54 protein-coding genes and 1 pseudogene (1 of these 55 only partly in view) are annotated in these 55,980 nt (G+C 62.5%); 32 read left to right on the top strand and 23 right to left on the bottom strand.

Translation table 11 applies throughout. The annotated features are described in order from the left end of the window. On the bottom strand, window positions 1-164 hold the 5' portion of the coding sequence (locus L6637_RS31295) for a response regulator (RefSeq protein WP_237872925.1). 181 nt of this gene lie to the left of the window's left edge; 164 of the gene's 345 nt are visible here — the first part of the coding sequence; its start codon is at window positions 162-164; the stop codon falls past the left edge of the window. Window positions 165-301: 137 nt separating this feature from the next. On the opposite strand from L6637_RS31295, the gene L6637_RS31290 reads away from it, so the two are divergent. The 7 genes from L6637_RS31290 (at window position 302) to L6637_RS31265 (ending at window position 5,228) form a co-directional block, all read left to right on the top strand. After that, window positions 302-439 carry a clathrin light chain gene (locus tag L6637_RS31290; RefSeq protein ID WP_237866857.1) on the top strand — a complete coding sequence of 46 codons (138 nt, stop codon included), beginning with the start codon at window positions 302-304 and terminating at the stop codon, window positions 437-439. A gap of 74 nt (window positions 440-513) precedes the next feature. After that, the gene (locus L6637_RS31285; protein WP_237866855.1) at window positions 514-672 is read left to right on the top strand and encodes a hypothetical protein; all 159 of its coding nucleotides are present in this window, start codon (window positions 514-516) and stop codon (window positions 670-672) included. Between the two features lie 535 nt (window positions 673-1,207). Then, window positions 1,208-1,474 (top strand): hypothetical protein, encoded by a 267-nt coding sequence (locus tag L6637_RS31280; protein WP_237872924.1) that lies wholly within the window; start codon window positions 1,208-1,210, stop codon window positions 1,472-1,474. Window positions 1,475-1,720: 246 nt separating this feature from the next. After that, window positions 1,721-1,948 (top strand): hypothetical protein, encoded by a 228-nt coding sequence (locus L6637_RS42635; RefSeq protein ID WP_338076877.1) that lies wholly within the window; start codon window positions 1,721-1,723, stop codon window positions 1,946-1,948. A 144-nt stretch (window positions 1,949-2,092) separates the two neighbouring features. After that, complete coding sequence (locus L6637_RS31275; protein WP_237866851.1) at window positions 2,093-3,361, top strand: CaiB/BaiF CoA transferase family protein; 1,269 nt, start codon at window positions 2,093-2,095, stop codon at window positions 3,359-3,361. Window positions 3,362-3,425: 64 nt separating this feature from the next. Then, a complete protein-coding gene (locus L6637_RS31270) occupies window positions 3,426-4,655 on the top strand; it encodes an acyl-CoA dehydrogenase family protein (protein ID WP_237872922.1) in 1,230 nt (409 codons plus the stop codon). Between the two features lie 9 nt (window positions 4,656-4,664). Beyond that, window positions 4,665-5,228 carry a flavin reductase family protein gene (locus L6637_RS31265; RefSeq protein WP_237872921.1) on the top strand — a complete coding sequence of 188 codons (564 nt, stop codon included), beginning with the start codon at window positions 4,665-4,667 and terminating at the stop codon, window positions 5,226-5,228. A gap of 24 nt (window positions 5,229-5,252) precedes the next feature. Here L6637_RS31265 and L6637_RS31260 read toward each other — a convergent pair whose 3' ends face one another. Further along, window positions 5,253-6,161: an NAD(P)-dependent oxidoreductase gene (locus tag L6637_RS31260; RefSeq protein ID WP_237872920.1), complete on the bottom strand. Its 909-nt coding sequence runs from the start codon at window positions 6,159-6,161 to the stop codon at window positions 5,253-5,255. Window positions 6,162-6,378: 217 nt separating this feature from the next. Here L6637_RS31260 and L6637_RS31255 point away from each other — a divergent pair, with 217 nt between their 5' ends. The 6 genes from L6637_RS31255 (at window position 6,379) to L6637_RS31230 (ending at window position 12,686) form a co-directional block, all read left to right on the top strand. Next, entirely contained in the window at window positions 6,379-7,323 is a 945-nt protein-coding gene (locus tag L6637_RS31255; RefSeq protein ID WP_237872919.1) for an ABC transporter substrate-binding protein, read from the top strand. A gap of 77 nt (window positions 7,324-7,400) precedes the next feature. Beyond that, window positions 7,401-9,095: a dihydroxy-acid dehydratase gene (gene ilvD / locus L6637_RS31250; protein ID WP_237872918.1), complete on the top strand. Its 1,695-nt coding sequence runs from the start codon at window positions 7,401-7,403 to the stop codon at window positions 9,093-9,095. 123 nt (window positions 9,096-9,218) lie between these two features. Continuing rightward, window positions 9,219-10,064 carry an ABC transporter ATP-binding protein gene (locus L6637_RS31245; protein ID WP_237872917.1) on the top strand — a complete coding sequence of 282 codons (846 nt, stop codon included), beginning with the start codon at window positions 9,219-9,221 and terminating at the stop codon, window positions 10,062-10,064. Next, window positions 10,061-10,846, top strand: coding sequence for an ABC transporter permease (locus L6637_RS31240; RefSeq protein ID WP_237872916.1), 786 nt, complete (start codon window positions 10,061-10,063; stop codon window positions 10,844-10,846). The genes L6637_RS31245 and L6637_RS31240 overlap by 4 nt, the downstream gene beginning before the upstream one ends. Beyond that, window positions 10,843-11,604 carry an ABC transporter permease gene (locus tag L6637_RS31235; protein ID WP_237872915.1) on the top strand — a complete coding sequence of 254 codons (762 nt, stop codon included), beginning with the start codon at window positions 10,843-10,845 and terminating at the stop codon, window positions 11,602-11,604. The genes L6637_RS31240 and L6637_RS31235 overlap by 4 nt, the downstream gene beginning before the upstream one ends. A gap of 35 nt (window positions 11,605-11,639) precedes the next feature. Then, window positions 11,640-12,686 (top strand): 2,5-dihydroxypyridine 5,6-dioxygenase NicX family protein, encoded by a 1,047-nt coding sequence (locus tag L6637_RS31230; RefSeq protein WP_237872913.1) that lies wholly within the window; start codon window positions 11,640-11,642, stop codon window positions 12,684-12,686. Here L6637_RS31230 and L6637_RS31225 read toward each other — a convergent pair. Genes L6637_RS31225 through L6637_RS31205 form a run of 5 tightly spaced genes read right to left on the bottom strand, consistent with a single transcriptional unit; the run spans window position 12,683 to window position 18,388 of the window. After that, complete coding sequence (locus L6637_RS31225) at window positions 12,683-13,675, bottom strand: 3-hydroxybutyryl-CoA dehydrogenase (RefSeq protein WP_237872911.1); 993 nt, start codon at window positions 13,673-13,675, stop codon at window positions 12,683-12,685. The genes L6637_RS31230 and L6637_RS31225 overlap by 4 nt on opposite strands. Before the next feature lie 3 nt (window positions 13,676-13,678). After that, the gene (locus L6637_RS31220; protein WP_237872910.1) at window positions 13,679-14,767 is read right to left on the bottom strand and encodes an NAD/NADP-dependent octopine/nopaline dehydrogenase family protein; all 1,089 of its coding nucleotides are present in this window, start codon (window positions 14,765-14,767) and stop codon (window positions 13,679-13,681) included. Next, a complete protein-coding gene (locus tag L6637_RS31215; protein ID WP_237872908.1) occupies window positions 14,764-16,290 on the bottom strand; it encodes a class I adenylate-forming enzyme family protein in 1,527 nt (508 codons plus the stop codon). The genes L6637_RS31220 and L6637_RS31215 overlap by 4 nt, the downstream gene beginning before the upstream one ends. Window positions 16,291-16,292: 2 nt before the next feature. Next, window positions 16,293-17,582, bottom strand: a complete 1,290-nt coding sequence (locus L6637_RS31210) for an acyl-CoA dehydrogenase family protein (RefSeq protein WP_237872907.1) — start codon at window positions 17,580-17,582, stop codon at window positions 16,293-16,295. Then, a complete protein-coding gene (locus L6637_RS31205) occupies window positions 17,579-18,388 on the bottom strand; it encodes an alpha/beta fold hydrolase (RefSeq protein ID WP_237872906.1) in 810 nt (269 codons plus the stop codon). Before L6637_RS31205 ends, L6637_RS31210 begins: the two co-directional genes overlap by 4 nt. 213 nt (window positions 18,389-18,601) lie before the next feature. Here L6637_RS31205 and L6637_RS31200 point away from each other — a divergent pair, with 213 nt between their 5' ends. From L6637_RS31200 to L6637_RS31190, 3 genes are all read left to right on the top strand, one after another. Continuing rightward, window positions 18,602-19,363: an SDR family NAD(P)-dependent oxidoreductase gene (locus L6637_RS31200; protein ID WP_237873013.1), complete on the top strand. Its 762-nt coding sequence runs from the start codon at window positions 18,602-18,604 to the stop codon at window positions 19,361-19,363. 40 nt (window positions 19,364-19,403) lie between these two features. Next, window positions 19,404-20,240, top strand: a complete 837-nt coding sequence (locus L6637_RS31195; RefSeq protein WP_237866836.1) for an enoyl-CoA hydratase family protein — start codon at window positions 19,404-19,406, stop codon at window positions 20,238-20,240. Window positions 20,241-20,380: 140 nt separating this feature from the next. Next, window positions 20,381-21,631: a flavin-dependent oxidoreductase gene (locus tag L6637_RS31190; protein ID WP_237866835.1), complete on the top strand. Its 1,251-nt coding sequence runs from the start codon at window positions 20,381-20,383 to the stop codon at window positions 21,629-21,631. Between the two features lie 63 nt (window positions 21,632-21,694). Here the strand turns inward: L6637_RS31190 and L6637_RS31185 are convergent, their stop codons facing one another. Next, window positions 21,695-22,153 (bottom strand): cupin domain-containing protein, encoded by a 459-nt coding sequence (locus L6637_RS31185; RefSeq protein WP_237872905.1) that lies wholly within the window; start codon window positions 22,151-22,153, stop codon window positions 21,695-21,697. Window positions 22,154-22,183: 30 nt separating this feature from the next. Then, the gene (locus L6637_RS31180; protein ID WP_237872904.1) at window positions 22,184-23,359 is read right to left on the bottom strand and encodes an ABC transporter substrate-binding protein; all 1,176 of its coding nucleotides are present in this window, start codon (window positions 23,357-23,359) and stop codon (window positions 22,184-22,186) included. Window positions 23,360-23,636: 277 nt separating this feature from the next. Between L6637_RS31180 and L6637_RS31175 the strand changes: the two genes are divergently transcribed. The 3 genes from L6637_RS31175 to L6637_RS31165 all read left to right on the top strand — a co-directional run bounded on the left by L6637_RS31175 (window position 23,637) and on the right by L6637_RS31165 (window position 26,449). Beyond that, complete coding sequence (locus tag L6637_RS31175) at window positions 23,637-24,128, top strand: MarR family winged helix-turn-helix transcriptional regulator (RefSeq protein WP_128954804.1); 492 nt, start codon at window positions 23,637-23,639, stop codon at window positions 24,126-24,128. Window positions 24,129-24,277: 149 nt separating this feature from the next. Beyond that, entirely contained in the window at window positions 24,278-25,969 is a 1,692-nt protein-coding gene (locus tag L6637_RS31170; RefSeq protein WP_237872903.1) for a benzoate-CoA ligase family protein, read from the top strand. A gap of 21 nt (window positions 25,970-25,990) precedes the next feature. Continuing rightward, entirely contained in the window at window positions 25,991-26,449 is a 459-nt protein-coding gene (locus L6637_RS31165; protein WP_237872902.1) for a RidA family protein, read from the top strand. A gap of 27 nt (window positions 26,450-26,476) precedes the next feature. Here the strand turns inward: L6637_RS31165 and L6637_RS31160 are convergent, their stop codons facing one another. After that, window positions 26,477-27,205, bottom strand: a complete 729-nt coding sequence (locus L6637_RS31160; protein WP_237872900.1) for a CBS domain-containing protein — start codon at window positions 27,203-27,205, stop codon at window positions 26,477-26,479. A gap of 207 nt (window positions 27,206-27,412) precedes the next feature. Here L6637_RS31160 and L6637_RS31155 point away from each other — a divergent pair, with 207 nt between their 5' ends. Beyond that, complete coding sequence (locus tag L6637_RS31155; RefSeq protein WP_237873011.1) at window positions 27,413-29,257, top strand: PHA/PHB synthase family protein; 1,845 nt, start codon at window positions 27,413-27,415, stop codon at window positions 29,255-29,257. Here the strand turns inward: L6637_RS31155 and L6637_RS31150 are convergent. Then, window positions 29,254-30,228, bottom strand: a complete 975-nt coding sequence (locus tag L6637_RS31150) for a CHAD domain-containing protein (RefSeq protein ID WP_237866826.1) — start codon at window positions 30,226-30,228, stop codon at window positions 29,254-29,256. The two genes, L6637_RS31155 and L6637_RS31150, sit on opposite strands and share 4 nt — an antisense overlap. 25 nt (window positions 30,229-30,253) lie before the next feature. After that, window positions 30,254-31,777: a bifunctional aminoglycoside phosphotransferase/ATP-binding protein gene (locus tag L6637_RS31145; protein ID WP_237872898.1), complete on the bottom strand. Its 1,524-nt coding sequence runs from the start codon at window positions 31,775-31,777 to the stop codon at window positions 30,254-30,256. 202 nt (window positions 31,778-31,979) lie between these two features. Here L6637_RS31145 and L6637_RS31140 point away from each other — a divergent pair, with 202 nt between their 5' ends. Then, a complete protein-coding gene (locus L6637_RS31140) occupies window positions 31,980-32,819 on the top strand; it encodes a universal stress protein (RefSeq protein WP_237872897.1) in 840 nt (279 codons plus the stop codon). Between the two features lie 71 nt (window positions 32,820-32,890). Continuing rightward, window positions 32,891-35,581, top strand: coding sequence for a bifunctional acetate--CoA ligase family protein/GNAT family N-acetyltransferase (locus L6637_RS31135; RefSeq protein WP_237872896.1), 2,691 nt, complete (start codon window positions 32,891-32,893; stop codon window positions 35,579-35,581). A 9-nt stretch (window positions 35,582-35,590) separates the two neighbouring features. Here L6637_RS31135 and L6637_RS31130 read toward each other — a convergent pair whose 3' ends face one another. Both L6637_RS31130 and L6637_RS31125 read right to left on the bottom strand, forming a co-directional pair. Next, complete coding sequence (locus tag L6637_RS31130) at window positions 35,591-36,079, bottom strand: phage holin family protein (RefSeq protein WP_237872895.1); 489 nt, start codon at window positions 36,077-36,079, stop codon at window positions 35,591-35,593. Continuing rightward, the gene (locus L6637_RS31125; RefSeq protein WP_237866818.1) at window positions 36,080-36,355 is read right to left on the bottom strand and encodes a hypothetical protein; all 276 of its coding nucleotides are present in this window, start codon (window positions 36,353-36,355) and stop codon (window positions 36,080-36,082) included. Between the two features lie 174 nt (window positions 36,356-36,529). Here L6637_RS31125 and L6637_RS31120 point away from each other — a divergent pair, with 174 nt between their 5' ends. From L6637_RS31120 to L6637_RS31110, 3 genes are read left to right on the top strand one after another with little or no spacing between them, the layout of a single operon-like run. Next, window positions 36,530-37,666 carry an ABC transporter permease gene (locus L6637_RS31120; protein WP_237872894.1) on the top strand — a complete coding sequence of 379 codons (1,137 nt, stop codon included), beginning with the start codon at window positions 36,530-36,532 and terminating at the stop codon, window positions 37,664-37,666. Between the two features lie 2 nt (window positions 37,667-37,668). Continuing rightward, window positions 37,669-38,439, top strand: coding sequence for an ABC transporter ATP-binding protein (locus L6637_RS31115; RefSeq protein WP_237866814.1), 771 nt, complete (start codon window positions 37,669-37,671; stop codon window positions 38,437-38,439). Window positions 38,440-38,442: 3 nt separating this feature from the next. Continuing rightward, a complete protein-coding gene (locus L6637_RS31110; protein WP_237872893.1) occupies window positions 38,443-39,546 on the top strand; it encodes an ABC-type transport auxiliary lipoprotein family protein in 1,104 nt (367 codons plus the stop codon). A gap of 2 nt (window positions 39,547-39,548) precedes the next feature. Here the strand turns inward: L6637_RS31110 and L6637_RS31105 are convergent, their stop codons facing one another. After that, complete coding sequence (locus L6637_RS31105) at window positions 39,549-39,866, bottom strand: c-type cytochrome (RefSeq protein WP_237866810.1); 318 nt, start codon at window positions 39,864-39,866, stop codon at window positions 39,549-39,551. Between the two features lie 156 nt (window positions 39,867-40,022). On the opposite strand from L6637_RS31105, the gene L6637_RS31100 reads away from it, so the two are divergent. Further along, window positions 40,023-40,736 (top strand): helix-turn-helix domain-containing protein, encoded by a 714-nt coding sequence (locus L6637_RS31100; protein ID WP_237866809.1) that lies wholly within the window; start codon window positions 40,023-40,025, stop codon window positions 40,734-40,736. A gap of 483 nt (window positions 40,737-41,219) precedes the next feature. Continuing rightward, window positions 41,220-41,948 (top strand): Crp/Fnr family transcriptional regulator, encoded by a 729-nt coding sequence (locus L6637_RS31095; RefSeq protein WP_237866807.1) that lies wholly within the window; start codon window positions 41,220-41,222, stop codon window positions 41,946-41,948. Between the two features lie 50 nt (window positions 41,949-41,998). Here the strand turns inward: L6637_RS31095 and L6637_RS31090 are convergent, their stop codons facing one another. From L6637_RS31090 to L6637_RS31075, 4 genes are all read right to left on the bottom strand, one after another. Beyond that, a complete protein-coding gene (locus L6637_RS31090; RefSeq protein WP_237872892.1) occupies window positions 41,999-43,288 on the bottom strand; it encodes a TRAP transporter large permease in 1,290 nt (429 codons plus the stop codon). A gap of 16 nt (window positions 43,289-43,304) precedes the next feature. Further along, window positions 43,305-43,820 carry a TRAP transporter small permease gene (locus L6637_RS31085; protein WP_237872890.1) on the bottom strand — a complete coding sequence of 172 codons (516 nt, stop codon included), beginning with the start codon at window positions 43,818-43,820 and terminating at the stop codon, window positions 43,305-43,307. Window positions 43,821-43,908: 88 nt separating this feature from the next. Beyond that, a complete protein-coding gene (locus L6637_RS31080; protein WP_237872889.1) occupies window positions 43,909-44,901 on the bottom strand; it encodes a TRAP transporter substrate-binding protein in 993 nt (330 codons plus the stop codon). Between the two features lie 55 nt (window positions 44,902-44,956). Further along, window positions 44,957-45,652, bottom strand: coding sequence for a GntR family transcriptional regulator (locus L6637_RS31075; RefSeq protein WP_237866873.1), 696 nt, complete (start codon window positions 45,650-45,652; stop codon window positions 44,957-44,959). A gap of 414 nt (window positions 45,653-46,066) precedes the next feature. Between L6637_RS31075 and L6637_RS31070 the strand changes: the two genes are divergently transcribed. Beyond that, on the top strand, window positions 46,067-46,873 hold the full coding sequence (locus tag L6637_RS31070; protein ID WP_237872888.1) for an SDR family NAD(P)-dependent oxidoreductase: 807 nt from the start codon (window positions 46,067-46,069) through the stop codon (window positions 46,871-46,873). A gap of 9 nt (window positions 46,874-46,882) precedes the next feature. Here the strand turns inward: L6637_RS31070 and L6637_RS31065 are convergent, their stop codons facing one another. From L6637_RS31065 to L6637_RS31050, 4 genes are read right to left on the bottom strand one after another with little or no spacing between them, the layout of a single operon-like run. Beyond that, the gene (locus tag L6637_RS31065) at window positions 46,883-47,581 is read right to left on the bottom strand and encodes a molybdate ABC transporter substrate-binding protein (protein ID WP_237872887.1); all 699 of its coding nucleotides are present in this window, start codon (window positions 47,579-47,581) and stop codon (window positions 46,883-46,885) included. Beyond that, window positions 47,578-49,707 (bottom strand): xanthine dehydrogenase family protein molybdopterin-binding subunit, encoded by a 2,130-nt coding sequence (locus L6637_RS31060; RefSeq protein ID WP_237872886.1) that lies wholly within the window; start codon window positions 49,705-49,707, stop codon window positions 47,578-47,580. Before L6637_RS31060 ends, L6637_RS31065 begins: the two co-directional genes overlap by 4 nt. Then, window positions 49,704-50,174: a (2Fe-2S)-binding protein gene (locus L6637_RS31055; protein ID WP_237872885.1), complete on the bottom strand. Its 471-nt coding sequence runs from the start codon at window positions 50,172-50,174 to the stop codon at window positions 49,704-49,706. The genes L6637_RS31060 and L6637_RS31055 overlap by 4 nt, the downstream gene beginning before the upstream one ends. Window positions 50,175-50,187: 13 nt before the next feature. Continuing rightward, a complete protein-coding gene (locus L6637_RS31050) occupies window positions 50,188-51,168 on the bottom strand; it encodes a tripartite tricarboxylate transporter substrate binding protein (protein ID WP_237872884.1) in 981 nt (326 codons plus the stop codon). Between the two features lie 225 nt (window positions 51,169-51,393). On the opposite strand from L6637_RS31050, the gene L6637_RS31045 reads away from it, so the two are divergent. The 4 genes and pseudogenes from L6637_RS31045 to L6637_RS31030 all read left to right on the top strand — a co-directional run. Continuing rightward, window positions 51,394-53,484 (top strand): molybdopterin oxidoreductase family protein, encoded by a 2,091-nt coding sequence (locus tag L6637_RS31045; RefSeq protein WP_237872883.1) that lies wholly within the window; start codon window positions 51,394-51,396, stop codon window positions 53,482-53,484. Between the two features lie 132 nt (window positions 53,485-53,616). Continuing rightward, on the top strand, window positions 53,617-54,399 hold the full coding sequence (locus tag L6637_RS31040) for an enoyl-CoA hydratase/isomerase family protein (protein WP_237872881.1): 783 nt from the start codon (window positions 53,617-53,619) through the stop codon (window positions 54,397-54,399). A gap of 71 nt (window positions 54,400-54,470) precedes the next feature. Further along, window positions 54,471-55,231 (top strand): annotated as a pseudogene (locus L6637_RS31035) (IS5 family transposase). Between the two features lie 74 nt (window positions 55,232-55,305). Beyond that, a partial coding sequence (locus L6637_RS31030) for an IS701 family transposase (protein ID WP_237872879.1) occupies window positions 55,306-55,980 on the top strand: 675 nt, incomplete at its 3' end.

Below are 55,980 nucleotides of genomic sequence, written 5' to 3'. Positions count from 1 at the left end.
ATATCGGTAATGAGGATCGAGATGCGCTCGTTCTGGACGAGTTGCTCGAGAGCTTGCGCTCCGCTCTGCGCACCGACCACTTCGCAGCCGAGCTCCTGCAGCATGCTTGCCACGACATCCAGAACGCCGGCGTCGTCGTCGACGACGAGTACAACATGACTCATGGGTGATTAATCCTCCGGTGATGAAACGCGCGCCGCTCCCTCCGGGTTCCGAACGCGCGCCCGCAAGGCGTGTACAACGAATGGTTCGGGTGTGACTTCGTTGTGTCCTCCTGTGCGCGTGCAGGCATGAAATGTGGATGCCCTTCACGCGCGATGCGACCGAATGGCGGCGGCTCCATCGGTTGATTGACACGTCGGGCAAAACACCGGCACAACAGCACCATCGAAAAATTCTGATCAGCCCGCGCGAAGCAATTCGCCGCGGGTTTTTTTGATGTCGAAACGGCGCCGGCTGCATCCCCGGCAGGAACGGACTGCAGCCCCGGAATTTGTAGGATCCGGAGGAGCCATGCTGTCGGATTCTGATATCGCCATGCTCTGCAACATCGGCCAGTCCATCGCCTTCAGCGATGACCGGCACGGCGAGCTGTTCCGGCTGATTGCCGACGGCTACGGCAGAAGGATGGCGACACCTACGAGCTCACCGCCAAGGGCGAAGCGGCCGTGATCAATCGCGGCGCGGGGCTGAACGAGGCGTGATGATCGCCTTGGTCGCGGAGCGACCTGGATCGCGTTTGCCGTCGGCTGACCCCGCTGGTCCGCGCCGGTCGTGGAGGGCGGCAGTTGGTAACGCGGCCCGCGCAAGTCCGGATCGCGAGGGAATAGGAACCTTCAGTTCCAGGCCGGATTTGGTGTCGTGCCGGCCTACCGCCGATTGGCCGGCTGGAATGGCGGCTCCGGCGCACCAAGCCCCCCGTCATGCGCTGGAGCCGTTTTTCGGTTTATCAAAAAATGACTTGACCCGTCGGGCAAAACACTGAGAAAATGGTTTCATCAAACGAGTAGCCGGCACGATCTTTAGTCGCGGCTGGGCAAGCTTCCCGTTTAGGACAAGGTTATCGTTGTCGGATCAACGGGTCCTCTGACCAGGTTCGCGGCGATCACTGTAATCTCGTCGTCCTTCTATCTAGCCAAATGTGGTTTTGAGAATGTTTCAAGGATCATCGTGCTGGAAGATACCAGATGCCGAGATCAGGACGATCATGGCCGAGACGCCGGCCGAGCAGCAAAGGCAGCGGTTGGACGGTGTCGATGCGATCGTGTTGAAGGCGGAGGCGTCGGTGCTGGCCTCCTTTGGGCTCGAAGATGACGACCGGAGGGAGATAAGGGCGGATTTCCAGTACCTCCGACGGTGGCGAAAAAGCGTGGAGCGGGCCCAGATCTATGCGTTTAAGGCCGTGATTATTGTGATAGCGACCGGCCTGATGGAGGTCGTCTGGCTCGGCGTGAAGGTCGTGCTGAGCAAGTGAGCTTCTCATGACGGCGGCACCGCTGCACTGCGATCCGTTCGATGAGTCGTGCTATGCACATAATTGGTAATCGACGCTCTGATGATGACGTTGCCGACGCACTGGTTTCGACACTGCGGCGACACCGGAGTTCGGCCTCGAAGCGTGATAACTTGTCGATCAAGGCGACGATGCGGTCGCCTTCGCAGGCGTCACGCGTGATCCACTCGCGAACGGAATTTCGGCTACTTCTCCAGGGTCGGAGTCTTGCCGCGGCATTGGGGCGGGGGGCTTCAACTCAGATTGATGCGGGCTGCCGAAGCGCACGGGCGGCGTGTCGGATGGCACGGCATCGTCTCCGATACGACGGACAACCTGGTCTCGGCAAACAACTTCATCAAGGTGGGCCATCGGCACTGCGAGCCGAGGTCACCTGCGCCTGGTCGCATGCGCTCAATGGTCGAACGTCGCTTCGCTAAGCGGGGTGTCACGTGACGCGGAACGTCCATTCACTAGCTTCACTGTTGCTGGGCCTCTTTTAAGGCCTTCTTGTTGAAGCACTTGCGAAGTCGTCCGGCCGGGCTTTAAGTTCGCTTGCAGCGAATTCGGCGAACATAAGCCGATGTAAGGGAGCTCGAGATGCCCATTAAGCCTCAATTGCCAGAACGTTCGTCGCGGTCGGAGGGAAGACCAACCGCGCTTGACGGCTTGCTGGTCGTCGATTTTACGCGTGTGGTTGCGGGCCCCGCTTGCACACAGACGCTGGCCGATTTCGGTGCGTACGTCATCAAGATCGAGAATCCCGATGGCGGCGACGACACGCGCGCCTATGAGCATGCCGAGATCGGTGGCGAAAGCGCAGCCTATCTCAGCTTGAACCGCAACAAGCGCGGTATAGCGCTCGATCTTGCAGTTCAAGAGGGGCGGGAGATTGCGTTGGATCTGATCCGCAAGGCCGATGTGGTCGTGGAGAATTTTTCGAGCGGCGTCATGAAGAAGTTCGGCCTGGATTACGAGGCCGTCGCGCCGCTCAACCCGCGGCTGGTCTATTGCTCGATCTCCGCTTATGGGCGCACCGGGCCATTTGCCTCACGCCCGGGATTCGATCCCATCACGCAAGCCGAAAGCGGCTTCATGTCGCTCAACGGGTTCGCGGATGGCCCGGCAGTTCGTACCGGCCCGCCGATTGTCGACATGGCGACCGGGATGTCGGCTTGCAACGCGATCCTGCTGGCACTGTTAGCGCGGGATCGTCTCGGCCGCGGGCAGCATGTGGAGGTCGCGTTGTTCGATGTCGCCATGGGGATGACGGGCTTCTACGGCATGGCCTATCTGATCAACGGCGAGAATCCCGGCCGGTTCGGCAATTCGCCGGCCGGGTCTCCCACTGTTGGTGTCTACGAGGCATCCGATGGTCCGCTCTACATGGCGTGCGCCAATGATCGGCTGTATCGACGGCTGGTGGTCGAGGTGCTCAACCGGCCGGATCTCCTCAACGCGCCACAGTTCGCCACGCGTAAAGCAAGGTCTCAGAACAAGGAGCTCCTACGTGCGGCCATCGCTGAAGTGTTTGCAAGCGACACGCTCGAGAACTGGATGGCGAAGATGAAGCTGGCCAATATTCCGGTCGGCTATCTCCGAACCGTGGAGGAAGGGTTCAATGCACCGGAAGCGCGCGAACGCGCGCGCTTGAGCCGGATCCCGCATCGTACCGCGCAGTGGGTGCCGAATATCGAGCCGCCGATCAGCATGAGTTTAACGTCTGCAATTGATCCTGTGGCGGCACCGCTGCTGGGTGAGCATACTCAGGGCGTGATGCGCGAAACGCTTGGTTACGACGAGAAGCGGATTGCGGCATTGGCCGAAAAAGGCGCATTCGGGCTGCGCAAGGCCGCGACATCGGGCTGAGTGCAGCAACAGCTTGATTTGGCAAGGTTCCAGCCTCATAAATGCATGAGAGCGAGGGACGCGAATGGTGTCTGGTCAGGAGCCGAGCATGGGTCAGTCGGTGGCGACAGACTCCGGCGAACGAGCCTATGCAGCGATGATTGCCAAGGCCCGAGCGCTGGTGCCGCAATTGCGGGAACGCGCGGCTCGAACTGAGGAGCTGCGGCACCTGCCGCCGGAGACCGAGGGCGACTTGCATGAAGCCGGTCTGTTCCGGATGCTGCAGCCGAAGCGTGTCGGCGGCGCCGAGCTCGATTATGTTGCCCTTATCGATTGTGCCGAGTTGCTTGGGCGGGCCGACGCATCTGTGGCTTGGAATCTGGCTAATCTGGCAAGTCACCACTGGATGCTCGGTATGTTCGAGCAGCGTGCGCAGGATTTGGTCTGGGGCCGAGAGCCGGACGTGCTGATCGCATCGTCGTTCATCTTCCCTGCCGGCCGTGCCAGAAAGGTCGAAGGCGGATACCAGCTGCGCGGAAGCTGGCCGTTCTCGTCGGGCGTCGGCTCGTGCGCATGGAACATGCTTGCAAGCGTCGTCGCATCCGACGACGAGGCTGACGGAATCGAATACCGCATCTTTCTATTGCCCAAGGCTGACTACAAGATCCTCGATACCTGGAATGTTGCCGGACTGCGCGGCACCGGGTCGTCGGATGTCGAAGTCAGGGATGCCTTCGTGCCCGATCATATGACCGTCGCGGTGGGTGATCTCGCAGGCGGCGCGACCCCCGGCAGTAAGGTGAACCCCAATCCGCTGTACGCCCTTCCCGTCTTCTCGCTGTTTCCCTATGTTCTCTCCGGCGTCGCGCTCGGCAATGCGCAGGCGTGCCTGGACGACTATACGGAGGTCGCGCGTCACCGCATTTCGACGTACAACCGCGCCAAGTTGAGCGACTTCCAGAGCACGCAAATCAAGATCGCGGAAGCTTCCGCCAAGATTGATGCCGCGCGCCTCATCATGCGCTCGGCCTGCAATGAGGCGATGGAGGACGCACGGCGCAACCACACGCCCGATATGGTCACCAAGACCAGATACCGGCGCGATGGAGCGTTCTCGGTCAATCTGTGCACTGACGCCGTCTCTATGCTGTTCGCGGCGAGCGGGGCGCGCGGCCTGTTCACGACCGGTGTGCTACAGCGGCAGTTTCGCGATGCGCACGCGATTAATTCGCACCTCGCATTCAATTTCGATGCGGCCGGAACCAATTATGGACGCGTGGCCCTCGGCCTGCCGTCCGAGAATCTCACCTTGTGAGGCCGGCCGATGAATGACCAGCCAAAGCATCCGGCCGCCTCCGATCCCGCCAACGAGTTCGCGAGCGACAACTCGCCGATCGACCCGCGTGATTTCCGCAACGCGCTCGGCACCTACGGAACGGGTGTAACCATCATCACGGCTACAGCCGCTGATGGAAAGCCGTATGGCATCACCTGCAACTCGTTCGCCTCGGTCTCCTTGAATCCTCCTTTGGTTCTCTGGAGCCTTGGCGTCTATTCATCGAGCCTGACCGTGTTTCAAAACGCCACCCATTTCACGGTGCATGTGTTGGGCACCTCGCAGCAGGCGCTTGCGGACAAGTTTGCCAAGTCGTCGGAAGACAAGTTCGCCGGTGTGGACTGGACGCCGGGCCTCGGCAATGCGCCCGTGCTGGCCGAGAGTGTGGCAAGTTTTCAGTGTCGATCCGTCAATCGCTATTATGGTGGCGATCACGTGATCTTTCTCGGCGCGGTCGAGGCCTATGCCTACAACGCACGAGAGCCTCTGCTGTTCGCGCGAGGGACTTATGGCCGATTCTTGTCCGACGACGCGCGCAAGAAGACGCCATAGTGCGATTCAGGGACGCTGGTCAGTTCAACGGTCCGCCGCCGAAAGCTTGTAGATTTCCAGAGCGTCGGCTTCTGCGCCGCGTGCAGCCTTTGCCAGCCTGAAGATCTGACCCGCGAGGGTCGCCATTGGCACCGGCGTCGATGTTGCTTGCGCGACATCGGCGACCGTGTCGAGATCCTTCAGCATCGTTGCAATGTGCCCGAGCGGGGGTGAGTGAATGCCCTGGACCATGCGCGGTACGAAGAGCTGAAGCGGGATCGAATCGGCAAAGCCGCCAGCGAGCGCCTCCGGCAGCCGGCTCGCGTCAATTCCCGCGTTCGAGGCAAGGCGCGTTGCCTCCGCAAGCACGGTCATCGCGCATCCGACGATCACCTGGTTGCAGAGTTTCGTGGTTTGGCCGGCGCCGGTCGGACCCATGTGGGTGAACCTGCGCGCCATGGCCAGCACATAAGGCCGTGCCCGCTCGATATCAGAGGTCTCTCCTCCAGCCATGATGGCAAGCGTGCCTTCTTCGGCACCCTTGGTGCCACCGGACACCGGCGCATCGATCCAGTTTGCGCCGTTCGCAGCTTTCAGTCGCGCCGCAAGCTCGCGCGCGGCGTCGGGATGGATCGACGAAAAATCGACCACGAGCTTGCCTGCCCCGGGAGCCGCAGCGAGCCCCTCCGGTCCGAAGATCACCTCTTCGACGGCGGCGGCGTCGGTCACGCACATAAAAACGATGTCGGAGTTCGTCAGGAGGTCACGCGGCGTGCTCGCGCGGTTGGCGCCGGCCTCGACAAGCGGCGCGACCTTGCCCTCAGAACGGTTCCAGACGCTGACGTGATAGCCGGCCTCGAGCAGGCGCCGGGTCATCGGCGTTCCCATCAGTCCCAGGCCGAGATAGCCAAGCCTCTCGACGCCTTGCGGGTTTGCCTTGCTCGCAGCAGCCATAGGTTGCCTCCTCCTGCCGCAGCGCAATGGCGCGCGACCGCTGCCGCACCATACACAACGGATATCGCGGCGAAACCGTGCCGTCTTGCATGGCTTGCCTGATTGTTTGAACCATGAAACATTTGGGCCGGTCGGGTTGGGTGGCGTCGGTCGGCGCCGGAGCAACGGAGTGGGCACGATGCGGGCAGTTTCGAGGTGGACGCTGGCGATAGGGGCTATGGCAGCCATGATTGCGGGCGCAAGCCCCGCACGAGCGCAGCAGACGATCCGCGTGGGCTGGACGATCCCGGCCGAGGAATCCAAATACTGGATGATGCGTAGGCCGGCCGAGTTTCCCGACATCGGCAAGACCTACAATATCGAGTGGACCCAATTTCAGGGCACCGCGCCGATGACGCAGGCACTGGCGGCCGGCGCACTGGATTGCGCGACGCAGGCGCCGCTGTCGCTGGCTAACGGCGTGGTCGGCGGCAACCTCAAGGCCTATATCGTGGCGCAGCACGTCTTCGAGAAGCCCGGTGGCTTCTCGGTCTACTGGGCGGTGATGAATGACTCGCCGATCAAGACGATTGCGGACCTTAAGGGCAAGACGGTTGGCATTTCCGTGATCGGTGGCGGCACGCAAGGCCCGTTCAACCTGCTTCTGAAGCAGAACGGTGTCGATCCCGGCAAGGATATCAAGCTGGTCGAGGTCGGTTTTGCCGTCTCGGAGGATGCGCTGCGCCAGGGCCGGGTCGATGCGGTCAACATGAATCAGCCGTTTGCAGCACGGGCTGAGGCGAAGGGCGGTACGCGTAAGCTGTTCTCGCTGTCGCAGGCGATGCCGAACATCGTGCACATCCTGGAGGCCTGCCGTGCCGATTTCGTCGACAAGAACCCAGAACTGGTGAAGACCTATGTCCGCGACATCACGTCGGGTATGAAGAAGGCGCTCGCGAACCGCGAAGAGACCCTGAAGGTGGTGTCCGAGGTGCTGAAGGCGCCCGTTCCAGTGCTCGATACTTACCTGCTCAAGGACAACGATTTCGGTCGCGATCCCGGTGCGGCACCGAACTTCCCTGCGATCCAGAAGATGCTGGACATTTATGCGGACACGGGAATGCTGCCAAAACTGGATGTCGCGCAGTTCAAGCACCCGACCATCGTCGCGCCGCTGCAATAAGCGATAGAGCGGTTCGCAAGATGAACGAAGTCGCAGTGCCCCGCCACATGCGGGACATTGCATCGAGATGAGCAAGCATGAAGAAGCTGCGATCACGGATTACCACTGACGGGCTCGACCGGGCGCCGCACCGCGCCTTCATGCGCGCCATGGGGCTGGACGACGCGGCCATTGCAAAGCCGATGGTGGGCATTGTCAGCATGAAGGGCGAGCAGACGCCCTGCAATATGACCCATGATTTCCAGGTGGCTTCGGCCAAGACCGGAATCGAGGAAGCCGGCGGGACGCCGCGCGAATTCTCGACCGTCTCGGTGTCAGACGGCATCAGCATGAATCACGAGGGGATGAAATTCTCCCTGTTTTCACGTGAGCTGATCGCCGACTCCATCGAGGCTGTCGTTCATGGTCTCGCCTATGATGCGCTGATCGGATACGGCGGATGCGACAAGACGCTTCCGGGCGTGATGATGGGAATGGTTCGCTGCAACGTGCCTTCCATCTTCATCTATGGCGGCAGTTCGCTGCCGGGTCGCCTGAATGGACGGACGCTGACCGTCCTCGATTCCTACGAGGCTGTCGGCAGCTTCATGACGGGCGAGATCGACGGCGCGACGCTCGAACGGATCGAGCGCGCCTGCCTGCCGACGATCGGCGCCTGCGCCGGTCAGTTCACTGCGAACACCATGGGGATGGTGTCGGAGGCTATGGGCCTGACCATTCCCAACGTGTCGATGGTGCCTGGCGTCTATGCTGAGCGCGCGCAGTTCTCTCGTCGCGCGGGGCGATTGATCATGGAGATGCTCGAACGTGGCGGGCCGCTGCCACGCGACGTCGTGACACGGAAATCCCTGGAGAACGGCGCGGCGATCGTTGCTGCGACAGGTGGCTCGACCAATGCCGCGCTGCATTTGCCGGCGATCGCAAACGAGGCCGGCATCGCCTTCACGATCGATGATGTCGGCGAGGTCTTTGCTCGGACGCCGCTGATTGGAAACCTGCGGCCCGGCGGCAAATACACTGCAAAGGACGTCTACGACATTGGTGGCGCGGCCGTCGTGATCCGCGAATTGATCCAGAGTGGGCATATCGATGGAGGTTGCCTGACCATCACGGGCCATACGCTTGCGGAAGAATATAGAACGGCCAATGCCCCCGACGGGGAGGTCGTTTATGCGGCCCGCGCGCCGATCATGCCCGACGGCGGTGTTGCGGTGCTGAAGGGTAATCTCTGCCCCGATGGCGCCGTCATCAAGGTTGCAGGTTTGAAGAGTCAACTCTTCGAAGGCGTGGCGCGCGTCTTCGAGGATGAAGAGGCTTGCGTCGCCGCGGTTCGCGACCGCAGCTACAAGGCTGGCGAGGTCCTTGTGATCCGCAACGAAGGGCCGGTCGGCGGTCCCGGCATGCGCGAGATGCTCGGCGTGACAGCGCTGATCTATGGCCAGGGCATGGGCGAGAAGGTTGCCTTGATCACGGATGGGCGGTTTTCCGGTGCCACGCGTGGCATGTGCATCGGTTATGTGTCGCCGGAAGCGTTTGTTGGTGGCCCGCTGGCGCTGGTCCGCGACGGCGACAAGATCCGGATTGATGCCGCTGGCCGTCGCATGGACCTGCTGGTCGATGAACAGGAACTCGCGGCGCGACGACGCGATTGGAAGCAGCGCCCGCCTCGTCATCGTGCTGGTGCGCTCGCAAAATATGCGCGACTGGTCGGTCAGGCGCCGGGCGGCGCAGTCACGCACGAAGGACCCGCGGAGTGGCCATGGTTCGATTGAGGCGTCGCGCGCGCGCGAAATGACGACTGGTTTGGCAGGTTTCTTGCTAAGCTCATGCGGCTGACGGAGACATTCAGTAGATCGGTGGCGTGACGTTCGCGCGTGAGTGAAGCGAGAGGCGGGATGAAGGTAGTGCCTTCGAGATCGAGCGACTGGGTGAGACCGGTGACGTCACAAAAGCCGGCATCTGCGATCATCGAGATTGACCGCGTCTCGCAGGTCTTTCAGACCTCGGCGCGCAACGATCATTTGGCACTATCGGACATCTCCTTGACGATCGAGGAGGGGGCGTTCGTCTCTATCCTTGGTCCCTCAGGCTGTGGCAAGTCGACGCTGCTTTATATCGTCGGTGGTTTCGTCAGCCCAACCAGCGGCGCGGCGAAGATGAAGGGACAGGCCATCACGGGGCCGGGGCCGGATCGCGGGCCAGTGTTCCAGGAGTTCGCGCTGTTTCCCTGGAAGACGGTACTGGGCAATGTGATGTACGGTCCCCGTCAGCAGGGGGTAAGTGCCACCGAGGCAGATGCACAGAGCCGCGCGCTGATCGAGATGGTCGGGCTCAAGGGCTATGAAAACTTCTACCCGAAGGAGTTGTCGGGCGGCATGAAGCAGCGCGTCGCGCTGGCACGGACACTGGCCTACCACCCGGAGGTACTATTGATGGACGAGCCGTTCGGCGCGCTCGACGCTCATACCCGGACGCGCCTTCAGAACGATCTCCTGAACATCTGGGAGCGCGACCGCAAGACGGTGCTGTTCGTCACCCACTCGGTCGACGAAGCGGTCTTCCTTTCAGACAAGGTCGTGATGATGTCGAAGTCTCCCGGTCGCATCAGGGAGGTTATCGATATCGATCTGCCGCGGCCGCGGCGCCGCAACGAGCTGTTGCTCGATCCACGGTATCAAAAATACGTCGTCGACATCGAGCGCATGTTCGATGAAAGCGACCATGCCGGTTCGCTTTTATGATATCGCCGGCTGCCGTGGCGAGACGTGCTGCGCCGGTGCTGGCTTGCATTGGATTATTGGCGGCTTGGCAGGTCGCTTCGCTCGGCTTGAAGAACGACAGCTTCCCGACGGCGCTCGAGGCGATCCGCGCGGTCCCGGATATCCTCGGTGACAAGGAATCTCTGATCAATATCCTGGCCTCGCTCCGCCGCATGGCGATCGGGTTCGGCATCGCCGTGCTGGTTTCGATTCCACTAGGCCTGTTGATGGGCCGTAGTCGGGCCGTCGCATCCTTCTTCAATCCACTCTTGATGGTGATCTATCCTGTTCCGAAGGCAGCTCTGATGCCGATCATCATGCTGTGGCTTGGCGTTGGCGAAGCTACGAAGATTCTCGTGATCTTTCTCGGTGTCAGCCTGCCGGTGATCTATCACAGTTTTGAAGGCGCCAAGGCCGTCGAGGAGAAGATGCTGTGGTCGGGCGCGGCGATGGGGCTGTCGGCCTTGCAACGTCTGGTCCGGATCGTGCTCCCGGCCGCGCTCCCGGAAATTCTAACCGGGTGCCGGACCGGCCTGGTGCTGGCGTTGATCACCATGATCACAAGCGAGATGATTGCGCGCCAGTCGGGGGCAGGGAACATCCTGTTCAACGCGCTCGACATGGGACAGTACGATACGGTTTACGCGATGATCATCGTCGTCGGAGCGATGGGCATTTGTCTCGATGCTGTTTTCGAGCGGGTTCGTGCGGGGCTTGTGCGCTGGTCCGAGCCTCAATTCGACATGCCGCTGAGCTTCTCATGATGTCACGTTCTGCGAACGCTATCTTAGGGCTCGCGCCGATTGTGCTGGTGGTCGCGCTATGGCAGGCCCTGGTGACGTTCGGCTTCGCTCCGGCGGTTTTGTTGCCGGCGCCGGGCTTCGTCTTCACGCGGCTGCTCGAGCAGCTCGTGACATGGGCGTTTCAGCAGGAAGTCGCAGCGACGTTGATCCGGCTGTTTGCTGGATTCGCGATTGCGGTCGTCCTCGGCGTCAGCATCGGCATCGCGGCTGCCGCAAGTCCCGCGATCAATGCCGTGGTTCGGCCGATCGTGCGCGTGTTGGCACCGTTGCCGAAGGTCGCGCTCTACCCGGCGCTGCTGTTGCTGCTGGGTTTCGGCCACGGATCGAAGATCACCTTGGTCGCGGCGGACGCACTCTTCCCGATTTTGCTCTCGACGTATTACGGTGCGTCAACCGTAGAGCAGAAGTTGATCTGGTCCGCCATGGCGGCGGGAACGCCGCGCTATAAAATCCTGTTCAAGGTGGTGTTGCCGGCGGCGATGCCATCGATCCTGACTGGATGCCGAATCGGCCTTGTTATTTCCTGCATCGTGGTGTTTCTGGCCGAGATGATCACGTCGACGGACGGCTTGGGCCATGCCCTTGTGACGGCGGCCCGCACCTTCCAAGCGGTCGACATGTTCGTGCCGCTGATCACGATCTCGCTGCTTGGGTTGATCCTCAATGCGTTGTTGGGCGCGGTGCGATCGTATCTCTTGCGAGGCTTCCCCGAAGCGTGACCTGACGAACAAAAGCAGAAGACCGGGAGTGAACCATGCTGGCTGATCGCATCGAGGCAAAATGGATCGACGCGTTTTGCGAGATCTTTGAACGTTGCGCCGTCAAGTCCGGCGATACCGCGGCGATCCTCTCGGAGACCCAGTCACGAGCATTGAATGTGCACCTGGCGGAGCTGGCCTTGCTGCGGATGGGAGCGAGGCCGTTCCACGTCGTGATGCCGACGCCACGTAACCGGAACATCGTTCCGGTCCGTTCGACCGGAGCGAGCGAAGCGATCCAAAAGCTGGGTCCTGTCATCAGCGCGCTTCAGCAGGCTGGCTTCGTGGTGGACTGCACCATCGAGGGCCTGATGCACGCGGTGGAGACGCCCGAAATTCTGAAGGCCGGCGCGCGCATTCTGGTGATCTCCAACGAGCATCCCGAGGCGCTGGAGCGCATGGTTCCGGATCTGGCGCTGGAGAAGCGCGTTCGCGCGGCCGCGAAGATGCTGCGCGCAAGCAAGCGAATGCGGGTCACGTCAAAAGCCGGCACGGCCCTTGATGTGGACATGGTGGGCGCTTCCACGGTTGGCGTCTGGGGTTGGACGGACAAGCCCGGCACGCTGGCGCATTGGCCGGGCGGCATCGTCGTCAGCTTTCCCAAGAGCGGGGCGATCAACGGCACGCTGGTGATGGCGCCCGGCGATATCAATCTCACCTTCAAGCGCTACCTGACGTCACCGGTGAAGATGACCTTAAAGGATGATTACGTCGTCGAGCTGGAAGGCGACGGCACGGATGCCGCGATGATGCGCGCCTATCTCGCCGCCTGGGGTGATCGGGAGGCCTATGCCGTCTCACATGTCGGTTTTGGCATGAATCCGGCCGCGCGCTACGAGGCGCTCTCGATGTACGACCAGCGTGACACCAATGGCACGGAGATTCGCGCTGTCTCCGGCAACTTCCTATTCTCGACGGGCGCGAACGAGTTTGCCGGACGTTACACTGCGGGCCATTTCGATCTACCGATGATGGGGACGACCATCGAGCTCGATGGCGTGGCAGTTGTTCGCGAAGGCGTGCTTCAGGACGTCTTCGGCTAGTTGCGGTCGAGCACCGGTGGGCGGGCCAGGTCGAAGTGCCGGAGCAGATCAACCATGGCCTGGAGCCGTTTTGTGCGATAGGCATCGACGTCCATGTCGGAATAGTCGAGGAAGCCTGCGCCGGTGCGCAGCCCGATCCGGCCTTCATGCATGTTGCGCGAAATGACGTCTGGCGCGCGATAGCGGTCGCTGCCGAGCGCGCCTTCGAGATATCGGCTGGCGTAGTACAGAATATCCCCGCCGCCCCAGTCGATGAATTCGAGCAGCCCGAGCACGGCATAGCGGAAGCCGAAACCGTAGCGGATCGCCTTGTCGATCTCCTCGGCACTGGCGACGCCTTCCTCGACCATGCGGGCGGCTTCGTTCATCGCTAGCGCCTGGATGCGCGGAACGATGAAGCCGGGTGTCGCTGCGCAAACCACTGGCACCTTGCCTATCCCTTCGAGCAACGTTTTGACCTCGTCGATGACGGCAACGTCAGTGGCTTTGCCGGGCGACACTTCTACCAGCGGGATTAAATAGGCCGGATTCAGCCAATGCACGTTGAGGAAGCGGCGCGGATTTACGATAGCGCCCGACAGATCGTCGACAAGGATGGTCGACGTGGTCGAGGCAATGATTGTGTCCGGGCCGATTTGTTTTGAAACCGTCCCCAGCACTTCGCGCTTGAGCTCGACCACCTCAGGAACCCCTTCGAAGATGATTCCCGCCTCGGAAAGGGCGGTGCCACTCCGGCTGGCCGGCACCACCGAGACCCGCGCGATCAGCGGATCAACGTTCGCCTCGGTCAGCAGTCCGAGCTTGGACAGGCTGGCAAACGTCTTGCTGATTTCGCCGAGCGCATCAGCCTCCAGCTTGGCGAACTCCTCTGCCGAACGGGCTTTGATGTCGACCATCGTGACCGTGTGTCCCGCATAGGCAAACGCAACGGCAATGCCGCGCCCCATGCGACCGGCTCCGAGACAGGCAATATTGGCGCGGCTGCTCATCGATCAGAATCCCTCACGAAGCAGCGTCTGCAATTCAGCTCTGTGAAGCTGGCCAAGTCCCAAGGTCTCCAGCGTTCGGCCAGTTTGCTCAAAATCTTCGTCGCAGATTGCGCCGCCGATGGCGAGGAATGCCTTGGCAAGCGGTGTGGCGACGCCCGCCAGCTTAGCGACGGACACCAGCAGCGATAGCCCAAGCCGTAAATCCTCGCGCATGTAGCGGTGCTCGGTCAGCACGATCCGCTCGCGCCAATCGCCGGAATCGGTCAGGCGATCGTGCGAACCCCGGCCATACATCCAGATCTCGCCTTCCCGCGCATAGTGGTGAGCGAGAGGGAAATGCGGGGCGCCATATCCCAGCGCCTCGCGCACTGCAATCCGCTCGGCATCGAGGGCGTCGGTCACGCGCCGGATCGCAGCTTGGGTGCCCTCCTTATGGATGTCCCACCGTTCAAAATGCTCGATCGGGCCCGCGTTCATCACGATCAGCGGCGGATGAATGATGCAGCCTGCATTCATCAGGGCGCCGGACAGCGCGTCGCCGCAGGGCTCGATCACGTCGGGGAAGGCGCGCCCGATGACCTCGAGCGCATGCGGGGCCTGATCGAGTGGGAATACGCCGACCGGCAGCCGCTTCGCACGGATGGTGATCGCGACCTCGAATGGTCCGTGCTTGCGGGTGAGCCAGGGCAGGGTGCCGGTTTCGGCGAAGCTTGCTTCGGCGCGGTTGCCTGCGTCGCGTGCGGCCTGCGCGAAGATCATCGAGCCAAATGTCGCGGGTGGCAGGAAAACCACCTGGCCGTCACGGAGGTGTGGCGCAAGGAGCCGGGCGATATCCTGCTGCGCGAAGGCGGGGGCAGGACACACGACCAGCTCGACGTCACTGACGGCTTCGGCGATATTGGTGGTCACCAGCGCCAGCTTCACGTCGTGGCGACCGTTGTGGTCCTTCACCAGGATGCGAGATCCCGCGACAAGGTGTGCCTCGACCTGCTCCGCGTCGCGGCGCCAAAGCCGAACCTCGTGTCCCGACAGCGCAAAATCGCCCGCGGCCGCGAAAGAGCCGTTTCCCCCACCCAGAACCGCGATCTTCAAGATGCTTCTCCCTGCGCGCGCGACTGCGCATCAAGTTGTTTCAGCAGAAAATGCTGAACCTTGCCAAGCGCCGTGCGCGGCAAATCGGCGACGAAAACGATGTCGCGTGGAACCTTGTAGCGAGCAAGCTGTGTCTGAACGTGCGCTTTCAGCTCGTCTGCTTCGAGACGGCAGCCGGATCGTCGGATGACATAAGCGATGGGCACTTCGTCCCAGCGCGGGTCCGGCCTTCCGATTACCGCGCATTCACTGACATCGGGATGTTCGAGCAGGACCCGCTCAACCTCGGCCGGATAGATGTTCTCGCCGCCGGAGATGATCGTATTCTTCTTGCGGTCGCGGACCCAGAAGTAGCCGTCGGTGTCGCACAGGCCGATATCGCCGGTGCGATACCAGCCGTCGTGGAGCGCATCGCGCGTCGCGTCCGCATTGCCCCAATATTCGAAGAACACGTTCGGCCCGCGCACTGCGATTTCACCCGGCGTACCCGCAGGGACCTCGTTGCCGGCCTGATCGATCACCTTCGCATCGCAGCAGAGGCCGGCAAGTCCGGTTGATCCGGAGCGCGACAGGTCGCCGCCCAAGCGGGTGTAGACCGCGATAGGACAGGTTTCAGTCGAGCCGTAGACCTGCAGCACCGGGACGCCCCGCGTAACGAAGCGATCGATCAGGTGCGGCGGCACGATGGTTGACCCTGTGGCAACGGCATTCAGCGAGGAGAGATCGGTCGTGGCCCACGCAGGATGCTCGCTGACGGCTTGGAGAATCGTGGGCACCATGACCGTCAAGGTCGGTCGCTCCCGTTCAATGGCCGCAAGCGCCGTGTCCGGCGTGAAGCGGGCGTGGATCGTAACCGTCGCGCCAAGCTGAAGTGCCGCCGTCGTCTGGATGTTGAGCCCACCGACATGGAAGAACGGAAGCACCGTCAGCACATGATCGTCCGATGTCATGTTGTGCATATGCTGGCTCATGACCCCGTTCCAGAACAGCGCCTCCTGACGCAGCACCGCGCCTTTCGGCCGTCCCGTCGTCCCTGAGGTGTAGACGATCAGCAGCGGACAGGAGAGATCGGTGTGCGGGTTACGTGCGCTGCCCTCGCTGCCAGCCAGCAAGCTTTCGTAGGTCTTGCCGCGGGGCGGTGTAAAATCGAGGCCGACGACGGCTGTCCCCGGCGCAAGTTCAGGAAGAACGTCTTCAAATGCCTGCTCGAGCACCAGCACTTTGGCGCCGGAATCGGTGAGAATGAACAGCTGCTCAGCGACCGCCAACCGCCAGTTCAGCGGGACCAGCATCGCGCCGAGCCGAGCACAAGCGTAGAGCAGGACCAGATAGTCCGGCCGATTAAGGCTCAGGATCGCAACGCGGTCGCCGCGCCCGACGCTGAACTCCTGCTTCAGGGCTGTTGCCGTTCGTTCAATCCGACGGGCGAACGCCGCGTAGCTCAGCCGCCGCCCCTCGAAGGCAATGGCCGTCTTGTCTGGCGCGAACGCCGCATTGCGATCGATTAGGCTGCAGAGGTCCACCGTTAGTCGTCCGTTTCGCCAGCCTCGTACAGCGCCTCACGGCCGATCCGGTCGAGACAGAGCTCGGCCGTCCAGGGGAGCATCAGCGAGCCACAGCGGCTGTCGCGATAGATACGCTCCAGCGGCAGGGAGCGGAGCATGGCCTGACCGCCGCAGGTGCGGATCGCGAGCGCCGCGAGTTCATTGGCGCCTTCCATCACCGAATATTGCGCGGCATAGGCGCGCAGCACCTGCTCCTTGCTCGGATTGGCACGCGCTTCGGTGACGGCCTGGAACCAGATTCCCTTGATCTGCTCGAGCTTGATCTGCATTTGAGCGACCGCAATCTGCTTGGTCGGGTACATCCGGCGCTTGACCGGCGGCATGCCCGGCACCTCGCCACGCAGATAGCGCAGGGTGAAATCATAGGCGGCTTGTGCAAGGCCCATATAGGTCGGTGACAGCGTCAGGAACATGTGCGGCCAGCGCATCGCCGCCTGGAAATAGACGCCGCGCGGCATTAGCGCGGCATCTTCCGGAACAAAGACCTCCTTGAACAGGAGCGTTCGCGAGACCGTGCCGCGCATGCCGAGGGGATCCCAATCGCCGACGACGGAAACTCCCTGTGACTTCGCTGATATCGCGAGGTAAAGCGTATTGCGGCGCGATGCCTTTTCGCCTTCCTCCATCTCGGTGCAGAGCACGCCGTAATAGTCGGCATGGCCGGAGAGCGATGCAAAGATCTTCTTGCCGTTGACGATCCAGCCGCCTGCGACGGGCCTTGCTTCTGTGCCGAACGCAACGCCGCCGGCAGCTGCCGCGCCGCCCTCCGAGAATGGTTGCGAATAGATCGCGCCGTCCTCGACGATGCGTTTGTAGTGAACCGCCCGTCGGCGCTCGTGCTCCGCGCGGGTCTCCGCGTCCATGTCGAGATCATCGGCCAAAGGGCCCGACCACAGCGTCGAACAGACGTGCATGTTCCAGGTCAGCGCGGTTGCGCCGCAATAGCGCCCGATCTCGGCGGCCGCCAGCGCGTACGTCTGGTAGTTCGCGCCCAGGCCGCCGTGCTTCTTTGGCACAGCGATGCCGAGCAGACCGACGCGATGCAGGTCGCGATAGTTCTCGGTCGGAAAGGCCGCCTCGCGATCGTAGGCGGCGGCGCGACCGGCGAACACGCTCTGGCCGATCTCACGCGCCCGGGTAATGATGCTGGCCTGCTCGTCGCTCAGTCGGAACGCCACGGGATCGAAGATCGGTGCATCCAGCGCGACCTTGTCGGTTGCGCCGATCGTCTTGCTGACTTGCATGGTCATGGCGCAACTATCCGTTTTGCAGCGATGGAATCGACGAAGCTGCCGAGAGCCTGGTCGAAGGCATCGGGACGTTCAAGGTTGGCGAGATGGCCAACGCCGTGGAGCTCGACATATTCTGCCGCTGGGATGTAGGTCGCCGTTTTCGCCATCATTGGCGCCGGGGCGTTGTTATCCTTCGAACCAGACAGCAGCAGCGTCGGGACGGATATATCTTTGAGCGTGCTGCGCTGATCGAACCCGATTAGCGCCAACATCATAGCGCGATAGCTCGCCTCCGGGACGCTTCCCATGCATTCGCGCGCCAGCTCCATTCCCCTGGGATCAGGATCGTCGCCGACGAGCTCCTTTACCAATGAAGGTGCCAGCGACTTCATTGTCTCGCCGCGATCAAGTGGGCCCAGCCGTGCCGCGATGAACGACTTTTGCCAGTCGCCGTCGGCTTTGCCGAAGGCCGGGCTTGTCTGTGCCAGAACCACCGCGCGCGCCAGTTTTGGCGATTGCACCAGCCATTTCTGGACGATCATGCCGCCGATCGAATGGCCGACCAGAATGGGCTTTGTCGCACCGAGCTGCTCGATGAATTGCTGGAGCGCTTCGGCCAGGGCAGCGATGCTGACGCTGGGGAGCGGCGCCGATCCGCCATAGCCCGGCATGTCCCACGCGATCGCGCGGTAACGATTGCCAAATGTCGAAAGCTGTTGCCGCCAGGCCCGCGCCGCACCACCGATGCCATGCAGGAAGATCAGGGGTGTTGCGCCCGGATCGCCAGCGGCTTCATAGGCGAAGCGTCCATCCTTTGTTATCATTGGCGAAGGCTGCACACGCGACATCCTTTGGCTTGCCCCGGTGATGCTAACAGGCCTGTGGGGGATGGGAAGAGATAATTTTATACTTAAAGCAATTTTCGGGCCGATCGCCCGCGTAACGGTATGCGCTACATCGATCGGCGCTTTCGTTGCAAAAATTTGAAGGTTAAAATATATCGGAGAAACGATCAGCAGATCCTAGGGAGCCAACGCATGTCCGGGTTGCCGCATTCGCCGACCGCGCTGGTGACCGGAGGCGGTCGCGGCATCGGCCGCGCGATTGCCGCCGCTCTGGTTGGCGCTGGTGCCACCGTGACAGTGCTTGGCCGGAATGCTGCTTCTCTCGAGGAAGCGATCAAAGCCGGTGCCGCGCATCATGCCGCCGTTGCGGACGTCTCGGATGAAGCTGCGCTGAGGGCAGCCATCGCCGCAGCGCATGCGCGAAAGCCGATTGATATTCTCATCGCGAATGCCGGCAGCGCCGAATCCGCGCCGTTCGCGAAATCGGACAGTGCACTTTTTGCGCGTATGATGGATGTCAATTTCATGGGCGTTGTCCATGCCGTCAGTGCTGTGTTGCCCGGCATGAAGGATCGTCCTTACGGGCGTATCGTCGCGATTGCATCGACAGCGGGGCTCAAGGGTTATGCCTATGTGAGCGCGTATACGGCGGCCAAGCACGCCGTGGTCGGTCTCGTGCGCTCGCTTGCACTGGAAATGGCTGCCAGCAACGTGACCGTGAATGCTGTGTGCCCCGGTTTCACGGATACGGATCTTGTCGCTGGCAGCATCGACAACATCATGAGGAAGACCGGGCGAACCCGCGAGCAGGCGATCGCCGAGCTCGCGAAGCACAATCCGCAGGGGCGCCTGATCACGCCGCAGGAAGTAGCGAATGCCGTGCTGTGGCTATGTAGCGAGCATGCCGGTGCGATCACCGGGCAGGCGATTGCGGTCGCCGGTGGCGAAATTTAGCGTCGTGGTAGGTGCGGAACAAGGAAGCCAAGGAGATCGCATGAGCAGACCAGCCAATCCCGTCACCGTACCACTTGCGGACTATTCGCCGCAACATTTCCTACTGGCTGTCGTTGAGGGCGTTGCCACCGTAACACTCAACCGTCCGGAGCGGAAGAATCCGCTGACATTCGAGAGCTATCGCGAACTGACGGATTTCTTTCGCGCGTGCGCGTTTGACGACGCGGTCAAGTCCATCGTCGTCACCGGCGCGGGCGGTAATTTCTCTTCCGGCGGCGACGTGTTCGAGATCATCGGCCCACTGGTGAAGATGGATACAAAGGGGCTGACCGCCTTCACGCGGATGACAGGCGATCTGGTTAAAGCGATGCGGGCCTGCCCGCAACCGATCGTGGCCGCGGTCGAAGGCATCTGCGCCGGTGCCGGCGCGATCATTGCCATGGCGTCGGACATGCGGCTCGCTGCGAGCGGAGCCAAGGTGGCGTTCCTGTTCAACAAGGTCGGCCTTGCCGGCTGTGACATGGGCGCCTGCGCGATCCTGCCGCGGATCATCGGTCAGTCGCGCGCCTCCGAGTTGCTCTACACTGGCCGCTTCATGACTGCGGAGGAGGGCGAGCGGTGGGGCTTCTTCAGCCGCATCGTGACGCCTGAGCAGGTACTCTCCCAGGCGCAGCTGCTCGCCAAGCAGGTGGCGGAAGGGCCGACTTTCGGCAACACAATGACCAAGCGCATGCTGGCGATGGAATGGGCGATGTCGGTGGAGGAGGCTATCGAAGCGGAGGCCGTTGCCCAGGCCCTGTGCATGACGACGGCCGATTTTGAGCGCGCCTTTCATGCCTTCGCCAACAAGGTCAAGCCGGTCTTCAGGGGCGATTGAGTGGCAGTTTCGACCGCAATTAAGGCTAAGCCCAAGACGGTGGCCGAGGTCGAGGCGGAGGCCACAAAGCCGCTTGCCGCAGGGTGACCGGCCGTGCGACGTTAACCCGGTTGCCTGTGTATCGAGTGGAGTAGAGGGCGATGAAGGCGATTATCGTCGGTGGCGGTATCGGTGGTCTCACCACGGCTTTGATGCTGCGGGCTCGCGGCATTGGGTGCGAGATTTTCGAGCAATCCGATACGATCCGCGAACTCGGCGTCGGCATCAACACCCTGCCACACGCCATGCGCGAGCTCGCCAGTCTTGGCCTGCTGCAAAAGCTTGACGACGTCGCAATCCGTACCGATCAGCTGTACTACCTCAACCGCCACGGTCAGGAGGTCTGGCGCGAAGCGCGCGGCGTCGACGCCGGCCACGACGTGCCGCAATTCTCGATTCATCGCGGCCGCCTCCAAGGCGTCATCCATCGCGCCGTCGAGGAGAGGCTCGGATCCGAAGCGATTCACACCGGCTGCCGGCTCGGCGCCTTCACTCAGGACGAGAGCGGTGTTACCGCATATTTCTTCGATCGCGCCGGTGCGCATATCCACACCGCGCGCGGCGATATCCTGATCGGCGCCGACGGTATCCATTCGCGCGTGCGCGACACGTTGTTTCCGAACGAGGGACCGCCGTGCTGGAACGGCCTGATGCTGTGGCGCGGTGCGCGCGATTGGCCGCTGTTCCTCACCGGCAAATCGATGATCGTGGCCGGTGGCCTCAATGCCAAGGTGGTCGTCTATCCGATCGCCGAGGGATCGAGCCCGGCGAGCCGTCTGACCAATTGGGCGGTGCTGGTGAAGGTGGGCGAGGGCAATGCGCCGCCGCCGCGGAAGGAAGACTGGTCACGGCCGGGCCGGCGTGAGGAGCTGATGCCTCACGTCGCGCGCTTCTCGGTGCCCTACATCGACGTGAAGAGCCTGATTTCGGCGACGCCGGAGTTCTATGAATATCCGACCTGCGACCGCGATCCCTTGCCCTATTGGTCGTCTGGACGCATCACGCTGCTCGGCGATGCCGCGCATCCCATGTATCCGGTCGGCTCCAACGGCGCCTCCCAGGCGATCCTTGACGCGCGCTGCCTCGCGGACGCGTTGGTGCGGGCCGAGCATCCGCGTCAGGCGTTGATGGAATACGAGAAGAAACGCCTGCCTATGACAGCGGATATCGTTCGCTCCAATCGCCGCGGCGGCCCCGAGGGCGTTATCGACGCCGTCGAGCAGTTGGCGCCCGACGGTTTTGACAACGTCGATAACGTCCTGAGCTATTCCCAGCGCGAGGCCATCGTGCGGGGCTACGCCAGCAAGGCGGGCTTCGCCGCCGTGCCGGGACTGGCGGCAGTGCGCGCCTGAAGTTGTTTTGATTGAGCGCGACCCTTCCGGAAAACCGTTTCACACTTTTCCGGGGTCACGCTCCTAGCCAGCGCCGGGAGGCGGTGGCAAAAAGTGGATGTTGAACTCGGCGGCCATCGCCACCACGTCCTCCGGCTTCTGTTCCTTCATGTTGTGAAGGCCCCAGAACAGGTCGAACAGCTTCTTGGTCGGAGACACCCAGAACAGCACTTTTGCGGTTTGGTCCGACTTGTTGAAGATGCCGTGCGGCACGCCCATGCCGAGCCGGATCAGGTCTCCGGGGGTTGCCTGCGCCTCTGAATTGCCGAGCACGAAGTCGAGCTTACCCTCCAGCATGTAGAGATATTCGTCCTGGTCAGGATGAATGTGCGGCGGCACGAATGTGCCCGGCGGCAATATCGCATGCCAGGAGAAGCTGTTCTCGCTGTTGCTCTTCGGCACATAGGTCTGGCCCAGGATATTCCAGGAAATGCCCTGGATGCCCTCGTTGGCCCGCGTGATGCCGGTGATTTCGCTCTTCATGGTATTCCTCCCTTAACGCGACGCGCGGCCTTAGTTCGCCGCCTTGCACTCCTTGGCGTAACGATCGCCGTAATTCTCAAAAACTTTCTGAACGATCTCGGTCTGGAACTTGCCGTCCGGACGCTTGGCGACCTTGGTCAGGTAAAAATCCTGAATCGGATAACCGTTGGTGTTGAACTTGAACGCCCCTCGCAGCGACGTGAAGTCCGCCTTCTTCAGGGCTGCCCCGACGGCCTCCTTGTTGGAAAGGTCGCCCTTCACTCCCTTGACCGCGCTGTCGATCAGCATCGCAGCGTCATACCCCTGCATGGCATAGGTGCCAGGCACGCCGTTATAGGCGGCCTCGTAGGCGGCGACGAACTTCTTGTTCTGGGGATTGTCGAGATTGGGTGCCCAGTTCGCGCCGCCGAACATGCCGACGGCCGCATCCTGCTGCGCCGGCAGGGTCGATTCATCCACCGTAAAGGCCGAGAGTACCGGGATGCTGTCGGCGAGGCCCGCCTGCTTGTACTGCTTGACGAGGTTGACGCCGAGGCCGCCCGGCATGAACGTGAAGAGAGCATCGGGCTTTTGCGCCGAGATCTTGGAAAGCTCCGGCTGGAAATCCAACGTATTGAGCGGCATGTAGGATTCTTCGACAATCTCACCCTTGTAGTCGAGCTTGAAGCCGGCGACCGAATCCTTGCCGGCCTGATAGTTCGGCACCATCAGATACATCCGCTTGTAGCCGCGATCCTGCGCGACCTTGCCGAGGACCTCGTGGACCTGGTCGTTCTGATAAGACGTCACATAGAAGAACGGGTTGCAGTCCTTGCCGGCGAATGTCGAAGGACCTGCATTGGGGCTGATCAGGAAGGTCTTGGATTCCGTGACCGGCCGGTGGATCGCCTGAAGGATGTTGGAGAAGATCGGTCCGACCACGAAGTCGACCTTGTCGCGCTCAAGCAGACCCTTGACCTTGGTCACAGCCGCATCGGGCTTGAGCTCGTCGTCGACCACGACCACTTCGACATCACGACCCCCCATCTTGCTGCCGAGATCCTTCACCGCGAGCGCAAAGCCATCGCGAACCTGCTGACCAAGCGCGGCGGCGGGTCCGGAGAGGGTCACGATCACGCCCAGCTTGATCTTCTCCTGCGCGAGGGCAGGGCTCATCGCGGTGCCGAGAAGAAATGCGGCTGCGGTCAAGGTCAGTTGCGTCTTCATGATTGATCCCCCGTAACGATTGCGCCTGCGCTGCAGGCTGCGTACTCCGACCCAAGCTTATGCCGATGACGGCGCTCGCGGCAAGCCAAGCTCAAGGCGCCGTCATCGTGCGGGCAGCGGTGCATGCAAACGGCGCGCCAATTATTTGAAGCCTAAAGAAATTCGCGTGCGGTCGATTGTTGCAGCTTTGGGCTTGCGGCCGGCGTCGATTTATTTGAAGCTCAAAACGTTGGGAATCCGGGCCGGCGCCAATGCCGGCCGTGATTGGCTCATCGAAATGCTCGATTCCGAGACCAAGGCCGTCGAAACGCCGGAGGACCATGCCGAAGAGCTCCGGCTGTGGTTGCGTCTGCTCACCTGTACGACCCTGATCGAAGGCGAGGTTCGCGGCCGGCTGCGGCAGCGCTTCGATGTCACGCTGCCACGCTTCGATCTGATGGCGCAGCTCGACAAGGCGCCCGACGGCATGACGCTGTCGGATGTCTCAAAGCGGATGATGGTGTCCAACGGCAACGTCACCGGTCTGGTTGAACGCCTCGTGGAATCCGGACATCTCGACCGCCGCACCTCGGAGACCGACCGCCGCGTCCAAGTGATCCGCCTCACAAAGCTCGGCCGTGCCGAATTTCGCAGGATGGCCGCGGAGCACGAGACCTGGATCGCCGATCTCTTTGCTGACCTGACGCCCAAGGATGTGCGCGAGCTGATGCGGCTCCTGGCCAAGACCAAGGCGTCGGCGCAGAAATCGGCTGCGCGTCGCAAGCCCTAGGTCTACGGGCCGAGGCGCTCGCCAATGCCAGCTTGCTGCACCAAAATGCATGGTTTGCCCCAAATCCGCTATTGCGCAAAATTGTTTTAAGCCTAAAATGTTTTCCTGTGAGTGCTGCCGGGTGCTTTCCATGCGCAAAGGAGCGTGCGATGGCCAACGCCGCCAAGGTTCAAGTCTCGGGCTCGCAGGCCGTAAACGCTGCGACCGCCCATGTCGATAAGTTCGCGCGGCAGCATCTGCCGCCGCCAGATCTCTGGCCGGAGTTCATCTTCACGCGGCCGGAGCTGTGCTATCCGGCGCGATTGAACTGCGTCAGCTATTTCCTCGATCGCTGGGTCGAGCAAGGACACGGCGATGCGCCTTGCGTCATCAGTCCCGCCGTCAGCTACACCTATCGCGAATTGCAGGCGCTGGTGAACCGCATCGCCAATGTGCTGGTCAGCAAGCTCGGACTTGTCACCGGTGGCCGCGTGCTGCTGCGCTCCGCCAACAGCCCGATGATGGTTGCGGCCTATCTCGCGGTGATCAAGTCCGGCGGCATTTGTGTCGCAACGATGCCGCTACTGCGCGCCAAGGAGCTATCGTATCCGATCCAGAAGGCGGAGATCACGCTCGCGCTCTGCGACGGCAAACTCGCCGACGAGATGGAGAAGGCAAGGGTAGCCGCGCCCGGTCTCAAGCACGTCGTCTATTGGGGCAATGGTGCGGCCGAATCGCTCGAGGCACTGATCGCGAATGCGAGCTCTGAATTTACGGCCGTCGATACCGCCTCCGACGATATCTGCCTGATTGCCTTCACATCGGGTACAACAGGCGATCCCAAGGGCACCATGCATTTCCACCGGGACATGCTGGCGGTGTGCGATGGCTATGCGCGCAACATCCTGCGGGCAGAACAGACGGATCGGTTTATCGGTTCGGCGCCGCTCGCCTTCACTTTCGGTTTCGGCGGCGTGCTGTTTCCGCTGCATATCGGCGCCTCCTTCGTCGTTCTCGAAAAGACGACGCCCGATGACTTCCTGACGGCAATCGAGCAGTACAAGGCCACGATCTGTTTTACGGCGCCGACAGCTTACCGAGCCATGATCGGCAAGCTTCCAGGCCGCGACATTTCCTCCCTTCGAAAGTGCGTCTCCGCCGGCGAGACGCTGCCCAAGCCGACATTCGATGCCTGGCTGAAGGCGACCGGCATCAAGCTGATGGACGGGATTGGCTCCACTGAGCTGCTGCACATCTTCATCAGTGCGATCGAGGATGAGATTCGCCCAGGCGCGACCGGCAAGCCCGTGCCCGGCTATGAGGCGAAGATCGTCGATGATGATGGCAATGACTTGCCGGCGGGCACCATTGGGAAGCTCGCGGTGCGCGGGCCGACCGGCTGCCGCTATCTCGCCGACGAGCGTCAGCGCAAATACGTCCAGAACGGCTGGAACATCACCGGCGATACGTACCTGATGGATGCTGATGGCTACTTCTGGTACCAGTCGCGCTCCGACGACATGATCGTGTCATCCGGGTATAATATCGCGGGTACGGATGTCGAAGCGGCGCTGCTCACCCATCCGTCCGTCGTCGAGTGCGGTGTCGTCGGTGCGCCGGACGAGGCGCGCGGGATGATCGTGAAGGCCTATGTCATAGCTGCCCCGGGTGTGACGCCGAATGCAGAGCTCGCGACCGAGTTGCAGGAGCATGTTAAACGCGAGATCGCCCCGTACAAGTACCCGCGCGCGATCGAGTTCGTGACACAGCTGCCCAAGACCGAAACCGGCAAATTGAAGCGCTTCGCCTTGCGACAACTGGCGCAGGCGGCCGCGACGTCCTCGGGCGTTGCGGCAGAATGAGATGAGGATCAAGAATTGTCCGTGACAACGCCGAAGGGCCCACAGCTTGCGGTGCTACCGACTGCTGCCGAGGATAACACCAGCCGCGGGGCGCAGGTGCTCCAGCCCTCCGGCTGGCCGATGCCGAAGGGTTATGCCAACGGCATGGCCGTCGAGGGACGCATTGTCGTCACCGGCGGCGTGATCGGCTGGGATGCCCAGGAGCGTCTCGCTGACGGCTTTGTCGCGCAGGTGCGCCAGACGCTGAGCAACATCGCCGAGATCCTGGCCGAGGCCGGCGCGCGGCCCGAGCATCTGGTGCGCTTGACCTGGTACGTCGTCGATATGGAGGAGTACCTCGCAAACCTGAAGGAGCTCGGCAAAATCTACCGTGCGATCTTCGGTGCGCACTATCCCGCGATGGCGCTGGTTCAGGTGGTGCGTCTGGTCGAGAAGGCGGCGCGCGTCGAGATCGAGGCCACCGCCATCATTCCTCACTGAGCCGCTTCTCGCGCGCAGCTCGCCGTTTCAGCTTGCTTTGGCGAGATCGTCATCCTCGGGCGAATTCAGATAGACGCCCGACATGGTGTCGACCCAGCAGAGATGGTCGTGCACCTTTTTGACGCCCTCGACGTTCTCGGCGGCTACGACCGCTGCCTGTCGTGCCCGCTCCTCGGTGATGACGCCGCTCAAGTGAACGATACCATCGCGCACGATGACATTTAGCCCGAACGGGCACCAGTCGTATTTCTCCATGGCATCGATGATGCGTCCGCGGATGTGATCGTCGTCGGCAGTCGGGTCCGGCACCTCGCGGGCAAGGCCTGCCACCGCTTGTAGCAGATTGGCGCGTGACACGATGCCGACGACCTTGTCGCCGCGAATCACCGGAAGACGCTTCACATTGTTTCGCTCCATCAGATCGACGATCTCGGCAAGCGCGGTATCCTCGGTGATGGTTACGGGCGATGTGGTCATCACCTCGGAAACTTTGCGGCCGTGTTCGTGGACGAAGTCGCTGGCCGACTTGCCGGAGCCGAGAATGAACCGCAGCCAGCGTCCGCGTTTGCGCCCGGTACCGATTTCACTGCGGCGGATGAAGTCACCCTCCGAGACCACGCCGACTAGCTTGCCGCTGTCGTCGACCACGGTCAGGCCGCTGACGTGACGCTTCAGCATGATATTCGCGGCTTCGACGATGCTGGTGTCGGGGGTAACTGAGATGACCGACCGGGTCATGATCTGGTGGGCGCGCATGGGGTGCTCCGCTGGCTTGTCAAATTTTTGCAGGTCAAATCTAGATGGTGCCCGGCGGTATGGTTTGACGCATGTCAAGCGACGAGCTCGGTCCGTCCTGGTTGAGCGATTGTGATCAATCTCTGCAATTGATGCAGCTCAACGTTTGCCGGGCCGGAGGCCATATCCTGCGCTGCGAAGACCAGAAGCGCACGAGAATCCTTGGCCATGAGCGTCGTACAGATCCTTCCCCGGACCGGAGAGCCGGTGTTGCCAGTGTCATCCGTCGAACCGGTTGTTGGCGCCGCGCCGTCTGCGACGAACAACAAACCTATCGCCGAGATGCCAGCCGCCGAGCCGGCGTATGAACGTTATTCTCTGGACCGCATGTTCCATGCGAGGCTGGCGCGGTACACGGGCGGACTTTCGCCGACCGCCTTGATGCTTGCCTGGCTCGACTGGAGTTCCCATCTCGCGTGGGCGCCGCAGCGACGGATGGAGATCGCTAACAACGTCATTCGTGATAGCAGCCGGTTGCTGGAAGCAGCTGCGCACGTGACGACAGCGGGGCTGGAGCCCTGGTCCGTGATCCGGCCAGAGAAACGAGACCGCCGTTTCAAGGAACCGCAATGGGAGGCCGCGCCCTTCAATCTTCTGGCGCAGGCGTTTCTGCTCGGCGAGCGCTGGTGGCACGATGCCACGACGGGTGTGCGAGGCGTCTCGCGTGCGAATGAAGCCATTGTCGAATTCTCGATGCGCCAGATGCTGGACATGCTTGCGCCGTCGAATTTCGCAGCAACAAACCCGGAAGTGCTGGAGAAGGCGTTTCAAAGCGGCGGAGAGAATTTTGTCTTTGGCTGGCAGAACTGGTACGGCGATTTCATGCGGATGCTCTTGGCCGCAAAGCCTGTCGGGAGCGATCAGTTTGTCGTCGGCCAAACGGTTGCGGCGTCGCCCGGCAAGGTGGTCTACCGCAACGCGCTGATCGAGCTGATCCAGTATTATCCGACATCAGCAAAAGTGCGGCCCGAGCCGATCCTGATCGTGCCGGCCTGGATCATGAAGTACTATATCCTGGATCTGTCGCCGCAGAATTCGCTGGTTAAATTTCTCACCGATCAGGGCTTTACCGTGTTCGCGATTTCTTGGCGCAATCCGGATGCCAGGGATCGGAATGTTGCGTTTGACGACTATCGCAAGCTGGGGGTGATGGCCGCGCTGGATGCGATCGGCCGAATCCTGCCCGGGCAGAAGGTCCATTCGCTCGGCTATTGTCTTGGCGGAACTCTGCTATCTATCGCTGCCGCTGCAATGGCGCGCGACGGTGATGACCGTCTCGGCACCATCACGCTCCTGGCTGCACAGACCGACTTCACCGAGGCGGGCGAGCTGACGCTTTTCATCAACGAAAGCCAGGTTGCCTTCCTTGAAGACATGATGTGGCAGCGGGGTTATCTGGATACGGCACAGATGGCTAGCGCGTTTGCGCTGCTGCGTTCGAACGACCTGATCTGGTCGCGGCTGTTGCACGATTACCTGATGGGCGACGCGGCGCCGCCGAGTGATCTGATGGCTTGGAACGCGGACGCAACGCGATTGCCTTATCGCATGCATTCGGAATACCTGCGTAAGCTGTTCCTTGACAACGACCTCGCCGAAGGACGTTACCTTGTGGAAGGCAGGGACATCTCGCTGTCCGACATACATGTCCAGATGTTCGTGGTCGGTACGATCACCGATCATGTGGCGCCGTGGCGATCCGTGCACAAGCTCCACTATCAGGTCGACGCTGACCTGACCTTCCTGTTGACAAGTGGCGGCCACAATGCCGGCGTCGTCGCGCCGCCCGATGAGCCCGGGCACAGCTATCAGGTGATGACCAAGGCTGCGGACTCGCCCTATGTCGGCCCGGATGAATGGCTAAAGCTCGCCCCCCATGTCGAGGGATCGTGGTGGCCGGAGTGGACCCGCTGGCTCGTCGCGAGATCCGGCGCGCTCTGTGATCCGCCGCGGATCGGATATGGTGACCTTAGTGGCCTGCCCGACGCTCCCGGCGACTACGTCCACACCTAGTCTTCCGGCTCCGCATCCGGCGTTAGATCGGAGCAGCGGAACGGCTTGGCTTTGTTCAGCTTGCGATACGCGGTCGACGCGGTCTGCAACAGTTTCTTCTCGCGCTTGCGGTTGAGAAAGCGAATGCCGGCTTCGGGGGCCGCCTCGTTCAACGACGCGGCCAGTGTCTGGCCGCGCGCATCGTCGTTCAGCTGTCCGAGAGACTTCTGCGCCTTGCGCAATTGCTTGAGGACCGATTTCTGCTTCGTCAGCGACTTGTCGGTGAACAGATCCTCCAGCGACTCGAGCGAATAAGTCAGCCGCTTGTTGAGAATCCGCAGCTTGTGCCGCTTCTCCACGTCAAGCTTGCGCAACCTTTTGGCCTTCCTGAGTAGCGTCCTCTCCCATTCGGTCAGCTGTGCCGTCGCGTGGTCGGCGAGCGGGCAGCGGCGTAGCCTGATGGCCATTTTGCTACGGCGCGTCGCCCAGGGGCCCCTCTCGATCCAGCTCGAGGTCTGTTCGATCAGCCGACGATATCGTGCCGATTGCAGCGTACGGGCCAGCAAACGATGGCTTTCTGCGCGCTTCTCATCCCAATGTCGGAGTTCGGCGATCACAGCGAGCTCGCCGCCGGTCTCGGCCAAAATGCGTTCAATGGCGACGTCGAGATCGCGCACCATGCCGAGCTGGCTATTCAGCCACTTCAGCTCGGCCCAGACTTTGGAGCGCAGCGCATCATCGACCATAGGCGAAAAGAAGCGAATCGCGGTCCGCAAATGGGTCAGCGCGATTCGGATCTCGTGCAGCGCGTCCGGATCGCCACGGCAGGTGCCGTCGTGTTGGGCAAGGACGGCCGTGAGATGACGGCGTGCGATGATTCGGAAAGCTGTGTCGCAGGCCATGCCGGGGCTCAGGCGGCCGGGCAACGTATTGCGGCTCGCTGCCGGCTTTGCATCGACGGTCGCCTTCGAACTCCTGGTGGGTCGCGCCATCCTAGCCCGCGCCAATCAGATTGCCTTAACTACCCTTAGCGATCGCGTCCCGGCAGCTCTGGAGCGTCTGCGCTTGCGTTCCGGATGCGTCGATGGTCGCCCAATCGATATGGCCAATATTATAGTGCTCCTGCAACGCGGCAACCTCTTGAGTGGCATCCGACGCATCGTCGCGGCGATCGCCGATTCGGGCCTGCCGGGTCGCAAGATCTGTGACCAGGAAGAGGCCGGTGAGAGGCACGTGGCATTCGCGGGCCAGCCTGGCGCAGGCGTCTCGTTCGAAATCGCGGGCGAACACCCCGTCGACAATCACCGAATGGCCCTGGGTCAATACACGGCGGGCGCGCTCGGCCAAGGTCGTGTAGACCCGCTCGGCAAGCTCGGGCGTGTAGGCGGATGGTGGCAGCCGGTCTGTGTCTGCGACCCCGAGCATCTGCTTGCGTATGACATCGCTGCGCAGCACGACGGCACCCGGCTGTGGCGTCACAGTCGGCGCGAGTGCGTGCGCCAGAACCGTTTTGCCGGTGCCCGACAGTCCGCCCACAGCGACCAGACGAGGAGCGGGAGGCTGGATCAGCGCCCGGGCCAGGTCAAAATAGCGGCGTGCCTCGTCAAGAATGCCGGCATCGTCGAGATGCGACGATTTCGTCCGCGCCAGCGCCACCTGGGCGCGAATTGCCGCGCGAATGGACATGAACAGCGGCAGCGCGCCGAGCGCGTCGAGATTTTCGGGCGTTGTCGCGGCAAGATACCGGTTCAGGATGACGTTGGCCGCCAGCGGCTGATCGTGGTGCAACAGATCCATGAGAGTGAATGCGAGGTCGTAGAACACGTCGACAGTCGCCATCTTCGCGTCGAACTCGATGGCATCGAACAGCACAGGCTGTTGTTCGATCAATACGATATTGGCAAGATGCAGATCGCCGTGGCAACGGCGGACGAAGCCCCGCCGGCCGCGTTCTTCGAGCAGCGGACGAATGCGGTGGAATGTCGCGTGCGAGACTTGTGCAAGCTGCTCGATCTCCGCGGTTTGGACACGATCGCCGCTGCGCAGGCCATTGCTGTTGATGTCGATCAGGTCTGGGATTGAGGAAACCCATGCAGCGCTGTCGGTGGGCGTTGCGGCCGCGTGCGAGGCGGCGATCGCGTCGGCGATCGCGGACGCAAAGTCCGAATCGAACCGTCCGGCCTTCGCCAGATGATCCAGCGTCTGATTCTCGTCGAAGCGCGACATGTCGACGGCATACTCGATCGGCCGACCGCGGCCGTCGATCGTCACAGATCCGTCCGGCTCTTCTGTGATGGCCACAACGCGATGATAGATCTGTGGCGCGTGCGGCCGGTTGATCCGGATCTCCTCTTCGCAGGCCGCCTTGCGCCTATCGAGTGTCGAATAGTCGAGGAACGGAAACTTGACCGTCCGCTTGATCTTCAGCGCGCGCGCCCCGTCGAGGAAGACCGAAGCTGCATGCGTGTCGATCCGCTTCACGCCGGGATCCGCGGTCAGTGCCGCAAAGATCCTTTCCTGGGTCGCAGAATTGTCTGTCATCCCTGCCGGCATCATGCGGATGGGCGCCCCAAACGGTCCGGCCACAAACCAGGGTAACCCTTACTCCGGGGCTGAGACCAGTCCTTGACTTCCGTCAAGGCTTGGCCTCGGCTCGACCGGCCCGGAGCGGAGTTTTCCCGGCTTGAGGAGGATCAAGCGTCCAGACCGAAGGCGGCCTATTCTGATTTTTAAGGAGAATCCGATGCCCATCAAGGACGTCTTTCTGCCGCTGTTTGGCGAGGCGCGCGCCCCTACGTTGGCTGCAATCGAGAAGTGCGTCGCCGTTGCCGCCGATCTCGGTGCCAGGATCACCGGCCTCGCGTTCGAGGACGATGCCTTCGTGCGGCCGAAAGTGGTGTTTCCCGGCGACCCGGAGCCCGCCGAACTTGGCCGTGCGCGCGAGGCGGGCGAGATGCAGCAGCTCTTGAATGCATTCACCAACGCTGCCTCGCGGGTCGGCATTCGCGCCCAAAGCCGCGCGGGCAGGGTGCCGGCGGACCAGATCGCGTCGACCCTGGCCGAGCATGCGCGGTTCAGCGATCTCGCTTTGATTCCCGTGAAGCCGCACGACAGCCAAACCGAAAACCTCGTTGAAACGTTCCTGTTCCAATCCGGCCGGCCGCTGCTGCTATGTCCGGAGCAGTACGCGGCGACGTTGCGGCCGGAATTCGAGAATGTCATGATTGCCTGGGACCACTCGGCGCGCGCCGCACGCGCGGTCGGCGATGCATTGCCGATCCTGCAAGCGGCAACTATGGTACACGTCGTCACCGTGGCAGACGATCAGGACGAGGCGATTGCGCAATCCGGCGACAGTCTCGTCCATCATCTCAGGGAACATGGGATTTATGCATCCTTCGAAACGGTGAAGGGCAACGGAAGTTCGATCGGCAAGGTGCTCGGGAGCTGGGCACAATCTCACGCCGTCGACGCCATCGTCATGGGGGCCTATCGCCATTCGCGCCTGAACGAGACCGTCTGGGGCGGGGTGACCAAGACCGTCATCGGCCAGCCACCATGTTGGGTGATGATGTCGCACTAGGTGCGTTTCAACTCTTATCCTATCCGGTCTAGCTTCTGTCGGACCCGTTGCCCGATCGGACGATTGTGATTATGTCGACTTACCGCCTGAAAAACCTGTTGTCGCCCCAGTCGGTCGCGCTGGTCGGCGCAAGCTCCCGCCCGGTCTCCGTCGGGCGTGCGGTCCTGGAGAACATTCGCAAGGCGAAGTTCAAGGGGCCGTTCGGCCTGGTGAACCCGCGCCATGCGGAGATCGGCGGCATGGCTGCAGTGGCCAGCCTGGCGCAACTGTCCTTCGTGCCCGAGCTCATCGTCGTCACCGCGCCGGCAGGTGAGATTCCCGACATCATCGATCAGGCCGGCCGTCGTGGCTCGGCCGGAGCTCTAATCGTTTCGGCGGGGCTCGGCCAGGGACCTGGATCGCTTCAGGAAGCCACCGTCGCCGCCGCCCGCAAATATGGCATGCGGCTGATCGGCCCCAACTGTCTCGGCATCATGATGCCCGGCACAAGCCTCAATGCGACCTTCGCGGCGCATATGCCGGCGGCAGGCAACCTCGCGCTGATCTCGCAATCGGGCGCGATCGCAGCCGGCATGGTAGACTGGGCAACGCAACGTGGCGTGGGCTTCTCGGGCATCGTCACGATTGGCGATCAGATCGACGTCGATATCGCGGATCTGCTCGACTATTTCGCGATGGACCACAAGACGCGGGCGATCCTGCTCTACATCGAGGCCATCAAGGACGCCCGGAAATTCATGTCGGCGGCGCGCGCCGCGGCGCGCGTGAAGCCAGTCGTGGTCGTGAAGTCCGGCCGCATGGCGCACGGGGCGACGGCGGCTGCCACGCATACAGGTGCGCTCGCTGGCGCCGACGCGGTCTATGATGCCGCCTTCCGCCGCGCCGGCGTCCTTCGGGTATCCGATCTGCGCGAGCTGTTCGATTGTGCCGAGACCCTGGGCCGGGTCGGGTCCCCGGCAGGAAAGCGCCTTGCGATTCTGACCAATGGCGGCGGCATCGGTGTCCTCGCGGTTGATCGGCTCGCGGACCTTGGCGGAGTTCCCGCGCCCATGACACCGCAGACGCGCCAGAGACTCGACGCGGTGCTGCCGCCGGCCTGGTCAGGCGCAAATCCCGTTGACATCGTCGGCGACGCCGATGCGCCGCGTTACGCCGCAGCGCTGGAGGTTCTGCTTGACGATCCCGGCAATGACGCGGTCCTGGTGCTCAACGTGCAGACCGCGATCGCATCGGCCGCCGAGATCGCGACGACCGTGACCGAAGTCATCAGAAGATACCGCGAGAAGCACCGAAGTTGGGCCAAGCCCGTGCTTGCGGCTTGGATCGGGGCCGATCAGGAGATCATCGCGACGCTATCCGCCGCCGGCATTCCGAACTATCCGACTGAAGACGATGCGGTGCGCGGTTTCATGCATATCGTCCGGCATCGCGAGGTGGTCGACGAGCTGAGCCAGGTTCCCCCGGCAATGCCCGACAGTTTCGTGCCCGACGTCGCCGCTGCGAAGCAGATCGTCTCGACGGCCCTCGCTGACGGACGCAAATGGCTCGAGCCTGTCGAGATCAAGCATCTGCTTGGGTGCTATGACATCGCCATGGTACCGACTTATGCGGCTGAAGATGTCGAGCAGGCGGTCGGTTACGCGGACGAGATATTCGCGCAAGGCGCCACCGTCGTGCTCAAGATCCTGTCGCGCGACATCGTTCACAAGTCCGATGTCGGAGGCGTCGTGCTCAATCTGACGACACCGGCCGCGGTACGCGCGGCCGCCGCTGATATTCTGACACGGGCGAAGACATTGCGGCCCGAAGCCCGCATTGATGGCATCATTGTGCAGGCAATGGTCGTCAAGGCCAAGGCGCGCGAGCTGATCATGGGTCTCGCCGATGATCCGACTTTCGGCACCGTCGTCGTGTTCGGCCGCGGTGGGACGGCGGTGGAGATCATCAATGACAAGGCCCTGGGGCTGCCGCCGCTTGATTTGCAGCTCGCCCGCGATCTGATCGAGCGCACGCGCGTGTCGCGGTTGCTGCCTGCCTACCGGGACGTGCCGGCCGTCAAGCAGGACGCAGTCGCTCTGGTCCTGGTCAAGCTGGCGCAGATCGCGGCGGACATTCCCGAAATCCGCGAGTTCGATATCAACCCGCTGCTCGCAGACGAAACCGGCGTAACGGCCGTCGATGCCCGCGTGGCCGTGGGGCCGCCGCAGCGGAAATTCGCGGGCTCCGGCCCTGCAAATTTCGCCGTTCGTGCCTATCCGTCGCAATGGGAGCGCCGCCTTACGCTCAAGGACGGCTGGCACATCTCGGTGCGTCCCCTGCGCCCCGAGGACGAGCCGACCATCCACGAATTTCTGCGTCACGTCACGCCTCACGATCTTCGCCTGCGATTCTTCGCGCCGATGAAGGAGTTTACCCACGAGTTCATCGCGCGCCTGACCCAGCTCGACTATGCGCGGGCCATGGCGTTCATTGCGTTCGACGACAGCAACGAGATGGTTGGTGTGGTGCGGTTGCACTCCGACTCGATCTACGAGAGAGGCGAATACGCGATCCTGCTGCGGTCCGACCTCAAGGGCAGGGGTCTCGGCTGGGCCCTGATGCAGCTGATCATCGAATACGCCAAATCGGAAGGCCTCAAGACCATCTCGGGCGACGTGCTCAAGGAAAACGTCGTCATGCTCGAGATGTGCCGCCAGCTCGGCTTCGAAATCAAGCCGGATCCTACCGAGCCAGACATCTGCGACGTCCGGCTGAAGCTCTGAGGCGCGTCGCTACGAACGCGCCTCGGACGTTACGTCTGCTCCACTCTCTCTGGCGGTCCTCCGCATGTTCTTGACGATGATCGCGATGAGCGGCACCAGCACCGGCACGATCGTGCTGAGCGGATGGTGGACCGCGCCGTTCAATTCGGTCTGAAACGCCCGGGCTTCGATTTGAAGCGCCTCGATTGAAGTGCCGTGGATTTCATTGGCGAGCTCGATGTCGCGGCCGGACGGCGGGCGCCCGGCGACGATGAACAGGATCGCCGCGATGGCGAAGTTGATCGCTCCAAGGACGGCCGCCGCGGCGATCGCACTCCAGATCTGGACCAGGGCGAAGTAGGCCGACAGCTCCAGCATCAACAGACCGAATGCGGCGATCAGTGCCGCGAAGGCCCGCAGTCCAAGCCCGACCAGCAAGTGGCGCAGCCGGATATCCGCGATGATCCTGTCAGTGCGCCACAAGACGCGCAGATGCTTGACCACATTCTCGGTATTCACCTAATGCCTCCTCAGCATGAAGCCGACGACCACGCCGAGCGCAAATGCGGAAGCGAGCGAGGCTACGGGGCGCTCCGTGATAAAGTCATGAAGCTGCTCCTGTTCCTCGCTGACGGTTTCGCCGAGTTCGGCCAGTGCCGCCTTGATCTGATCGGCGAGGATCTCGGCCCGGTCCTTTGAACTCTCGAACATCTCCTCGCCAGCCGTGCTCAGCAGCCGGGCGACGTCCACCTTCAGCGTCCGCAATTCTTCGCTCATCCTGTCGCTGTCGAACATGGATTTGATGTCTCCATTGAATGGACCAAACCTAAGTCGCGCCGGTGTGCCCGCGCTTGATTTGCGTCAAGCGGGCCGGGTAGTCGCAGTCTTGAGACAGGTCAAACCCGCCGCCACATGCTGGCCTAGAAATGGCGGCTGAATGGGACCCAATTGTCCCGATGAGGTGGAAGCGTGAACCCAGAACCGCTGTTGCTGGCGACGCCGTCTGGCGATGTGCTAAAATTGCGCCCGGAAGGGCCCTGGACTGCGGCGAATGTGACGACGTTGGAGACATTGTCCCGCTCGGTCGGCGCTGAGGTCGATCGATCCAGAGCCGTGACCCTGGACATGTCGGGCATCAGCGCGCTCGATACGCTCGGTGCCTGGATCCTGGAGAAGCTCTCGCGCAAGGCTGCGTCATCTGGCAGGCCAGCCGAGGTCGTGGGCGTGGCCGATCACTTCAGTGGGCTGCTGGAAGAGGTGCGGCAGGTCAATCGTCACACGCCGCCGCCAGTGGCTGCCTCCAACCCGGTCCTGCAGAGGCTGAATGACCTCGGCAAGGCCACGATCGGTGCCCGTGAAGATATCGCGATCTTTCTGCAAATGCTGGGCGCCCTGTTCATGGCGATGGTCGGCGTCTTGCGGCGGCCTCGCTCGCTGCGGCTGACGTCGCTGGTCTACCAGCTCAACCGGATCGGGTTGCAGGCGATTCCCATCGTCGTACTGATCACCTTCCTGATCGGCGCCATCATCGCCCAGCAGGGATTCTTTCATTTTCGCAGGTTCGGCGCGGAGTCCTACACAGTCGACATGGTCGGCATCCTCGTCTTGCGTGAGCTCGGCGTGCTCATCGTGGCCATCATGGTCGCAGGACGTTCGGGAAGCGCCTATACCGCCGAGCTCGGCTCGATGAAAATGCGTGAAGAGATCGACGCGCTCTCGACCATGGGGCTCGATCCCGTCGACGTCCTGATCTTGCCGCGCGTGGCCGCCCTCGTCATCGCGCTGCCAATTCTCGCCTTCATCGGATCGATGGCCGCGCTCTATGGCGGCGGTCTGGTTGCACAATTCTACGGCGACATGGGGCCTGCGATCTACGTCGCGCGCCTGCACGAGGCCATTTCCGTCACTCATTTCGAGGTCGGGATCCTGAAGGCGCCGTTCATGGCTCTGGTCATCGGGATCGTCGCCTGCAGCGAAGGATTGCGCGTCAAAGGGAGCGCTGAATCCCTTGGGCGCCAGACGACGACATCGGTGGTCAAGTCGATCTTCCTGGTGATCGTGCTCGACGGCCTGTTCGCGATCTTCTTCGCGTCGATCGGAATGTGACGATGCCCGAGCCGCAAGCAGAGTTCGCGATCCGGGTCCGTGACCTCGTGGTCGGTTTTGGCCGTCAGACCGTGCTCGACCATCTATCGCTCGATGTCCGCCGCGGCGAGATCCTCGGGCTGGTGGGCGCGTCTGGTGGCGGCAAGTCGGTGCTGATGCGTACCATCATCGGTCTTATCCCGCGTCGCAGCGGCACCATCGAAGTCATGGGACAGCCGATTGGCGGCCCGCATGGTGGCAGCCGCGCAGCGACATGGGGCATCCTGTTCCAGCAGGGCGCGCTGTTCTCTTCGCTCACCGTCAGGCAGAACGTACAATTTCCGCTTCGCGAAAATCTCGTGTTGTCGCAGGAGCTGATGGACGAGATCGCGATCGCCAAGCTCGAGATGGTTGGACTACGCGCGCAGGACGGCGACAAATATCCCTCCGAACTTTCGGGCGGAATGACCAAACGCGTGGCGCTGGCGCGCGCGCTCGCGCTCGATCCACCAATCCTCTTCCTCGACGAGCCGACGTCCGGCCTCGACCCGATCGCCGCAGGCGATTTCGATACGCTAATCCGGACGTTGCAAAAGACCCTGGGGCTCACCGTCTTCATGGTCACCCATGATCTCGCAAGCCTCACCACGGTCTGCGACCGCGTCGCTGCGCTTGCCGACGGCAGGATCGTGGCGATCGGACCGATGCGCGACCTGCTGCAATCCGAGCATCCTTGGGTGCGGGCCTATTTCCACGGCAAGCGCTCGCAGATGCTGCAACCACAGATGAGATGAGACATGGAAACCCGCGCTCCCTATGTGCTGATCGGCGCCTTCGTGCTGGCCGCGATCCTCGCGGTATTCGGCTTCGTCTATTGGCTGAACAACAGCGGTGGCATCGGGCCGCGCGCGAACTACCATGTACAATTCCAGGGACCGGTGCCAGGTCTTCTGGTTGGTGCCGGGGTGCTATTCAACGGCATCCGCGTCGGTGAGGTGACGCAGCTTGGCCTCGCGCCCGACAACCCGCGCTTTGTCAACGCGACGATCTCGGTCGCTTCGGCAACGCCGGTGCGGACCGACACCAAGGTCGGGCTTGAGTTCCAAGGGCTGACGGGCGTGCCGGTGGTGACGCTGGAGGGCGGCATGATCGTCGCGAAGTCCGGCGAACCCCTGACTTTGATCGCCGAGGCCGGCGCGGGCCAGAGCATGACGCAGGCAGCACGCGATGCGCTGCGCCGCGTCGATTCCGTGCTTGAGGACAATTCCGGTCCACTCAAGGACACCATCGCCAATTTCAAGACGTTCTCGGATGGCCTCGCGCGCAACACGGGCAAGATTGACGGCATCCTGGCGGGCCTCGAGAAAATGACGGGCGGCGGCGCACCCGCGCAGAAGATCACCTATGATCTCCGCACGCCGCTGGAGCTTGGACAGGTCGGCAAGACACTCTCGGCATCGCTGGCTATTCCGGAGCCGACCGCGGTGGCGATGCTTCAGACGCAGCGCATGCTGTTCTCGCCGGTTGGCGATATTAAGGGCTTCGCCGACTTCCTGTGGGCCGACAGCATTCCAAAGCTGGTGCAGGCGCGGCTGATCGATAGCTTCGAGAATTACGATATCGCGCACGCCCCGTTGCGGACGACAGACTTGGGGCAGGCGGACTATCAGCTATTGATCGACATCAGGCGCTTCCGCATTGCCACGGAGGGGGAGCCGCGGGCCGAAATCGGACTGTCGGCACGGCTCGTCGACAAGAATGGCAAGGTGATCGCATCACGCCTGATCGAGACCAGCGAGAAACTGGACAAGGTCGAGCCAGCTGCCGCGGTCACGGCGTTCGACGCAGCTTTCGCGCGCGTCGCCAGGGAGCTGATCGGCTGGACCGTGCAGGCGGTGTAAAGCTACTCGAGCGTCTTGAGATAGGACAGCAGATCATGGATCTGGTCAGGCTCGAGCTCGAAAGCGGGCATGTCGGCGTGGCCGGTATAGATGCCTTCGGCGAGCGCTTCCTCGAGGGAATCGATCGCGTAACGCTGGTGCAAGGTCCTGAACGGCGGAGCGATCTTAAGCGGGCTTTCTGAGCGACGGTCGATCGCGTGGCAGCGCGCGCAATTGGCGCGCGCATAGGCCTTGCCGCGTTGTTCGGCGGTCGGCGCGCCGAGGGCGGGAGTGACCAGAAGCAGCCCAATCAGGCCGTGGCGCAACGCGGTATGCAGCATGGAAATTGGTCCCGTTGAATTCTCGGCGCAGAGTAGGGCGGGGGTGGGCGTCAAATTTGATCTGCGTCAATCGGCTTTGGCAGGTTGCAGTAAAATGCACTTGGCGCGGTGGATCTCTGTCAGGGGCGGAGATTCGGTGACGCCTGGAGCGGTGGGATGAAGGCTTCCGTGACGATGATTGAGCCAAACGGTCATTTTTGCAGCGACTGCGCGGTCCGCGGTATCGCGGTTTGTGCGTCGATGGACCCGGCCGAGCTCAGGGAGTTCGAGCATCTCGGGCGCCGCGTTCATTTCGGGGCGGGCGAGACCGTGTTTTCCGAGGAGGATATCACGACCTCGTTCTACAACCTCCTCGAAGGCGTGATGCGGCTCTACAAGCTGCTGCCTGACGGTCGGCGGCAGATCGTGGGCTTTGCCTTGCCCGGTGATTTCCTTGGGATGAACTTATCCGGCCGCCACAATTTTTCGGCCGATGCGATCGGTGCTGTGACCGTGTGCCAATTCGCCAAGGCACCGTTCGGCCGCTTCATCGAGGACCGACCCCATCTCCTCAAGCGGATCAACGAGCTGGCGATCCGCGAGCTGAGCCAGGCGCGCGACCACATGGTCCTGCTCGGCCGTCGCTCGGCGGATGAAAAAGTCGCGACCTTTCTGCTCGGCTGGCGGGAGCGACTGGTCTCGCTCAAGGGCGCGTCGAATACGGTCCCCTTGCCGATGAGCCGGCAGGACATTGCGGACTATCTTGGCCTGACCATCGAAACCGTCAGCCGCACCTTCACCAAGCTGGAACGGCACGGTGCGATCGAGATCATCCATGGTGGAATCAGCCTGCGCGACCCCGCCCGGGTCGAAGCTTTGGCCGCAGCCTGAATCCCGGCCTTGCCCGGGCCTCCGCTGATTTTTGATCCGGATCAATGACGGCAATCGTGCCTCGCCAATAATGCCCACAACAAAGTTCGGGAGGGCATGATGCCGACTGACGCGCTGCTGGTGACCATGGCCGTTGTGGCCGTCTTTGTCGCATTTGCCTGGGCGCTGGCTTGGGCGGACCGACAGACCAGTGCTGGCAGGCGCGGTTCAAATACGAAGGGCTGAAGTTCCCGAGATCACTTGGATGCGTCTTCCAGGTGGCCGTCGGCCTGTTCCGCGGTGCTCGCGACTAATCGCTATCTGCCTTCTCTGCAACTCTGCATGGTTTGGATCGCAGCGACGCACCCTGCAGGTGCAGACTCGTGGCGCGACCGCGGCATTTTAACGGCACTTGCCTCAAACTGTCCCCCGCTTTCCGGTTGAAAAGACGGGCAACACTGACTACGCAGGAACTCCAGCGCTCGCAGTCTTAGGAGTCCCGGCGTGCCTCAGGACAAGACCGGCGACCCCCGGCAGTCGTCGGGTAACAAACTGTCGGTCCTGCGCAAGCATCCGATCTTCGCAGATCTGGAGCCGGACGCGCTCGATCAACTCTGCCGCTACGCCAAGCACACCACGGTCAAGCGCGGAGCGACGATCGCCGCCAAGGGCGATCCCGGAAACAATCTGTTCGCGGTGATCACGGGAACAGTGAAAATTTCCTCCTCATCCCCCGATGGCCGGAACGCCATTCTCAATCTGATCGGTCCCGGAGAGATCTTCGGCGAGATCGCGGTGCTCGATGGCGCACCACGGTCGGCCGATGCGACCGCGAACACCAATTGCGAGCTCTACATTATCGACCGCCGCGACTTCCTTCCGTTCGTGAAGAGTCAGCCGGCACTCGCGATGAAATTCATCGAATTGCTTTGCGCGCGGTTGCGCTGGACCAGCCAGCAGGTCGAGCAGGTGATCTTGCAGAATCTGCCGGGGCGGCTTGCGAGTGCGCTGCTCGGCCTCACCGAGGAGCGTAAGTTCGATTCCGGCAGCGGCACCCTCGCGATCACCCAGCAGGAGATCAGCGAAATGGTGGGGATGACGCGCGAGAGCATCAACAAGCAATTACGCGCGTGGGCCGGCCGTAACTGGGTCCGCCTTGAGCATGGCGCCATCGTCGTGCTCGATACCGAGGCGCTGCGCGAGCTTGCCGAGAGCGGTCTCGACGGCGAGTGATCCTGCCGATCGAGGGACGCGCCGGCGACGTCAAGCCGGCGCGGTCCGCTTCAGTGCAGGATGTGACGCGGCAGCCAGAGCGAGATCTCCGGCAGGTAGGTGACGAGCATCAGCACGAACAGCATGACGCCGTAGAACGGCCAGATCTTGCGCATGACCTCCTCGAGCGAGACCTTGCCGACGGCGCAGCCGACGAACAGGATCGCGCCGACCGGCGGATGGCACAGGCCGATGCCGAGATTGAGCAGCATGATCATGCCGAAGTGCACGGGATCGACGCCGAAATTCTGCATCACCGGCAGCAGGATCGGCGTGGCGATGAGGATCGACGGCGCCATGTCGAGCAGCGTGCCAAGCAGCAGCAATAGGACGTTGAGCAGCAACAGGATGACGTATTTGTTGCTGGAGATCGACAGGAAGAACGCCGTCATCTTCGCCGGCATCTGCGTCAGCGCCATGATGTAACCGACGGCGGAAGCACAGGCGATCAGCGTCATCACCATCGCGACGGTGCGCAAGGTCCGGTGCAGCAGCACCGGCAGGTCGCGCCATTTGTAGTCGCGGTAGACGAACATGGTGACGAAGAACGCCCAGATGCAGGCGACCGCGCCGGCTTCGATCGCGGTGAAGATGCCGCCCAGAATGCCGCCGAGGATGATGACGAGCGTGATCAGGCCCCAGGCCGCATCGATCGTGATCCTGATGGCATCCTTGGCCGGCACGGTGCGGCCCTGCGGGTGGCCCTCACGATAGGCAATCACCAGGCACAGCATGATCAGGGAGAAGCCGATCAGCAGTCCCGGGAAAACGCCCGCCATGAACAGCGCGCTGATCGAGATCGTGCCGCCGGTGGCAAGCGAATAGAGCACGGCGTTGTGGCTCGGCGGCACCAGCAGCGCCTGCACCGAGGACGAGATGGTGAGGTTGGTGGCGAAGACGCGCGGATAGCCGTTCTTCTCCATCTGCGGGATCATCACCGAGCCGATCGCCGACGTATCGGCCACCGCCGAGCCGGAGATGCCGCTGAGGAACGTGGTCGCCAGCACGTTGACGATCGACAGGCCGCCGCGCAGGCGCGTCAAGCCGACCAGCACGTCGGCAAAGGCAACCAGCCGCCGCGCCATGCCGCCTTCGGCCATGATGGCACCGGCGAGCACGAAGAATGGAATCGTCAGCATCGCAACCTTGCTGACGCCGTCCGAGATTTTCAGCATCAACGCTTCCAGGGGGATACCGACCGACAGCGCACCGGCGATCGCCGCCATTGCCAGCGAATAGGCGATCGGCATGCCGATCAGGAAGCATACGATCATCGTGCCGAGGAGGATGAAGATGTCCATTGCGATGACTCCCGGCTCACTCGAAGGGGGCGGTTTCGGAATGCTTGCCGATCGGGTCGGGCGGCACGCCGAGGAAAATCCGTTCGATCACGAACAGGAGCAGACAGACGCCGCCGATCGGGATCGGCAGATAGGTGACGCCGACCGACAGCGAGGGAAAGTCGGCGATGCTGTTGTGCCAGGTGACCTCGACCAGGCTCTCGCCCCAGATCACCATGAACAGTGCGATCAGCGCCATCAGAAGCTGGACCAGAATGTCCGTCGCCCGCTGCAGCAGCGGAGGCAGCTTCTTGGCGAAATAGTTGACACTCATGTGCAGGTTGAGCCGATAGCCGGCGGCGGCGCCGATGAAGGTCAGCACGATCGTCAGCAGCACCGCCATTGGCTCCGGCCATGAAGCCGCGCTGTTGAGCACGTAACGCGTGAACACCGCCCACGGGATCACCGCGGAGATCAGCACCAGTGCGATGCAGCCGACGATCACGCACAACAGGTAGAGAAAGTCCATCGCTCGGCGAAACAGTGCGGCCATCCTCGTTTCCTGCTCTGTCGGTGGTCCGGATTGTGAAGGCCAAAGCGCGGTGAGTGATCGCCGCGCTTTGGCTCCTGTTTGAGCAAGCTTAGAGCGCCTGGATGCGCTGGATCATGGCCTGGTATTTCGGGCCATACTTGTCCCAGACCGGCTTGACCGCATCCTGGAATGGCTTCTTGTCGGCGATCTCCACGATCTCGCAGCCGGCGGCCTTGGCCTTCTCCATCGCCGTCGTCTCATACTTCTTCCAGAGCTCGCGCTCCTCGAGCTGGGCCTCGCGCGCAAACTTCTTGATCAGCGCCTGGTCGTCGGCAGACAGCGCGTTCCAGGATCGCTTGGAGAAGCAGAGGATCTCGGGGATGATCAGGTGCTCGGTCAGCGAGTAGTATTTCGCCGCGGTGTAGTGGTTGCTGAACACGTAACTCGGCGGGTTGTTCTCCGCGCCGTCGATCACGCCGGTCTGGAGCGATGAGAACACCTGGTCATAGCCCATCGCGATGCCGTTGCCGCCAAGCGCGTTGACCATGTCGATGAAGATCGGATTGCCGATCACGCGAAGCTTCAGCCCGTGGATGTCGGCGATCGATTTGATCGGGTGTTTGGTGTTGTAGAAGCTGCGCGCGCCGGAATCCATCCAGCACAAACCGACCAGATTGGCGTTCGGGCTCGCCGTGATCTTTTCGAGCAGCTCCTGGCCGACGTCGCCGTCCATCATCTTCCAGGATTGGGCCACATTCTTGAACAGGAACGGCATGTTGACGACGTTGATGTCGTCGACGATCGGGCCAACCGCGCCGGCGCTGACGCGCAGCATCTGGATCGCACCGATCTGGGTTTGCTCGATCGTTTCCTTCTCCGCGCCGAGTTGTGCGGAGGGATAGGTCTGGATCGAGAGCCGGCCTTGCGTCGCTTCGGCGAGCTTCTTGCCCATGCTCTCGACGGCGGCAACTGTCGGGTAGCCGACCGGCTGCACGTCGGCAGCTTTGAACACGGCCTTGGTCTGGGCGCGGCCTGACGAGATCGGAGCAAGCGTGGCTGCGCCAAGTCCTGCACTCAATTTGATGAAATCACGGCGTCTCATGGTAGTCCTCCCTCATTATTTCTTCGGTGTGTGTCGTCGTCGACCGGCGATACGGTCATTCCGTGCTGGCGAAAAACTCCGGATTGGTATGTTGCGTCTCCGAGATGTCGCGGAGCAGCCGGTCGAGATGCCGCTCCATCGCAATCCCAGCACGTTGCGGGTCGCGCGCCTCGATCGCCGCGAGGATCGGCTCATGCTCGGCAATCACCTGCGTCATGCGCCCGGTGACCGGCAGCGTCAGTTGGCGATAGCGATCGACATGCACCTTCACATGCAGGATCAGCGTCCAGATTCCGGGATGTCTGGCGACATCGGCGATGGTGGCGTGGAATAACTCGTCGGCCTGGTGAAATGCAACACGGTCTCCAGCCGCATCCGCTTCGCGCTGACGTTCCACGATCGAGCGCAATTGCAGAACCTGGCTCGTCGTCGCGCGTTCGGCCGCGAGCCGCGCCGTCGTCTCCTCCAGAGCCTTGCGGATGATGATGGCCTCAGGCAGGGCGGCGAGCGGGATGCGGGAAACGAAGATGCCCGACTGCGGGAAAACGTCGAGCAGGCCCTCGTCGGAGAGCTTGAGGATCGCTTCGCGCACCGGCGTGCGGCTGACGCCATAGCTGAGCGCGATCTCGGACTCCGAAACCGCTTCGCCAGGCCGGCGTCGCATCGTGACCAATTCGCTGCGCAGCTCACTGTAGATGCGCGACGACGCCGTCGCCCGCAGCGGTGGCCGACCGCGGCGAGGACCGGTCATCGTTGAAGCCGAGGCCTCAGTCTTCTTCGTCGAACGGGCGGACATGCGTGCTCAGTTAATTGATATATTAGTATACGAGACGGTCTGCGCGAAGATCAACTAGGAGGTTAGGAGGGGGTGTCTCTGCTGCATTGCAGCAGGAAGCGGTTGTTCTCGAACCGAAAGCAGAGCGCGAGATTTTTCTGGCGACCATGACGGATCTGTTCGCGCTCAAGCGCCCCTCCTTGAATCCATTTCCCCGTCGGCCTTCGTAAGGGCGCGCGGAGTGCGGAGTCCAAGTTGAAGCGAGCATCGATCGATGCCGTTTTTGGATTGATGGGTTGGCTGCCGGGTGTACGAACGTACCCCGACCTCGTATCCCGGCCGTTTGCTGCGCAACGAGCCGCATGGCTGCAACAAGAAAAGGATGTGACCGTGACTGACTATCGCAAGCTCTTCGATCTCACCGGCAAGACCGCCGTGGTGCTTGGCGCCGCATCGGGCATCGGCAAATCGTCGGCCGAAGCGCTGGCAGGGCTTGGCGCCCGAGTGGTCTGCGCCGATCGCGCGCTTGATGCGGCAGAGACGACGGCCGTGGGCATTCGCGACAAGGGCGGCTGGGCCGAGGCGGCGAGCTGCGATGCTTCAAGCATTGCCGACGTCAATGCGCTCGCCAAGACGGTAATGCAGAAGTTCGCGCGGCTCGACATCGCCGTGACGACGCCCGGGCTCAACATCCGCAAGACCATCCTCGACTACACCGAGGAGGATCTCGACCGCGTCCTGAACCTCAACGTCAAAGGCACGGTCTGGTTCTTCCAGGCGTTCGGCCGCATCATGGTCGAGCAGAAGGGTGGCAGCATCATCGCCTGCTCCTCGGTGCGCGCGGTGACCATCGAGCCGGGCCTGGGAGTCTACGGCTCGACCAAAGCGGCAATCGGTTTGCTGGTGAAGGGCTTTGCCTCCGAGGTCGGCCATGCCGGCGTGCGCGTCAACGCAATCGCGCCGAGCATCGTCGAGACTGCGCTGACCAGCCCTTTCAAGAAGCGGCCCGACATCTACAATCTCTACGCCGGCCACACCGTGTTCAACCGCTGGAGCAGCGCCGACGAGGTCGCCACGGCCGTTGCCTATCTCGCCTCGGATGCAGCGAGCTATGTCAGTGGCAGCACGCTGTTTGTCGATGGTGGCTGGACCGGAGTTGACGGCCCGCCGACCGGTCTCACCCAGCTGCACAAATAAGCCGCGCATCTAGCTCGCAAAACCCATGCGCTGGCGCAGGTCTCTCTGGTCTGCGCCGGTCAGCAGCGCGATCAGCGCCGCCGCTTCCTTCGGATGCACCGCCTGCGTGGCGATGCCGGCCGTGTACATCGTCACCAGCTCGCATCCCGGCGGCAGCGAACCCGATAGCGCGATGCCGTCAGTCGCAATGATCTCGGTCGCCTGGGTGCATCCGATCGGCCGCGACGCGGTGGACGTCGCCAACTCGCGCATCGCCGTAGCGCCGTTCGGGAATATCTTCAGGCGCGACGTGACCTCATAGGCGATGCCGAGCTGATCCAGTACTTTTGCCACGTGTTGGCCTGCGGTGGAGGCCCTGGTATCGGGAACGTAGATGGCGTCTGCGGACCGCAGGACGTCGCGCAGATCGGCTTCCGTCTTCACAGTCACCTTGGGGTCGCGGCTGCGGACCGCCAACGCGGTCTCGACCCGGCCGACATCGGAGATCGAGGAGGGGACGACAAGTTTCTCCGCCGTAAGCTTAGCAAGCAGAGCCTGCGTCAGGATCACGAGGTCCGCGGGCGTGCTTGCGCGCAGCTTGTCCGCCATCACGCCGACAGCGCCGAATTCGCCGTCGATGCCGAAGCCGGTCTGCGCCTTGAAGGCCTCGGTGAGGCCGCGCACCAAGCCTTGCGCCGCACCGCCGCTCAAGATGTTCACTGTCGTCACAATGCAAGCTCCATGGCTGCGATGATCTTGTCGCGCGTGATCGGCAGGTCGCGTACGCGCACGCCGAGGCAATCGAACACCGCATTCGCGATGGCCGCCGTCACAGGGCCGTGTGCGGCTTCGCCAGCACCGACCGGCTCGATCTCAGGCTGCTGAATGATCTCGACATCCACGGCCGGGACCTCGCTGAAGGTCAGGATCGGGTAGTCCGTCCACGAGGTCGAGGTGATGTGCGTGCGGTCGAAGCGGACGCGCTCCTGCAGCACCCAGCTCGTCGCCTGGATCGCGCCGCCTTCGATCTGGTTGATGACGCCATCAGGATTGATGGCCTCGCCGACGTCGACCGCAAGCGTCAGCCGTCTCACGCGGATGTCGTCGGCGCCTTCGATCTCGGCGATGGCGGCGCAATAGGCGCCCGTGTTCTTGTAGCGGGCAAAGCCGACGCCGTGACCGATACCCGTATGCTTTTCGGGCTTCCAGCCTGCGCGTCGTGCGACGGCGCGGAGGACCTCACGGGCCCGCTCGTCGCGGAGATGTCGCAGGCGAAATGCGATCGGGTCTTCGCCGCGTAAGGTTGCGATCTCGTCGAGCAGTGATTCGATCGCGAACACGTTGCCCTGCGCGCCGAGGGTCCGCAGCGACGAGGTGCGCACCGGCATTGTCAGCAGGCGATGGCTGGTGATGGTCCAGGCCGGAAGATCGTAGAGTGGAACGGCGTTGCGGTCGCTGCCGCCACCATTGGCGGGCGGCGGATTTGTCGAGATCATGCGCGGATAGGGATTGGCGATCTCGCTTGCCGCCAACAGTGCGGGCTGGGCCGCGCGCCCAGGCCGCGCGGTATGACCATTGCTCCAGATCGCATGACGCCAGCCAACGATCTCGTTTTCCGCATCGAGGTCGGCTTCGATCTCGATGGCCATCGCGGCCCCAAACGGTGCGTGGAACATCTCGTCGTGGCGCGACCATTGCACCCGCACCGGACGGCCGTCGGCGGCGTTTGCCAGCAGCACGGCATCGAGCGCGACGTCGTCAGCAGCATTGTGGCCATAGCATCCAGCCCCTTCCATGTGCTCGACGGCGATGTTCTCGGCCGGCAGCTTGAGCACAATTGCGAGATCGACGCGGAGCAGATAGACGCCTTGGCTATGCGTCCAGACGTGGACACGGTCGCCGTCCCATTGCGCCAATGCGCAGGACGGCGCGATCGAGGCATGCGCGATGTAAGGGCGGGTGTATTGCCGGCGCAGTGTACGCGCAGCCTTGGTCACGGCCGGCGTCCTGGCGTCGATGATCGTCGTCTCGATCGGCTGGCTTCTCAGGAAACCAGCCAGATCGTTCTCATCAGGCAGCGGCTCCCCCGCCGACCATGTCGCGCCCTTGCGCAGGGCCTTCAGCGCGGCTTCAGCCGCAGCCTCGCTGTCGGCGACGACGCCGGCAAAACCGCCGTCGCGGACGATCGCGATGAGCCCGCGAACGGCGCGCGCAGGCGCCTCGTCGAGCGCGGTCAATCTTGCGCCCGAGATGTCCGGCCGCAGCACGCGCCCGTGCACCAACTCGGGCAGTGCATGATCATGGATGAAGCGCGGCCGCGCGAACACCTTGTCGGGAATGTCGACGCGCTGAATGGAATGCCCGGCGACGCTGCGTGTGGTGGCGGACTTGGCGACTGTGCCAGGTGTTGCATCGCGTTCGAGCGATACGTCTCCGGCGAGCTCCCAATAGCTGGTCGCGACATTGCCGGGGCCGGAGATCACGCCATCCTCGACACCCAGCAGCGCCGCATCGACGCCGAGACGTTCCGACGCTGCCGCGAGAAAGCGCTGGCGTACCTCCGCACAGGCGTGACGCAGCGCGCGGCCGGATTGCTGGATCGACAGGCTGCCGGAGGTGACGCCTTCGTTCGGGCTCGCGGCCGTCGAGGCGCGGATCATCTCGATGCGGCCGATCTCGACGTCGAGCTCGTCCGCGGCGATCTGCGCCAGCGCCGTCACGATGCCCTGGCCGATCTCGACCTTTCCGGGCGAGATCGCGACGCGGCCTTCGGCGGTGAACCGTACCCAGGACGACAGTCTTGGGTTGGCGGCAAGGCTGTGCGGCAGTTTCGGACCGGGAGGCGGCGCACTCATGACGTGGCCATCTCCGATGCAGCGCGCAGCACGGCGCGGACCATGCGGTTATGCGACCCGCAGCGACACAGATTGCGATCGAGCGCCGCTCTGACCTCCGCCTCCGTCGGAGCCGGATTGCTGTTCAGCAGCGCTGCCGCGCTGATCATGATGCCCGAGACGCAATAGCCGCATTGCATCGCCTGTTCGGAGATGAAAGCGCGTTGCAGCGGATGCGGTTGCTCGATTGTGCCGAGGCCCTCCAGCGTGACGACATCCTTGTCCGCGACCGACCACATCGGCATATCGCAGGACGTCATTGCGTGGCCGCCGACCATCACAGAGCAGGCTCCGCATTCGCCGGCGCCGCAGCCGAAATGCGCACCGGTGATGCCGAGCCGCCCACGCAGCACATCGAGCAGCGTCTGGTCTGGATCGACGTCCACGGACATCGCAGCGCCGTTGAGCTGGAATTGAATGGTGGGCATGACCCGCCTAGCCTCAGGACTTGTTGAATTTCTTGACAACGTCGGCCCATTTCGCGATGTCGCCGCGCAGGAATTTGTCAAACTCCTCCGATGTCATCGACATCGGTACGGCACCCTGCTCAGTCCAGAGCTTGACGATGTCGGGACGCTTCACCATCGCGTTGACGGCTGAGTTGAGCTTGTCGATGACGGGCTTGGGCGTGCCTGCTGGGGCCATCAGGCCGAGCCAGATCGTTGCCTCGTAGCCGGGAACGCCGGCTTCGCCGGCGGTCGGCACGTTCGGCAGCACGGCAGAGCGCTGTTGGCCGGTGGTCGCGAGCGCACGGACCTGGTTCTCGCCGATGTTCGGCGCCATCGCCGGCACCGCGTCGATCATCATCTGCACCTGGCCGCCGATCACGCCGCTGCGGGCCTCGCCGCTGTTGCGGTAGGGGACGTGGACGACGTCGATGCCGGCCATGGCTTTGAACAGCTCTCCGGCCATGTGATAGGGCGTACCCTGGCCTGATGAGGCGTAGTTCAACTTGCCCGGCTGCGACTTCGCAAGTGCGATGAACTCGGCAAGCGTTTTCGCGGGGACTTGCGGGTTCACCACGATAACGAGATCGGAATAGTTCACCGGCGCGATCGGCGCGAGGTCGCGCATCAGATCGTATTTGCGCTGCTCTGCGGTCAGCAGCGATTCATTTGCGGTCTGGGTGTTGGACATCATCAGCAAGGTGTAGCCGTCGGCAGGGGACTTCGCCGCCTCGACGGTGCCGATGACGCCGCCGGCGCCGGTGCGGTTCTCGACCACGAAGGGCTGGCCGAAGCGCTCCTGGAGCGCCTGGCCAATCAGCCGGGCCGCGACGTCAGCCGGTCCGCCCGCGCCGAACGGCACGACGATGCGGACCGCGTGCGCGGGATAATCCTGCGCCGGGGACGGGCTTGCGGAAAATGCGGCGAGCAGGCCGGCGGCCAGCGCCAGCGAAATGTATCGGGCCCTCACACCCACCTCCCTGAACTCGTTCTTGTTGGCCCGCACTGTAGAGGGAGCAGACGCACACTGTCGACGCCTCACAAAGTCGATTTGATCAGGAATATCTGCCCGTTTTCGGTGTGCACCCAGCATTTCGCGGTCGCGGCGGAACAGGCCGCGCGCCGGCTTTGAGCATTTTGCATGGGCAGTGCCGGATAAATGCCCTCGGCTCACAGGACTTTTGATGTTACGAAATTGTTCATGAACCAGCACGCCAAGATCGAGATCCGCCACTCCACCTGTCCGCACGATTGCCCGTCGGCCTGCGCGCTCGATGTCGAGGTGGTCGAGGGCCGCAGCATCGGCCGCGTCCGTGGTTCTAAGAAGCAGACCTATACGGCCGGCGTGGTCTGCGCCAAGGTCGCCCGCTACGCCGAGCGCATCCATCATCCTGAAAGGGTGATGTATCCGATGCGCCGAACCGGACCGAAGGGCTCCGGCCAGTTCGAGCGGATCTCCTGGGACGAGGCGCTCGTCGAGATCGCCGACCGCTTCAACCAGGCTGAGCGCGGATTCGGCGCGGAATCGATCTGGCCCTACTACTATGCCGGCACCATGGGCCTGGTAATGCGCGACGGCCTCAATCGTCTCACGCATGTGAAAAAATATTCGCGCTTCTACCAGACCATCTGCGCCAATGTCGGGCGCATCGGCTTTGCAATCGGCACCGGCAAGATCGCGGGCGTCGATCCGCGCGAGATGGCGCTGTCGGATTTTGTCGTGATCTGGGGCACCAATCCCGTCAACACCCAGGTCAACGTGATGACGCATGCCGCGCGTGCGCGGAAGGAGCGCGGTGCTAGGATCGCAGCCGTCGACATCTACGACAACGAGACCATGAAGCAGGCCGACATCAAGATCCTGCTGCGCCCCGGCACCGACGGCGCGTTTGCCTGCGGCGTGATGCATGTGCTGTTCCGCGACGGCTACGCCGACCGCGCCTATATGGACAAGTACACTGACTGTCCCAATGAGCTCGAGGCGCATCTGAGGTCGCGCACGCCCGAATGGGCGTCCGCGATCTGCGGCGTGCCGGTCGCCGAGATCGAGGCCTTCGCCAAGGCCGTCGGCGAGACCAAGCGGACCTTCTTCCGGCTCGGCTACGGCTTCACGCGTTCGCGCAACGGCGCGATGCAGATGCATGCGGCAAACTGCATTCCCGCGGTGACCGGCGCTTGGCAATATGAAGGCGGCGGCGCCTTCTTCAACAATTACGCGCTTTGGCATTTCAACGAATCCGTCATCGAAGGTCATGATGCGCTCGACAAGACGGTCCGCGCGCTCGACCAGTCGCAGATCGGTCGTATCCTCACCGGCGATGCCGAGGCCCTGCTGGGCAGGGGTCCGGTCAAGGCGATGCTGATCCAGAACACCAACCCGATGACGGTGGCGCCGGAGCAGGCGCTGGTGCGGCAGGGCTTTGCGCGCGAGGACTTGTTCGTCGCGGTGCATGAGCAGTTCATGACCGAGACGGCATTGATGTCCGACATCGTGCTGCCGGCGACGATGTTCATGGAGCACGACGACCTCTATTACGGCGGCGGTCATCAGCACATCTCGGTCGGCCCCAAGCTGATCGATCCACCTGGCGAGTGCCGCTCCAACCACCAGGTGCTGCAGGCGCTGGCGCCACGGCTTGGCGCGAAGCACCCGGGCTTCGAGATGACGCCGCGGGAGTTGATCGACACGACGCTGAAGCTGAGCGACCACGGCGACATCGCCGGCCTCGAGGCCGATCTCTGGCGCGATCTGCAGCCGGATTTCCGCACCTCGCATTATCTCGATGGCTTTGCTCATCCCGACAAGAAATTCCACTTCAAGGCCGACTGGGCGCATCCGCCGTTCGGCCAGACCATGGGCGATTTCGACAAGATGCCGTCGCTGCCGGATCATTGGGCTGTCATCGAGCACAGCGATCAGGCCCATCCGTTCCGGCTGGCGACCAGCCCCTCGCGCAGCTTCCTCAACACCACCTTCAACGAGACCCCGTCCTCGCAGGCGCGCGAAGGCAAGGCGAGCGTGATGATCCATCCGCTGGATGCGGCCGCGCTCGACATCGCCGATGGCGATGCGGTGACGCTCGGGAATATCAGGGGCGAGACCACGCTGATTGCCGCTCTGTTCGAGGGCGTGCGGCGCGGTGTGCTGATCGCGGAATCCGTGCATCCGAACAAAAATCATATCGGCGGCCGCGGCATCAACATGCTGACCGGCGCCGATACGATCGCGCCGATCGGGGGCGCTGCGTTCCACGACAACAAGGTCTGGATCAGGAAAGCGACCGCAACCTGAGCTGCACTCGCGCTGTGCTTCCCTACAAATTTGTGTCGAGGCGCTAAAGCGGCGCCTCCTGGCAAATTGCCCTTGCACCTCACTCCGGAGCTGCCGCAAATGGCTGCAGACCAGGAGCAAGGATCAAGCGTCATGACCGACACCACAGCCGTCATCACCGAGAAGCGCGGGCAGGCGTTCTGGATCACCATCAACCGGCCGGAGAAGCGCAACGCGCTGAACGGCGACGTGATCGCCGGCATCACGAAAGGTTATCGCGACGCACATGACGACAAGGATGTTCGCGTCATCGTGCTGACCGGCGTGGGCGACAAGGCGTTTTGCGCCGGCGCCGATTTACAGAATTCCGGCGCGGCTTTCGCGATGGATCACTCCAGGCCCAATGTCGACTACGCCGATCTGCTGCGCCTGTCGCAGAATGCGACCAAGCCGGCGATCGCGCGCGTCGGTGGCGTCTGCATGGCCGGCGGCATGGGCCTCTTGTGCATGACCGACATGGCGGTTGCGGCAGACCATGTGATCTTCGGCCTGCCGGAGGTGAAGGTCGGCGTGTTTCCGATGCAGGTGCTGAGCCTGTTGCAAGAGATCGCGCCGAGGCGCCTCGTCAACGAATGGGCGCTCACGGGCGAGCCGTTCGACGCAAAGGCGGCGCAGGCAGCGGGCCTGCTCAACTACGTCGTGCCCGCGGCCGAGCTCGACGCCAAGGTCGACTGGCTGATCGGCCGCATCGTCGACAAATCCCCGACCGCAATCCGCCGCGGCAAATACGCCATGCGCGCCATCGCCGCGATGTCCTTCGACGAGAGCATTGCCTACACCGAAAGCCAGATCGCGCTGCTGGCGATGACCGAAGACGCCAAGGAGGGGCTGAAGGCATTCAGCGAAAAGCGGAAGCCGGTCTGGACGGGGCGGTAGATCTAGGGTCTGTACCTAATTAGCGAACTTTGATTCCCTCGCACCGAATTGATTCGGTGCGGGGGAGTTGGATGCGCAAAGGACTGTTCTGGCTCAACGACGAGCAATGGGCTCTGATAAGCCCACATCTGCCAACGAACCAGACCGGCCCGGCGCGCGATGATGATCGACGTATCATCAGCGGCATCATTCACATGCTTCAGTGCGGTGCGCGCTGGCGCGATTGCCCGCCCGATTATGGCCCGTACACGACGATCTACAATCGTTTCAATCGCTGGGCTAAGCGCGGACATTGGCAGGCGATCTTTGAAGCGCTCGCCCGCTGTGGCAAGGACAGCGTGACTTTGTCCATCGACTCCACCACGATCAAAGCGCATCGCTCGGCGAGCGGCGGAAAAGGGGGGAGCATGAACAGGCGGTCGGCCGCTCGCGCGGTGGGCGGACCACGAAAATCCACGCGCTGAGCGACCCTGATTGCAGACCTTGCGCATTTCATCTCACTCCGGGGCAAGCCGCAGATATTGCCGCAGGACCGGCCCTTTTGAAGCTCGCGCCGCCCATGTCTAGCCTTATCGGGGACAAAGGCTACGACGGCGACGGCTTTCGGGCCGAAATCGTCGATCGCGGCGCGAAGCCCGTCATTCCAAACAAATCCAACAGGGTGGTCCTCCACAGCTTCAGCAAACGTGCCTACAAAGGACGCAATGTCATCGAGCGCTGTTTCTGCCGGCTCAAGGATTTCAGGCGTGTCGCTACTCGGTATGACAAACTCGCCAGGAACTTCTTAGCCGCCGTCCACCTCGCCGCCATCGTCGCCTGTTGGATCAATTGAGTCTGAACCCTAACACTACTTTGGCAGATTGTTGATTTCACCGCGATTTATAGGATTCCCGAATCAATTTTTCAATGATTCATGGGTGGTCGGCTCTTGGAGGGCTGACCATGCCGGGATGGGAAGACGAACTCGAACGCTGGCTGATGCCGTTCTTGGACCGGCTTGGTCATAAGACCCGACAGCGGATGTGTCCTCTATATGTTGCGGGATTGATCGGTCCTGGCGATCGCAAGAGCGTTCAGCCGATGGCGGAACGCCTTGCCACGAGCAACTACGACCAGTTGCACCATTTCATTGCGGACGGTGTCTGGGACGCGACGCCGCTGGAGACAGAGCTGCTCAACCAGGCGGACCGACTTGTCGGCGGCAGCGATGCGGTGCTGGTTATTGATGACACCTCACTGCCGAAGAAGGGTGAGCGCTCGGTCGGTGTTGCGGCTCAATACGCGTCGGCTCTCGGTAAAACGGCAAATTGCCAAACGCTGGTGTCTTTAACGCTTGCGCGCGGCGAAGTGCCAGTGATGGTCGCGTTACGTCTCTTTTTGCCTGACAGTTGGACAAGCGACATGTCTCGTTTGAAGCGCGCTCGCGTGCCAGTCGAACACCGAACGCCACGGTCCAAGCCGGAAATTGCTTTGGCCGAGATTGACCGCGCGATGGCAGCCAACGTGCGCTTTGGATGTGTGCTGGCGGATGCAGGATACGGCCTCAGCGCACCGTTTCGACAAGGGCTAACAGAGCGCGGG

The sequence above is a fragment of the Bradyrhizobium zhengyangense genome (genome assembly GCF_022012435.1).
GTDB classification, from domain to species: Bacteria; Pseudomonadota; Alphaproteobacteria; order Rhizobiales; family Xanthobacteraceae; genus Bradyrhizobium; species Bradyrhizobium zhengyangense.
The sequence above is the reverse complement of the archived record's forward strand: the minus strand, read 5'-3'. Positions and strand labels throughout refer to the sequence as shown.

Excerpts from the sequence above, each read along its gene's own strand:
- L6637_RS31160 (WP_237872900.1), bottom strand. The coding sequence starts at position 27,205 with ATGCGCGCCCACCAGATCATGACCCGGTCGGTCATCTCAGTTACCCCC.
- L6637_RS31185 (WP_237872905.1), bottom strand. The coding sequence starts at position 22,153 with ATGAAGAGCGAAATCACCGGCATCACGCGGGCCAACGAGGGCATCCAG.
- L6637_RS31265 (WP_237872921.1), top strand. The coding sequence starts at position 4,665 with ATGAATGACCAGCCAAAGCATCCGGCCGCCTCCGATCCCGCCAACGAG.
- L6637_RS31230 (WP_237872913.1), top strand. The coding sequence starts at position 11,640 with ATGCTGGCTGATCGCATCGAGGCAAAATGGATCGACGCGTTTTGCGAG.
- L6637_RS31170 (WP_237872903.1), top strand. The coding sequence starts at position 24,278 with ATGGCCAACGCCGCCAAGGTTCAAGTCTCGGGCTCGCAGGCCGTAAAC.
- L6637_RS31150 (WP_237866826.1), bottom strand. The coding sequence starts at position 30,228 with ATGGCGCGACCCACCAGGAGTTCGAAGGCGACCGTCGATGCAAAGCCG.
- L6637_RS31125 (WP_237866818.1), bottom strand. The coding sequence starts at position 36,355 with ATGTTCGACAGCGACAGGATGAGCGAAGAATTGCGGACGCTGAAGGTG.
- L6637_RS31145 (WP_237872898.1), bottom strand. The coding sequence starts at position 31,777 with ATGACAGACAATTCTGCGACCCAGGAAAGGATCTTTGCGGCACTGACC.
- L6637_RS31175 (WP_128954804.1), top strand. The coding sequence starts at position 23,637 with ATGCTCGATTCCGAGACCAAGGCCGTCGAAACGCCGGAGGACCATGCC.
- L6637_RS31205 (WP_237872906.1), bottom strand. The coding sequence starts at position 18,388 with ATGATAACAAAGGATGGACGCTTCGCCTATGAAGCCGCTGGCGATCCG.
- L6637_RS31190 (WP_237866835.1), top strand. The coding sequence starts at position 20,381 with ATGAAGGCGATTATCGTCGGTGGCGGTATCGGTGGTCTCACCACGGCT.
- L6637_RS31080 (WP_237872889.1), bottom strand. The coding sequence starts at position 44,901 with ATGAGACGCCGTGATTTCATCAAATTGAGTGCAGGACTTGGCGCAGCC.
- L6637_RS31075 (WP_237866873.1), bottom strand. The coding sequence starts at position 45,652 with ATGACCGGTCCTCGCCGCGGTCGGCCACCGCTGCGGGCGACGGCGTCG.
- L6637_RS31240 (WP_237872916.1), top strand. The coding sequence starts at position 10,061 with ATGATATCGCCGGCTGCCGTGGCGAGACGTGCTGCGCCGGTGCTGGCT.
- L6637_RS31225 (WP_237872911.1), bottom strand. The coding sequence starts at position 13,675 with ATGAGCAGCCGCGCCAATATTGCCTGTCTCGGAGCCGGTCGCATGGGG.
- L6637_RS31285 (WP_237866855.1), top strand. The coding sequence starts at position 514 with ATGCTGTCGGATTCTGATATCGCCATGCTCTGCAACATCGGCCAGTCC.
- ilvD (WP_237872918.1), top strand. The coding sequence starts at position 7,401 with ATGAAGAAGCTGCGATCACGGATTACCACTGACGGGCTCGACCGGGCG.
- L6637_RS31045 (WP_237872883.1), top strand. The coding sequence starts at position 51,394 with ATGAACCAGCACGCCAAGATCGAGATCCGCCACTCCACCTGTCCGCAC.
- L6637_RS31275 (WP_237866851.1), top strand. The coding sequence starts at position 2,093 with ATGCCCATTAAGCCTCAATTGCCAGAACGTTCGTCGCGGTCGGAGGGA.
- L6637_RS31155 (WP_237873011.1), top strand. The coding sequence starts at position 27,413 with ATGAGCGTCGTACAGATCCTTCCCCGGACCGGAGAGCCGGTGTTGCCA.
- L6637_RS31105 (WP_237866810.1), bottom strand. The coding sequence starts at position 39,866 with ATGCTGCATACCGCGTTGCGCCACGGCCTGATTGGGCTGCTTCTGGTC.
- L6637_RS31055 (WP_237872885.1), bottom strand. The coding sequence starts at position 50,174 with ATGCCCACCATTCAATTCCAGCTCAACGGCGCTGCGATGTCCGTGGAC.
- L6637_RS31255 (WP_237872919.1), top strand. The coding sequence starts at position 6,379 with ATGGCAGCCATGATTGCGGGCGCAAGCCCCGCACGAGCGCAGCAGACG.
- L6637_RS31245 (WP_237872917.1), top strand. The coding sequence starts at position 9,219 with ATGAAGGTAGTGCCTTCGAGATCGAGCGACTGGGTGAGACCGGTGACG.
- L6637_RS31140 (WP_237872897.1), top strand. The coding sequence starts at position 31,980 with ATGCCCATCAAGGACGTCTTTCTGCCGCTGTTTGGCGAGGCGCGCGCC.
- L6637_RS31060 (WP_237872886.1), bottom strand. The coding sequence starts at position 49,707 with ATGAGTGCGCCGCCTCCCGGTCCGAAACTGCCGCACAGCCTTGCCGCC.
- L6637_RS31260 (WP_237872920.1), bottom strand. The coding sequence starts at position 6,161 with ATGGCTGCTGCGAGCAAGGCAAACCCGCAAGGCGTCGAGAGGCTTGGC.
- L6637_RS31100 (WP_237866809.1), top strand. The coding sequence starts at position 40,023 with ATGAAGGCTTCCGTGACGATGATTGAGCCAAACGGTCATTTTTGCAGC.
- L6637_RS31090 (WP_237872892.1), bottom strand. The coding sequence starts at position 43,288 with ATGGACATCTTCATCCTCCTCGGCACGATGATCGTATGCTTCCTGATC.
- L6637_RS31180 (WP_237872904.1), bottom strand. The coding sequence starts at position 23,359 with ATGAAGACGCAACTGACCTTGACCGCAGCCGCATTTCTTCTCGGCACC.
- L6637_RS31085 (WP_237872890.1), bottom strand. The coding sequence starts at position 43,820 with ATGGCCGCACTGTTTCGCCGAGCGATGGACTTTCTCTACCTGTTGTGC.
- L6637_RS31280 (WP_237872924.1), top strand. The coding sequence starts at position 1,208 with ATGGCCGAGACGCCGGCCGAGCAGCAAAGGCAGCGGTTGGACGGTGTC.
- L6637_RS31135 (WP_237872896.1), top strand. The coding sequence starts at position 32,891 with ATGTCGACTTACCGCCTGAAAAACCTGTTGTCGCCCCAGTCGGTCGCG.
- L6637_RS31200 (WP_237873013.1), top strand. The coding sequence starts at position 18,602 with ATGTCCGGGTTGCCGCATTCGCCGACCGCGCTGGTGACCGGAGGCGGT.
- L6637_RS31210 (WP_237872907.1), bottom strand. The coding sequence starts at position 17,582 with ATGACCATGCAAGTCAGCAAGACGATCGGCGCAACCGACAAGGTCGCG.
- L6637_RS31290 (WP_237866857.1), top strand. The coding sequence starts at position 302 with ATGCCCTTCACGCGCGATGCGACCGAATGGCGGCGGCTCCATCGGTTG.
- L6637_RS31235 (WP_237872915.1), top strand. The coding sequence starts at position 10,843 with ATGATGTCACGTTCTGCGAACGCTATCTTAGGGCTCGCGCCGATTGTG.
- L6637_RS31270 (WP_237872922.1), top strand. The coding sequence starts at position 3,426 with ATGGTGTCTGGTCAGGAGCCGAGCATGGGTCAGTCGGTGGCGACAGAC.
- L6637_RS31110 (WP_237872893.1), top strand. The coding sequence starts at position 38,443 with ATGGAAACCCGCGCTCCCTATGTGCTGATCGGCGCCTTCGTGCTGGCC.
- L6637_RS31195 (WP_237866836.1), top strand. The coding sequence starts at position 19,404 with ATGAGCAGACCAGCCAATCCCGTCACCGTACCACTTGCGGACTATTCG.
- L6637_RS31115 (WP_237866814.1), top strand. The coding sequence starts at position 37,669 with ATGCCCGAGCCGCAAGCAGAGTTCGCGATCCGGGTCCGTGACCTCGTG.
- L6637_RS31040 (WP_237872881.1), top strand. The coding sequence starts at position 53,617 with ATGACCGACACCACAGCCGTCATCACCGAGAAGCGCGGGCAGGCGTTC.